This window comes from Chryseobacterium sp. II3a, assembly GCF_057815135.1.
Genome location: NZ_JBYPZJ010000005.1, coordinates 1 through 57,671, shown reverse-complemented (window position 1 = coordinate 57,671; position 57,671 = coordinate 1). Strand labels below are relative to the sequence as shown.

Genomic DNA, 57,671 nt, shown 5'->3' with positions numbered 1-57,671 from the left:
TAAAAGTTACTCCAAGTCCGCTGTTTTCGGCTTTTATACTTCCGTTGTGGGCCTGTATAATTTTTTTTGAAATGGCAAGGCCAAGTCCGCTTCCTGTAGGTTTTAAAATATTCTGATTTTTAGATTGATAAAATTTGTCAAAAATCATCTCAAGGTCTTCTTCAGGGATGTGTTTCCCGGTATTGAAAATGGTAATGACCAATTGATTTTCTCTTTCAAATAATTTAGTCTGTATTGTTCCTTGTTCATCCGTGAATTTTAAGGCATTTCCCCATATATTCTGAAGAAGCTGGATCATTCTGGCTTCATCATACTCAAATATAACCCGATTCAGAAGATTAACCTCGCTTAAATGGATATTTTTCTGCTGTATCAGATGGAGGAGAGGGTTTAATGCTTTTTTATAGGTTTCAAGAATGTTGTTTTGTTGAATGCTTAATGAGATTTCACCATGTTGAAGCTTGTCGAGATAAAGAATGTCGTTGATAATTTCACTTAATCGGTCAGACTCTGTAATAATATTATTTAAAAACTCCTGTTTGATTTCAAAGGGAATGTCATCATCATCCGCCAGGATTTCCCCAGCTGAACGAATTGCAGTGATAGGAGTTCTTAATTCATGAGCAACAGAATCAAGGAAGTCATCTTTTTGGCGGTCTTTTACAATCAGGCTTTCATTGGCGGTTCTAAGGTCATCGGAAAGCTTTTGTAGTTCTTCAGACTGTTCCGTAAGTTTTTTGTTTAAACTGATATTTTCCTTGGATTCTTCAAGGATATTCAAAACTTCTTTCAGAGATATTTTATCTTCTTTGGTAACTCCTTCAATCAGAATTTTAGCTGAAGCTGTTCCAATTCTTCCTGCCAGAAGGTTTTCTGAAAATTTGATGAACCTTGAATCGGCAGTCTCAGTTTTTGAATCAATATTGTATTTTAAATTAAAAATTCTCAAAGCCTGTTCAGTTTTGTTTTTGCCTAAAAACCTTTCCAGTATATTTTGAATATCAGAAATATAAGCGGTCCCTCTCCAGATAAAAGCATTTTCATGATTCTGAATGTATTTGTCGATATCTACATACAGTTCAGCAAAATTTCTTTCACGATAATTTCCTTTGGTGCTTACTGAAATAATAGTAAATAAGCCTGTATTCACCAAGATTGACCAGAAAAAGATTTGGGGAATTCTTGCCAGATAAGGAATAGTGAAGAAGTTGAAAGAATTATACATGTCTCTTAAAACCCCTTTGAATTCTTGGTTATAGGAGAAGTAATACTGCGGAATAATGAGCCCGAAATAACAGATCGCTAATCCGGCAGTAAGGCCAATTACGGCTCCTTTGTAACTTCCTCTTCTCCAGAATATAGCTCCAAAAAATGCTGGCGCTAACTGTGCAATAACTACAAATGAAATCAATCCTACAGAATCCAGTGAAGTTTTTAAAATAAAATATTTGTAAAAAACAAAAGCCATAATAATCAGAGCAAAAATGCTGAACTTTCTGATGTTGGTGATGCTTCTTGTATTTTGTTCTTCATTTTCAGATTTCAGTTTCCCAAGCAATCCATAAGGGATAATAAGGTTATTCGAAAGCATGATGGATAAAGTGATGGCAGAAATAATAATCATGGAAATGCATGAGCTTAATCCACCAAGGAAGACCAAAACCGTGATTAAAGTATTGTCAAAATGCTGTGGAATTAAAATAGAGTAAAACTCAGGATTTACTTTCTCACCCTCAAATATTAACCTTCCACCCCAGGCAATCGGGAAAATAAATACGGTGAAGATCAATAAATAAAGCGGAAAAAACCAGATGGCAGTTCTGATGTGCTTTTCCTGTCTGTTTTCAACGATTGCCGTGTGAAACTGTCGGGGTAATATGCAGATGGCAGTTGCTGAGATCATGCATAAAACCATCCAGTTCATCGCCCCTTCAATACCATTGAATGTGTTTTTTTCTTTAAAATCTTTGAAATGACTGGCTTTCTGGTAGATATCTGTAAATCCATCGAAGACATAATAGATTACAAAAAAGCCTAGGATAATGATGAAAAATAATTTTAAAAAACTCTCCAGAGCAATAGCTGAAATAATTCCCAGTCGCTTTTCTGAAGCATCTACATATCGGGTTCCATAATACGAAGAAAATAAAGCGATTAAAACGACAACAAATGTCGCATTATCAGTCAGTATATTCTTTGACATCGGTGTTTCTGTTACTAGGTGGAAAGTTTCAGATATAGCTTTGATCTGTAGACCGATATAGGGGACAATAGCAAAAAGGCAGACAATTGTGATAATAGCGCTCAGACTTCTGCTGTTTCCATAGCGTAATGAGATAAAATCCGCAAGACTGCTTATTTTATTGACTCTGGCAATTCTTACAATTCTGGTGTTGATATAGATCCAGGCAGGAATAATCATGGCAGGCCCAATATAGATCGGGAGATAGTTAAGGCCGCTGATAGCCGCTACTCCAATGCTTCCATAGTAAGTCCATGCAGTACAATACACGGCCAAGGACAATGCATAAATGTAAGGGTTATTGATCCAGAACTTGCTTCTTTTCTTCTCTGCCAGATGGGCAACTAAGAACAGAAGGGCCAGATAAAACATAACCACAGAAAATAATGCGAAACTATTCATTGTACTTTTTTACAATTACAAAGGAAATTATGATGGAAACCATCCAGACAGCAAAGAGGTAAATCAAGATCATAGGATAACCGAAAATAACCTTTTCACTGTTGAAAAGTAGTGAAATAGGGATGCTGAAGGCGATCATCAGTCCGATGCTCAGAATAACCAGTTTTTGTTCGTGTCTCTTTTTCATAAATGATGATGGATAAAAGATAATTGATGAACAGTAGTTATTCATCAATTATCATTCATCTCTTATTAACTATATTTTGTCGTCAGAATATTCTCCTGTTAAAGCATAATAGCCAAAAACAGCCATTCCACCTGAGATAATCGGCATCAGTACAAACATAATGATGATCCCGAAAACCAGATCTTCCTGTTTTCCTGAGGTAATCTTTGGAATTCCCATTACCGTAATTCCAAAATATCCCACGATCACTGCAATGGCGATCCAGAGTATGCCTAATATTTTTTTTAGTCCGTTCATTTTAGTAGTTTTAAAATTAATAAAAATTTGAGTGATTCAGTGTCTAATCGTGAAGATTATTGTTCTTATTTTTAAGATAAATTAATCCGATAATCAGACAGACTGCTGCGACTCCAATTGGATACCATAATCCTTCAAGATACCAAGTGGCATGGCCGGCTTCTTTTCCAGTAGTTACAAGATAAGTAGCCACTGCAGGGAGAAGTCCTCCAAATACACCATTTCCGATATGGTAAGGTAAAGACATCGATGTATAGCGGATTCTCACCGGGAACATTTCAACAAGGAATGCCGCAATAGGTCCGTAAACCATCGTCACGAATATAACCTGAATGAATACTAAGAAGACCAGATACCATTTTGTACTGTCACTTACTTTTACAGATTGCGAAACTTTAGCTTCTTCAGCTTTGCCGTCTTTCATTACCGGGCCAGTCGGTGACCAGTGAACAATACTGTCTTTTTTGATTAATGTTCCATCTGTGAAAAGGGTTTCTTTATGGAAAGAGATAAGGCTGTCTGTAGCAATATCATTGTGGATTTTAGCGGTTCTTTTTTCTGTGATTCCGCTGGAGGCTACAGTTTTATTTTCAAGACTGATGCTTTTGAACATGCTGTCATAAATAGGTCTGTAAGCTAAAATAGCAACCAGCATTCCTGTCATCATCACCGCTTTTCTTCCTATTTTATCCGATAGCCAGCCGAAAAATACAAAGAAAGGAGTTCCTAAAAATAAAGCAGTCGCCATTAAATAATCTACCTGAGTAGAATCAATATTCATTACTTTCTGCATGAAGCTCATAGTGTAGAATTGTCCCGTGTACCAGATTACTCCTTGTCCCATGGCAGCTCCAAAAAGGGCAAGTAAAACGAATTTAAAGTTGAATTTATTCCCAAAGCTTTCTTTTAAAGGATTTTTGGAAGTTTTTCCTTCACTTTTCGCCTTTGCAAAAAGCGGAGATTCTTTCATGTTTTTTCTGATGATATAAGAAACCCCCACCATTAGAATTGAAATCCAGAAAGGAATTCTCCAGCCCCAGCCATCAAATTCTTCAGGAGAAAGGGTGGTTTTGGTAATCAAAATAACAATTAAGGAAATGAAAAGTCCTGCTGTGGCTGTAGTTTGGATCCATGAAGTCCAGTAACCTCTTCGATGAGGTTGTGCGTATTCTGCTACATAAGTGGCGGCCCCTCCATATTCACCTCCAAGAGCAAGTCCTTGTAATAATCTCAGAATTAAAACCAAAACAGGAGCCATGAATCCAATAGTCTCATAACTTGGAATACATCCAATAAGAAAAGTGGAAAAACCCATGATTAATAAAGTAACAAGAAAAGTATATTTTCTTCCGATAATGTCACCTAATCTTCCGAAGAATAAAGCTCCAAAAGGTCTTACTACAAATCCCGCTGCAAAAGTGGCCAATGTAGATAAAAATGCTGCTGTCGGATTATCTGCAGGGAAAAATTTAGTCGCTAAAACAATGGCTAAACTCCCGAAAATGTAGAAGTCATACCATTCTATCAGTGTTCCGAGTGAAGAGGCAGTGATAACGCTCCAAATAGTGCGGTTTTTCTGCCTGTCGGTCATATTTTCGTAGCTTTCGTGATGATTGTCGCTCATATTGATTAGTTTTTGATGTTAATGGAAAATGGAATAGGAGAGAAGTTTTATTTTTAATAGGACTTAACTTAACTCATCTTATAATTTTTATTGCCTTAGTGTATTCAGGTTATAAGTAGATTTGGAATTGTACAATAAATTCTCCCTTTGAAGAAGGTTTTTCAGTAGGATTGGTATAAACCGGTCTTGTGGAGTATTGAGTGGTGATCTTGGCGTGATGCCCATCTATGAACCAGTTGGCTCCAACATCAAATTGATTGGATGACTTGTCAAAAGCTTCAAAGTTTTTGTGCGTGTAGGCTGCAAAGGGCTGTATTCTGATTTTTGGCTTTTCTGCCTGACTTGGCAATAGTAAACCAGCCTGTGCGTAGATAATATTACCTGTTCCAATGGTTGGTTGTAGATTTCCTGGCCCTGCAATAGCTTTATTGCCTGTGAAATTAGGATCAGATGCTGCAATATTCATGGTTCCCAGATTTCTTACATAGTTTGGACCGAAATTATAATTGTAATATCCGGCATATGCTGAAACTGCCATTTTGTTTTTTGCTTCTCCTAGAGGAATATCTGCAAAGGCGTCTACGGCAAAAAGAGTAATATCATGCTTTTCAACATTTGAATTTACAGAAGTTCTGGTTCCATCTGCCTGATGGTAAAACCCAGCTCCTACATTGAAGACTTTTTTAGTTCCCAGATAAGATCCTACTTTGAAAGGTAAGGTATTGGACTCCTCATCAAGGAATTGATATTCAACATATCCTGCTTTTGAAAAACTTGGATTTCCATTGTTGTCTACTGCTACGGCTCTTGAAGGATCAGTTACATTAGCAGGAGCAAGGTCTGTAGCAAAAGGTTTATTTAAACTGAAACGATACTCCAATTTACCATATTTACCTTTAGCAAACATTCCGATTTGTCTTCCAAACTGATCCGAATTATCAATCAAGGGCCAGGAGAATACCGGAGAATCTACGGTAAGGAAATTTAGAGTGGAAGCCATGGTCATGCGGGAAAGTCCCATATAATAATGAAGACCTGCCCCTAAAGATAAACTGAATTTTCCGGCTTCTCCAGGTAAAATAACTGCATATTCATTCCATGCATCATGAAAAAACATCTGGGTTTTCTTTCCATTTCCATAACCACCTGTCCCTGAAGTTCCTGAAGCGCCGCCATTGATGAAGGTTTGATTGTTAATTCCAAAATGAAGAAGGATCATATATCTCTTGGAGATCTGTGCGTAGGTTAAAGCGCGTAATCGCCTGTTTCCCAAGTTCCATGTGTTGTCTGTTGGTTCATTTCCAACCATGCTTCCAGGGTTCATCTGGCTGTTTCTTAGCCAAAGCTGGTCCCATAAAATAAATCTGATGAATTTGTCTCCCTCAGGATTGAGGTTGATTTTTAATCCACTGCCATAATCAGGAGAACCCTGCGAATACATAGAACCACTGATTAAGGTAACTCCAATGAATGTAAGTAATTTCTTCATAAATTATCAATTTTTGGCGTTGTTTTTTGTGAAAGCCAAATTGGAATTAATAATTTATTTACGAAAATTTAATATATATTAGTGGTAATAGTATAGGTATGACTTGTTACGAAATATGATTTTCGAGTTTTGTAATCCGGATTTTTGAATTTTATTATTTATAAAATTTTGATAATTAATAGTTTGTTGTTTTGTTTTGTACTCCTTATCTGGAGCTGCGAACCCCGAACTTCATATCTACTTTTTAAACCTTTCCCATTTAATCAACATATACTTATCAGCAAACTGTGTAATAATAATCCCGGAGTTCTTAATATTCTCTTCCTGTGCTATGTATTCAATTAATTCATTTTGCTTCAGTATTTTATAAACAGGATGAAATTCCGAATGCGGAGGTCTTGTGATATTATATTTTTTGATCCATGAACTTATGGTAACATGGGAAACGCCAATAATTCTTTCAATTTCACGGTAGCTTAACCCTTCAAGATAAAGCTGTAGTGCCTTGGTGACGTAATAATCGTCAATCTGTTTTCCTAGTTTTTTGACCGTAAAATAATAGTTGCAGTTTTTACAGTAAAATCTCTGTTTTTGGTTGATTATACCACTTTTAACTACCTTATTTCCTTTGCATTTGGGACATGTATTTTCCATAGCTATATTATTTTAGCAAATATATAATAAATTAGCAAATATATATTTTTGATTAAAGATAATTTTACCTGTGTAAATTTTTAAAACAAAAAAAATATCTTTTTAATTTGGTTTTTAAAGAAATTATATTTTAAATTTGCCAAAAAATTTAGATAAATAAATGGAAATAGAAATTTCCTCATGCGAACATCTAGTGTATGTGAGTGAAATACAGCAGGAAATGTATGATTCTGCACAGCGTAGAGGAACGGGAATCGCAAAACGTTCCATCGAATATTTGAGTAAAAAGATTTCAGAAGGCAATGCTGTGGTTGCTACTGAAAACGGTGAGTGGGTAGGTTTCTGTTATATAGAGACCTGGTCTCACGGGAAGTTTGTTGCCAATTCGGGATTGATTGTATCTCCCAAATTCAGGCATGGTGGAGTGGCTACTCAGATTAAACATAAAGTTTTCCAATTATCTAGAGAAAAATATCCTGAAGCAAAGGTATTCGGGTTAACAACTGGACTTGCAGTAATGAAAATCAACAGTGATTTAGGATACAAGCCGGTCATTTATTCTGAGCTTACTCAGGATGAAGAATTCTGGAACGGTTGTAAGAACTGTGTGAATTACGAGATTCTAATGAAAAAGGAGCGTAAAAACTGCTTATGTACAGCAATGTTGTTTGTTCCTGAAAATATAAAAAATAATGAGGTTGTAGACAATCAGCCTGATCATAATAAAGTAAACGGTGTTGTGAATGCACAACCAGAAATTAAATATAGCAATGAACAAGAAAGTCATCTTAGCGTTTAGTGGAGGTTTAGATACTTCCTACTGTGCAAAATATCTTAGTGAAACACTGGGGTATGATGTATATGCAGTTACTGTAAATACCGGAGGTTTTTCCAAAGAAGAAGAAAAAGAGCTGGAGAAAAAAGCTTTAAACCTTGGGGTGAAAGAATACAGGTGCGTAGATGCTCAGGAAGATTACTACAACTCTTGTGTGAAGTATTTGATTTTCGGGAATGTGCTGAAAAATAACACATATCCTCTTTCTGTAAGCGCAGAACGTACGATTCAGGCACAGGAAATTGCAAAATATGCGATAGAAGTTGGAGCGGATGCAATTGCTCACGGAAGTACAGGAGCTGGAAATGATCAGGTTCGTTTTGATCTGATTTTCCAGGTGATGTGTCCAAATATTGAAATCATTACGCCAATCCGTGATATGGCGTTATCCCGTGAAGAAGAAATTGAGTTTTTGAAAAGTCATGGATATGAAATGGAATTCCATAAAGCGCAGTATTCAGTGAATAAAGGACTTTGGGGAACTTCTGTAGGAGGAAAGGAGACTTTAACATCAAGAAATTATCTGCCGGAAGAAGCTTTCCCGTCTCAGGTTCAGGAAACTCAACCTTCAGAACTGGAGATTGAATTTAAAAACGGAGAAGTAGTATCCGTAAATGGAGAGAGCTTTACTCATTCTGTATATGCCATTCAGAAAATAGAAGAATTGGCTTCAGCTTATGGAATTGGTCGTGATATTCACGTAGGTGATACCATTGTAGGAATTAAAGGAAGAGTAGGATTTGAGGCAGCAGCAGCTTCTGTGATTATCAAAGCTCACCATTTATTGGAAAAACATACGCTTTCAAAATATCAGCAAATGATGAAATCCCAATTATCCGATTGGTATGGAAACTGGCTTCATGAAGCTCTTTTCTTAGATCCGGTAATGAGAAATATTGAATCTTTCTTAACCGATTCTCAGAAAACTGTAAGCGGAAAAGTTTTTGTAACGCTTCATCCGTACAGATTTATCCTAAACGGAATAGAATCCAATCACGACTTAATGTCTGATAAATTCGGAAGCTATGGAGAGGCAAACAGAGCATGGACGGGAGATGATGTAAAAGGATACACAAAAATTGTAAGTAATTCCTTAAATATATATCACCAGATTAATCAAAATATCAACTAGAGTTCCGAAGGAACGATTTACCCCAAGATAGGATGCATTCCTATCAGTTTGAAAATGAAGAAAACAGTAGGAATAATAGGAGCCAACGGTTATACAGGAAGCGAGTTGATACGCTTGTTGGCTTTCCATCCCCATGTGACATTGAGTTTTTTATATAGTCGTTCGAATTCGGGAACAAGAATTTCGGATCTGTACCCGGATTTAACGACAGTTTGTGAGGATGTGTTGACAGATCAACCTGAAGAAGTAGATATTCTATTTCTGTGTCTTCCTCATAAGGAAAGCCAGAACTGGTTAACTCAAAATCCGGTTAAAGCAGAAACATTGGTTATTGATTTAGGAAATGACTTCCGTCTGGATGGAAATTTTGAAAACAGAAATTTTATCTACGGATTACCGGAAATCAATAAAAAACAACTGTCAGGTTCAAAAAGTATTGCAAATCCAGGGTGTTTTGCTACAGCAATTCAATTGGCATTATTACCATTGGCTGGAAAAGAGGTTTTGGATGAGGTTTTTACAACAGGAATTACAGGTTCTACAGGTGCTGGCCAGTCTTTACAGTCAACCACCCATTTCACTTGGAGAAATGATAATGTATCAGCTTATAAAACATTGACTCATCAGCATGTGGATGAAATTTTACAACAGATAGTTTTGTTTAATCATAAAGAAGTCAGCCTGAATTTTGTTCCATGGAGAGGAGATTTTGCAAGAGGGATTTTTACAAGTTCTACAGTGAAAACAGATTTGGGACTTTCTGACATCTATCAATTGTATCAGGATTTTTATGCAGAGGCGCCTTTTGTAACGGTAAGTGAAAAAGCAATTGATTTAAAGCAGGTTGTCAATACCAATCGCTGCGTGATCCAGATTGAAAAGAGTGGAAATGTAGCCGTTATTCACTCAGCGATTGACAATTTGTTGAAAGGAGCTTCAGGTCAGGCGGTGCAAAATATGAACATTGCGATGGGCTGGGAAGAAAATACAGGTTTGAATTTAAAACCGATTGCATTTTAGAATTAAATAATTAATAAGTCAATTGTAAGTTTTAAAAACTATAATTAAATCTGACTTAGGAAAATGGAGCGTTAAGAAAATTATTTCTATGAACGTTAAGAAAATTCTACTGTTTGAAGCGCGAGGAAAATATTGATTCGAAAGAGTAATTTGAAATTCGCACAAGTTTTAGAATTTTTAGAGAACAGAACTAATTTTTAGCGGAAGTTTCCAGGTCTTGAACTTTTGTTTCTTTTGTTTGACGATGTCGAATCTTCGATTTCAAGACAAAAGAAAAATAAAAAAAACAAAAAATGAATTTATTCAACGTATATCCATTATTCAACATAAATCCGGTTAAAGCTCAGGGATCTTTCCTTTGGGATGATAAAGGTGAAAAATATCTTGACTTCTACGGAGGCCACGCTGTAGTCTCTATTGGCCATAATCATCCGCACTACCAAAATAAATTGAAAGAACAATTGGAAAAGATTTCTTTCTATTCTAACTCTGTTCAAAATGAATTGCAAGTTGAGCTGGCTGATAAACTGGGAAAACTTTCAGGATATGAAGATTATAATCTTTTTCTGTGTAATTCAGGTGCTGAAGCTAACGAGAATGCATTGAAGCTAGCTTCTTTTCACAATGGGAAAAGCAAAGTGCTTTATTTCTCCGGATCATTCCACGGAAGAACTTCTGCGGCAGTTTCGGTAACAGATAATCCAAAGATTGTTGCTCCGGTTAATTTTTCAGAACGATTTATCAAATCAGAGTGGAATGACATCAAGCAGCTTGAAGAAACTTTTGCAGTACATGGAAATGAAATTTCATCAGTAATTATTGAAGGAATTCAAGGAGTAGGAGGAATCATGATTCCAACACCAGAGTTTTTATCTAAAATAAAAGAATTGTGTGAAAAATATGACACTGTTTTGATTTTGGATGAAGTACAGTCAGGATATGGAAGAAGCGGATATTTCTTTGCTCATCAGGAATTTGGAGTTGAAGCAGATATTATCACTACAGCAAAAGGAATGGGGAACGGTTTTCCGGTTGGCGGAGTTTTAATCAACCCTAAATTCCAGGCAAGTAATGGTTTGCTGGGGACAACATTTGGAGGAAATCACTTAGCGTGTGCAGCTTCTATTGCTGTTCTGGACGTAATGAAAGATGAAAATCTTATTAAAAATGCTCAGCAAATGGGCGAGTATATTGAAAATGAAATTAAAGGTTTACCCCATATTAAATCTATCCGAAGGAAAGGATTGATGATTGGAATAGAACTCGACAGAGACTGTTCTGAAGTAAGGAAAAGCTTACTGTTCGATCATCATATTTTCACCGGAAACTCAAACGATAAAACAGTGTTGAGGATTCTTCCGGCACTGAATATCAAAAAAGAGGAAACAGATCTTTTTATCAACGCTCTGAAAGAGGTGTTGGAAAATATGTAAGAGGTATTAAAATCTTTAAAATCAATTCAAAATGAAAAAATTCACAGCTGTAAGTGATGTAGAAAACTTACAGGAAATCATAAAAAAAGCTTTAGAAATTAAAGCGAACCCACTTTCAGAAACAGAAAAAGGAAAGGGGAAAACTATAGGACTTGTATTTTTAAACTCAAGCTTAAGAACCCGTTTAAGCAGCCAGATTGCAGCACAGAACCTTGGTTTAAATGTATTGACCTTAAACGCAGCACAGGAAGCATGGAATCTTGAATTTGCTGATGGGGCGGTGATGAACGGAGATACTGTAGAGCATATCAAAGATGCTATTGAAGTATTAAATCAATATTGTGATATCATTGCGGTACGTTGTTTCGCAGGAATGAAGAGCAAAGAGGACGATGTGAATGAAAGCATTCTAAGCCAGTTTGAACAGCATGCGAAAGTTCCTGTTATCTCTCTGGAATCAGCAACACGTCATCCTTTGCAAAGTTTGGCAGATTGTATTACGATTACAGAAAACTGGAAAGAAGACCGTAAGCCGAAAGTGGTTTTAACCTGGGCGCCACATATTAAACCAATTGCTCATGCAGTAGGAAATTCCTTTGCAGAATGGATGCAGGAAATGGATGTTGAACTAGTAATTACGAATCCGGAAGGGTATGATTTGGATCCGGCTTTTACAAAAGATACAAAAGTGATTCACAATCAGGACGAAGCTTTGAAAGATGCAGATTTTATCTATGTGAAAAACTGGTCTTCGTTTGATAATTATGCTGCAATGCCTGAAGTAAAAGAAAATTGGATGCTTACCAATGAAAAACTGGCAAATACCAATCAGGCAAAAGTAATGCACTGTCTTCCGGTTCGTCGTAATGTAGAATTAAGCGATGAAGTAATGGACGGAGAAAGTTCCATCATCTACCAACAGGCAAAAAACCGTATTTTCTCGGCGCAAGCTGTATTCAGCGAAATTTTAGACAATATAAAATAGCCTCCAACGAGTCCCAAAGGGACAATTTAACCCAAGATAGGAATAGATTTCTATCAATCCTACCAATACAATAAATGTAAAAAAATGAAACAGAAAATATACATCATAAAAATAGGCGGAGCGCTCATTGATGATGAACGATTACTGGATCAGTTTTTAGATCAGTTTTCCGAAATTAAAGAAAAGAAGATCCTTGTGCATGGCGGTGGAAAGTTAGCGAATACGCTGGCAGATAAACTAGGCATAGAGCAGAAGATGGTCAACGGAAGGAGGATTACGGATAAAGATACATTGGATATTGTTACGATGGTGTATGCAGGTGGAATCAATAAAAATATTGTTGAAAAACTACAGCAGAAAAAATGTAATGCTATAGGGTTTTCCGGAGCAGATGGAAATCTGATTAAAGCTAAGAAAAGAGAACATCCTGAAATAGATTTCGGATTTGTGGGAGATATCAATAAGAAGAGTGTGAACAGAAAACTCATTTCAAAACTGATGAAACTGGATCTTATTCCTGTATTTTCTGCGATTACCCATGATAGAAAAGGAAATCTTTTTAACACCAATGCAGATACAATTGCTTCTGTGATTGCCCAGGCACTGTCTGAGAAGTATGAAGTGGAGTTACTGTACTGTTTTGATAAACAGGGAGTATTGGGAAATGTGGATGATCCGGAATCTCTTATCAAAAGTATTTCTGAAGAAGATTTTACAACGCTGAAAGAAGAAGGAAAGCTTCACAAAGGGATTTTACCCAAACTGGAAAATGCTCTTGGAGCTGTAAAGAATAATGTAAATAAAGTGTTTCTGATTAAAGAGACAGAACTGAAAAATCATATAGAGAATCATCATGCAGGAACTGAAATCTGTTTATAATAAAGAAGAATTATTGAATAATGCGGTTGAGCTGCTTAAAAAGCTGATTGAAATTCCTTCGTTCAGTAAAGATGAATTCAATACATCGGTGGAAATTGAAAACTTCTTCAAAAAACACCAGATTCCCACCAAACGTTTTAAAAACAATATCTGGGCGGTGAATAAAAACTTTGATGTATTTAAACCATCCGTATTATTGAATACCCATCATGATACGGTAAAGCCAAATAAAGCCTACACCCTTGATCCGTTTGTTCCGATTGAAAAAGACGGTAAACTGTTCGGATTGGGAAGCAATGATGCCGGAGCTTCTCTGGTTTCTATGGCGCAGGTTTTTTTACATTTTTTTGATAAAGAAGATTTAGAATATAATTTAGTGATTGCGTTGACAGCAGAGGAGGAGATTTCAGGTTTTGACGGAATCGAGGCTCTGTTTCCACAGTTACCCAATATAGAGCTGGCTATTGTAGGTGAACCCACGCAGATGAATCTGGCCATAGCTGAAAAAGGACTGTTGGTGATTGACGGGGAGATGAAAGGAACTCCTTCTCATGCTGCTCATCCGAATGATGATAACTCTATTATCAAATGTATGGCGGATCTGCAGGGGATTTTAAATTTTAAATTTCCAAAAGTTTCAGATTATCTGGGCGAAGTAAAAGTAACTCTTTCAGGGATTCATGCTGGCGTACAGCACAATGTAGTACCAGAATCCTGTCATTTCACACTGGATGTAAGGGTAACGGATGAATATTCCAATAAAGAAGCCTTTGAAATCATTCAGTCTCAGATGAAATCAACACTTACGGCGAGGTCTTTCAGGTTGAACTCATCCAAAATTGAAATGGATCACCCGTTCGTAAAAGCAGGATTGGAAATAGGAAGAACAACCTATGGATCGCCAACATCTTCGGATCAGGCAATCATTCCATGTACATCTGTGAAATTAGGTCCTGGAGACAGTAGGCGCTCCCATACAGCGGATGAATTTATCTATATCAGTGAAATAGAAGAAGGTATTGATATTTACATCCAGATTTTGGAAAAAGTATTATAAAAAGCGGGGAGTAGGAAGATGGAAGAAAGGAAGTTGTTATCGTTTGTTATTAACTTCCAGCCTCTAGCTTCAGGCTTCCAGCTTAACATATATTTTGACTACGCTCAGCAGGCATTAAAGTTTCGTTTTTAATAAAGATTTATGCAAAAAATACCATTAGAAAGAGACTTTAAATAATTAAGGAAATGTTTTTTTATAGTTAATAGTAATAAGGATCGCCTTGCTGGGCCTGTCAAAATCAATCAAATATTTTAAATCGGACTGTGGTGAGATCAATAGAAAATACCCAGTCTTAGAAAAATCAATCATACTTATGAAAAAAATATGGCAAAAGGACGACCTGGCCACCAATATATTAGTCAATAACTTTACCGTAGGAAAAGATCTTGACTTCGACGAACGTTTAGCGAAATATGATGTTAAAGGTTCTATGGCACATTGTAAAATGCTGGCAGAAACCGGCATTATTTCTCTTGAAGAATCTGAGCAGATGCTGGCGGTATTAAACGATATTTTACAGGAAATTGAAAACGGAAATTTTGAAATTGATAAAGAAGCTGAGGATATCCATTCTCAGGTAGAAGCGATCCTGATTACAAAATTAGGTGATACCGGAAAGAAAATCCATACAGCACGATCAAGAAATGACCAGGTTTTACTGGATATCAAACTGTATTTACTGGATGAGATCCGTGAAATTACAGCGCTTACCGATGAGTTTTTCCAGATTTTGATCCAATTGGCAGATCAGCATAAGAATGTACTGCTTCCGGGGTATACCCATTTGCAGATCGCTATGCCTTCCTCTTTTGGATTGTGGTTCGGAGCTTATGCAGAAGCACTTTTAGACGATGTTGAAATGTTGTTTTCAACCAAAAACATCATTAATAAAAATCCACTGGGCTCAGCAGCGGGCTATGGTTCTTCTTTCCCGATCAACCGTGAGAGTACTACTTATAATCTAGGATTTCAATCCATGAACTATAATTCGGTATATGCTCAGATGACCCGCGGAAAGTCTGAAAAGTTACTGGCGATGGCAATGGCTACTCTGGCCGGAACACTTGGGAAATTTGCTTATGATGTGTGTTTGTATCTGAATCAGAATTTCGATTTCATCAGCTTTCCGAAAGAATTTACAACAGGAAGCAGCATTATGCCGCATAAAAAGAACCCTGATATTTTCGAATTGGTTCGTGCACGATGCAACAGAATTCAGGCGTTACCGAATGAATTGATCCTGTTAACGAATAACCTTCCGTCAGGATACCATAGAGATGTGCAATTAACAAAGGAAATTCTTTTCCCGGCTATTGATTCATTAAAAGAATGTCTGGAAATTTTAAGCTACACTTTACCGAACATTCAGGTAAAAGATGGAATTCTTGAGGATGAAAAATATAAATACCTGTTCAGCGTAGAGAAGATCAATGAAGAAGTGAAAAATGGAAGTTCTTTCCGTGATGCTTACGTGAAAGTAGGACAGGAGATTGAAAATAATGAATTTGAATTTGAACCAGGAGCTTTAGATCATACTCACCAGGGAAGTATTGGAAATCTTTGTCTGGATAAAATAGAATACCAGTTCAATAAACTGAAGAATAAATTATTGGGTTAAAATCTAAACCATTAAGATCTATAAAGGCTTGAGTTGACATAAAAATCTAAAAATTACTTTAGAATCGCCTTATGTTTATCGTTGTGAAATCCTTAAATCTTAATTGCTTAAGCCTGTCTTAATGGTTGGATTTTGTTTTGATCTTTGAAATTGATGATTGTGATAAGAGCCATGAAAGCTCACAAAGAATTTTAAGATAGGAAGAGTTAAGTAAAGTTTGAAATTTTACACATTGCTTTTACCATTCACTTGCGAATGCTTTTAGCTACTTTTCACCACTTAAAATTCCTTAATGGTTTAAAATGGAAAACTATTCAAGGTCTATCTTGAACTTGGTGGATTTTTTTACCTCATGAAGAACGATAGAGCTGTGGTACTGTCCGATGTTAGGAATGTTTGAAATCACGTTGACAGCAAATTCATTATAAGAATTGATGTCCTTGGCAATAATCTTTAGCATATAGTCGTATTCTCCGGAAAGACTGATGATTTCCTGTACTTCATCATATTTCCCGATATGTTTCTCAAAAGTCTCCAATACTTTCTTGGATTGTTCTTTAAGACGTACGTTACAGTAGACTACAATATTCAGACCCAGTTTCTCACGGTTTAAAAGACCTACATACTTCTGAATGATCCCCTGCTTCTCCAATTGTTTGATTCTTTCATACGTTGGAGTAAAGGTAAGACCAATCTTTTCTGAAATTTCTTTCACTGATAAAGTAGAGTCTTCCTGTATAATGCTGAGAATCATTTTGTCTTTTAAATCCATAGAATAAAGTTGTGTTGTAACAAAAATATTAATTTTAAATGAGAATAAGGAAATACTAAAGGTTTTAATTTATTTTAAACTTTGTTTTTGTAGGTTCATAAAATTGTTGTATCTTTGCACCTAATGAATAAAAAAGCATTTATATCATTAGATTTACCGGGCGAAAGCGCCCTTTACGATATTTATTGTTATTAGCGAAGATTGTTGTCTTCGCTTTTTTTATGCTTAAAAATTAAGATTATGTTTACGATTACAGAACTAAGTACCGAGAAAATCAACAGTATACTGACAGAAGCACTGGCTTTCAGAAATGGAAAAACTGCTAAAATTGAAGGCGAAGTTTTTTGTTCCAACCTTTTCTTTGAAGACAGCACTAGAACAAAGACAAGCTTTGATATTGCAGAAAGAAAATTAGGATTGCAGGTTGTTCCTTTTGATGCTTCCCACAGTTCTGTAAATAAAGGGGAGAGTCTTTATGATACCGTGAAGACAATTGAGAGCCTGGGAGTAAATCTGGTAGTGATCCGAGATAAGAAAGACAGATATTTTGAAGAACTGAAGAATATTAAAATTCCTGTAATCAATGGCGGAGACGGAACAGGAAACCATCCTTCACAATGTATGCTGGATCTGATGACCATCTATCAGGAATTCGGAAAATTTGAAGGATTAAAAATAGGAATTGTAGGAGATGTAAAACACAGTCGCGTGGCGAACTCAAATGCTGAAGCTTTAAGAAGACTAGGTGCTAAAGTATACTTTTCAGGACCTGAGCAATGGTTTGATGAAGGAGCGTTAATCAACGGAACTTATCTTTCAGTAGACGAACTGATCGCTGAAGTAGATGTTCTGATGTTACTAAGAATCCAACACGAAAGACATGATGCTGCTATGAGCTTTACAGCATCCGATTACCATAAAAGATATGGTCTGACTAAAGAAAGAGAGCAGGCCATGAAAAAAGAAGCAATCATCATGCATCCGGCACCTATCAATAGAGGAGTAGAAATAGACTCAGATCTGGTAGAATGTGAACGTTCAAGAGTCTTCAGACAAATGGAAAACGGAGTTTTCGCCAGAATGGCCATCCTAAAAGATGCATTGCAAGAAAAAGGATTTACCTTTAAATAAAAGAGCCAAGGTAAAAGTAAAAAGTATGGCAAGCTTCGTAGGAGCGACCTGTTAATAGCCATGGGGTGCAACCCCTGGAAAAATAAGAAAGACATTAATTATGTGAGCCTCGTAGAGGCGACCTGATAATAACCACGGGATAGAACCCTTGGACAAAAAAATAAAGATTATATCTGCCCCTGTAAGGGCAACTTGTTAATAAAAAAGAAAATCTAAATAGAAAAAATGAAGAAAAAATTAATACTGGAGTCCGGTGAAGTGTTTCATGGAGAAGGTTTCGGAGCAGAATTGGAAACTGCAGGAGAAGTAGTTTTCAATACCGGAATGACAGGGTATCAGGAATTGATCTCTGACCCATCGTATTGTGGTCAGATAGTTTGTATGACCTATCCGCTTATCGGGAATTATGGTATTAACCGTGATGATTATGAAAGTATTGAGCCGGCAATTAAAGGGCTTATCGTAAAAGAACTTTGCGATCTTCCTTCTAACTTCCGTACTCAGATCACTTTAGATGAATTATTTAAGAAGAAAAACCTTTCAGGAATTTCAGGAATTGATACAAGAAGACTAACAAGAATTCTTCGTAACTCCGGAGTAGTGAAAGGAAAAATCGTGAATGCTGATGCAGACGAAGCAGCAACAGCTGCAGAACTAAAAACAACCACTTTCCCAATCAATCAGGTAGAAGAGGTTTCTACTAAGACACCTTATGCAAACCCTAACAGAGGTTTCAAAGTAGTGTTGGTAGACTTTGGTGCTAAATTGGGAATCATCAGAGAATTATCTCAAAGAAACTGTGATATCATCGTGGTTTCTCAAGATACAACAGCAGAAGATATCCTATTGATGAATCCAGATGGAATTATGCTTTCAAACGGTCCTGGCGACCCGGAAGATGTACCACACGCATTAGATATGATCCGTGGATTATTAGGAAAAGTTCCAATCTTCGGAATCTGTTTAGGACACCAGCTTATTGGTCTTGCTTGCGGAGCAAAAACATTCAAACTGAAGTTCGGACACAGAGGAGGAAACCACCCTGTACTGGATTTAGCGAAAAATACGGTAGCAATCACTTCTCAGAATCATGGATATGCAGTAGATCAGGAAAGCTTAAAAGGAACTGACCTTATCGAAACTCACATCGCTTTGAACGACAGAACAAACGAAGGTTTGAAACACAAAATTCACCCTTGCTTCTCTGTTCAGTATCACCCTGAAGCGAGCCCTGGTCCGGAGGATGCAAACTACTTGTTTGATGAGTTTATCCAATTAATGGAAGACTTTAAAAATAAATAAGACGGCTTTCTGTCATTCTGAACGAAGAAATGGAGATTCCTCGATTCCTCGGAATGACAAGTACAAACAACTCAACCTGTCATTCTGAACGAAGCGATAGCGTAGTGAAGAATCTCTACAAAACATGTTTAGATTCTACGGAATGACAAAATGTAATCATAAGTCTGATAAAAGTAAAATTACAAAGTTTAGAATCTTCACTATATGATTTTAGACTCTAAAAAAAGAAAAATGGCAAAACGTACAGATATAAAAACAATTTTAGTAATCGGTTCAGGACCTATCATCATCGGGCAGGCAGCTGAATTTGATTACGCAGGAACGCAGGCTTGCTTATCTTTAAAAGAAGAAGGCTACAAAGTAATTTTGATTAACTCAAACCCTGCAACGATCATGACCGATGTGGAAATCGCTGATAAAGTATATATCGAGCCGATTTCATTACAGTTTGTAAGCCACATCATCAGAAAAGAGCGTCCGGATGCATTACTACCAACCCTTGGAGGACAGACAGGTCTTAACATGGCGGTAGAGCTTGAAAAATCAGGAATTCTTGAAGAATGCAAAGTGGAAGTATTGGGAACTAAACTTTCTGCGATCAACAGAGCAGAAGACAGAGACCTTTTCCGTGAGTTGATGAGAGAATTAAATGAGCCGGTTCCGGAATCTGATATCGTAAACACGGTAGAAGGAGCCCTTGCGTTTGCAGACAATATTGGTTATCCTGTTATTGTTCGTCCTGCCTTTACGATGGGAGGAACAGGTGGAGGTATCGCTTCCACTGAAGCAGAATTGAAAGAGATTGCTGAATTGGGACTAAAACACAGCCCGGTTACACAGTGTCTTATTGAGAAATCAATCGCAGGTTTCAAAGAAATTGAGTACGAAGTAATGCGTGATGCAAACGACAACGCGATTGTGGTTTGTAACATGGAAAATATTGATCCGGTAGGAGTTCACACAGGAGACTCTATCGTAGTAGCACCTTCTCAGACCCTTTCAGACAGAGAGTACCAGTTACTGAGAAATGCTTCATTAAAAATCATCAGAGCATTAGGAATTGAAGGCGGATGTAACGTACAGTTAGCATTAGATCCACATTCATTCGATTACTATATCATCGAGGTAAACCCTAGAGTATCCCGTTCATCAGCTTTAGCAAGTAAGGCAACAGGATATCCGATTGCAAAGATCGCTGCGAAAATTGCAGTAGGATTAACATTGGATGAAATCATGAACCCGGTAACAGGAAAAACATACGCATGTTTCGAACCTGCTCTGGATTATGTGGTGACTAAATTCCCAAGATTCCCATTCGATAAATTCGAAACTGCAGACAGAAGACTTTCTACTCAGATGAAAGCAACTGGAGAAGTAATGGCGATCGGAAGAAACCTTGAAGAATCTTTACAGAAAGCGATCCGTTCATTAGAAACAGGAATCAAGCACTTAGGATTAAAAACTAAACAAGCTCAGGCACTTACTGCTGAAGAAATCGAAAGAAGAATCAGAGTGTGTGATGATGAGAGATTATTCATCATCGGAGATGCTTTAAGAAGAGGATACGATTGGGAGCAGATTGTAGAGTGGAGTAAAATCGATAAATTCTTCATCTGGAAGCTTAAAAAACTGGTTGACTTCGAAAAAGTAATTGCTGAAAACAAGTTTGATAAAGAAACATTAATTGAAGCTAAAAGATTAGGTTTTGCAGATATCAATATCGCGGTTCTTTGGGATGTAAAAGAGCGTGAAGTATTCAACTTCAGAAAAGAAAACGGAGTAATGCCAGTGTACAAAATGGTAGATACTTGTGCTGCTGAATTTGAAAGTGAAACGCCATACTTCTACGGAACTTACGAAGAAGAGAACGAAAGTGTAGTTTCTGATAAAGAAAAGATTATCGTTTTAGGTTCAGGACCTATCAGAATCGGGCAGGGAGTTGAATTCGACTACGCAACGGTACACTCAGTTTGGGCTATCAAAGAAATGGGGTACGAAGCGATCATTATCAACAATAACCCTGAGACCGTTTCTACAGACTTCTCTATCTCAGATAAATTATACTTCGAGCCTCTTACTGAAGAAGATGTAATGAACATCATCGAGCTTGAAAAACCTAAGGGAGTAGTCGTACAGTTCGGAGGACAGACGGCGATCAACCTTGCAGATAAATTAGCTTCTCACGGAGTACAGATCTTAGGAACTTCATTAGAAGACCTTGACAGAGCTGAAAACAGAGATAAATTCGAGAAAGCTTTACAGGAAATGGGAATTCCTCAGCCAAAAGGAAGAACTTCCACTTCAAAAGAAGAAGCGATCAAAATTGCTAACGAAATCGGTTACCCGGTATTGGTGCGTCCAAGCTACGTTTTGGGAGGTAGAGCAATGGAAATTGTATACGCAGAAGCAGAATTAGCTCACTATATGGAACATGCAGTAGACGCAAGTCCTGAGCACCCTGTTTTGGTTGACAAATATATGGTAGGAAAAGAAATTGAAGTAGATGCTATCTGCGACGGTGAAACAGTAGTGATTCCAGGAATTATGGAGCACATCGAAAGAGCAGGAGTTCACTCCGGAGATTCTATCGCTGTATATCCGCCACAGAATATTTCTCAAAGCGAAATTGATACTTTAGTAGACTATACCCAAAGACTGGCGAAAGGACTGAAGGTGATCGGTTTAATGAACATTCAGTACGTTCTTTTCGAAGGAAACGTATATGTGATTGAAGTAAACCCACGTTCTTCAAGAACCGTTCCTTTCTTATCTAAAATCACTGAGGTTCCAATGGCTAACCTTGCAACGAAAGCGATCTTAGGACAAAAATTGGCTGATCTTGGTTATAAAAATGGATTGGTTCCGAATAAAGAAGGAGTGTTTGTAAAAGTACCGGTATTCTCTTTCTCAAAACTGACAAAAGTTGATATCTCTTTAGGCCCTGAAATGAAGTCTACAGGAGAAGTTATGGGGAAAGATACTACTTTAGAGAAAGCCCTATACAAAGGACTGGTTGCAGCTGGAAGAAAAGTTCCTATGCACGGTTCTATCTTGTTTACAGTAGCTGATAAGCATAAGGAAGAAGCAGCTGATTTGGCAGCAAGATTCCATGAAGTAGGTTTCAGAATCTGGGCTACAGAAGGTACTGCAAAATTCTTCGAAGAAAAAGGAATTCCTTGCAAAATAGGATACAAAATTGGAGAAGAAAACGTAAACCTTATCGACCTGATTCAAAAAGGAAAAGTTCAGTATGTGGTAAATACGACTACAAAAGGAAAACAAGCAGAAAGAGACGGATTCCAGATCAGAAGAATGAGTGTGGAAAATGGAGTTCCTTGTTTAACTTCAATGGATACGGTAGAAGCGATTCTAAAAGTAATCGAAAGCATGAGCTTCAAAATGGAGACGATGTAATTTCGAAAAATAATACTCAAAATCCCGCAAGAAAACTTGCGGGATTTTTTATTGAAAAGAGTTGTCAGTCAAATTATTCTGTTTATTTTTACAAAAACCATCTAAACTGAAATGCAATGAGTATAAAGTCAATGACAATTGGATTCTTAAATATTGTTTCTGTACTAATATTTTCAGCATGTTCTTATTTAACCGATTTTTACATTCAAAACCTAACCGGAAGTAAAAAGATAATAAAGATCAATTATAGTTACCCTGTTTCAAAAGCAATTAATAATGATCCTGCCAGTTTCGGATTTAATTATGAAAACGAAATATTATCCCCTAAAGCTTTTAGAAAAATCAACAACCTGAAATCTCTTGAAAAGATAGAAGTGAAAGATTCTGCTATTGTTCTGGAAGTTCCGCCCAATTCCACAGTAAGGATTGACAAAAGCCATAACGGAAGATGGAGGTATATGATTAAAAGTGTTGAAGTTGATGGAAAAGCTTTTAGCACTATAGAGTTACAAAATAAAACGAAGTTGATTAGTAAAGACTATGTTTATAAAATTGAGTAAACAAATAATCTAAATCACCACACAGGTCGTATATTCGCAAAAAGAAAGATACAGCACCATGAAATACAAATATTTACTTTACTTTCCGTTATTAACAATTATTTCCTGTAATAAACCTGAACAAAAAGATAAGGTTTCCACTTCAGCTATTCCCAAAGAATCAGTCAAGTTAGCATCAGTAAAACCACAGACCAGTAAAGAAATATCCTGGAAGGGACTTCTGAATGGGAAAACTCCAGTATTTATACATTACCAGATTGATGGCAATATTGTCGCTGGTGAAATTACTTATTTGAATACAAAAAATAAATTACCCATAACACTTGTAGGAACCATTGACAACGATAACAATTACAGGATTTTAGAATTTGAAAAATCGGGCAATATAACGGGTGTCATTACCGGAAAACCAACGGATGGTGACTTTAAAGGAAGTTGGTTTTCACCAAAGACGAGAAAAGAACTTGCTCTCAATCTAGTAAAAAAAGATACAGCTCTTATCTCAAAGAAAATAGAAACAAAAGTAGAAGATCTGTTCGGGCGTTATCATTACCAATATAGTGAAGCAGGGTATCAGGGAGATTTGGAAATTAAGAAATTGCCAGGATCAAAAGCTGTTTTTGGAATAACATCGGTGACCGGAGAGCCGGGGAGAAATATTGCCCAAATAGATGATGATACCATCAGTCTTACAACAACAGATTTTACTTATAAATTAGCAGATACAGATGATTGTGAATTTAAAGTAAAATTCTACAAAGGTTTTGCTGTGGTTCAGTATACCCAAGGAGTATGCAGCGGACAATTCGGAATGAATGCTACTATTGAAGGAATATATCTGAAAACAAAATAATCAATAGAATTTTGACAATTTATTGCCTGGTTAATGAACAAAATGGGTAATATAATGATTGATAATAGATGGATGAAAAAGCAATAAAAATTTTATTCAAAACCATAAAAAAATCTCAGGATGAAAGCTTAAGTGATTGGTTTGAGTGGGATACTTACATGCAATATATCAGCAAAGTGGATTTTGAGTATGCAAAGAAGCAGCATGTAATGTATGAACAGGAAAACATCAATCATGATAAAATTTGCAAGAGAATTAAAATGGCTGTAGCTCAAATTGAAAAACAGGATGTTGTTAACGCCTTTCTATACAGTTTAAGCACAAGACAATTAGAATATCGTTCATTTTTATCAAGCTACTGCATTGCAAAATCATTATCAGAACATAGCTTTATAGCCAGTCCGGAACCGAATGAGGGAATTTGTGCCGTTTGTGGACTTCATACTTTCGAATTTGAAGATCCAATTGAATTTAATACCATTAATTATTTTAAATATAAAGATGGAGCTTGCTTTGATAGTTTAATTCAGGTGTTATTTGACGTAGAACAGTTTCCCAAACTTCCGTCAGTTACTCCTAATAAAAATGATTACACTATTCTCAACGAATTAAAGAAGTTAATTGAAATGTCAGAGCCCAATGACAGGATTGCTCAGCTCAAAAAGAAAATCTCCAAAACCATCAAATCCAATGATGAAGAACGGTTAGGTTTATTGGAAATTTTTGGGGTAATAGGTATTTTACATGATGATGAACACCTTGACTATGCCGATCAATATGTTACTTATCCAGAAAGAAAACATAGACCCATCCGGAATGACGATGTAGGATATCCGGCCCGCTGGTGGCAGGGAAAATTTGGAATAGATAATGGAAAATGGGAATATTGGTTTGGAAAGAATTAATAGAAAATCGAAACTATTTAATTTTTTTTGCTGATTTATCTAAGAGGTTGTAAATTAGGGGATCTAAATAAATTATTCAGGAATAATGATAGAACTGATTTAATTTTACCAAACTATAAAACAACCATGGCAGAATATTACGCAAAATCCAGCAATTCTTTATCCTTTGAACTCTTCAATGATGATAAACCGACAGGAAAAATTACCTACAAAAGTTGGTTTAATTTTAATGCTGTGATGGAGCTGGCAAATCATCAAAGTTTTCAGGTTGAACCAAAAGGATTCTGGGGAACAACCATTGAGCTGAAGGATAATGAAAAGGTTCTTTTAAAGTTCAGAATGAATTGGAATGGTGAAATCATAGTACAAACTTATTTTGATGGGGAAAAAGAAAGTTTTGTATGTAAGCACAGAGGTGTTTTCAAAGATTCATTTGTGCTTACTGATAAAGTGGGAACTGAGCTCTTAGTCATGAAACCTCAATTTAAGTGGAACCTTCTGAATTATGAATATCAGATCACTACTTCCGATGATTTTGAGAAATATTCCAATAAAGACATCTTATTATTGACTTCGATACACTGTGCAAACTATTATATGTCTATGATAGTTGTTGTATAGAGCACATAATTTAACTAAAATATTTACATAAAATAAACTGCTGAACATCTATATAGTAGTGAAATAAGGGTTTCCGGATTGTCGGAAACCCTTTATTTATGGTCTTTTTATAAAGGATGAATTTTATGACTTCCATCATGTTTTTATTTAGAATTAATAAAAATAAAGTAATTTTGCGACACTAAGCTTAATTATAAAAATGAAAAAAACTATTATTTCTGCATCATTATTAGCAGTGACCATGCTGAGTGCACAGGAAAGTGATACTCTTAAAGTAGCCGAAATCCAGTCTGTTTCCCTCCAGGGAACCCAGAATTACAGAACCAAAAAATCCGAATCAGTTGCAAGGCTTCCCTTAGAAAACCTTGAAAATCCAACAGTTTACAATCTTGTTCCAAAAGAGATTATCAGTGAAATGAATGCCACAGATTTCAATACGGCAATGGCGTCAGTTCCTGGAGTGGTCGTGAGCAATAGTGTCAACGATAGCGGGAATGATATTTTCCTGAGAGGGTTTAGCTCTAATGCCAGTTTCAGAAACGGATTGATCCAGAATCCAAGAGTACAATCAGAGATTGCTAATATTGAAAGAGTAGAAGTCATCAAAGGGCCATCAGGAACATTGTTCGGTGGTACTTTGGCTAATTATGGGGGAGTGGTGAATGTTGTGACAAAAAAACCGCAGCAAAACTTTGGAGGAATCATTAATTATACTACCGGAAGCTGGGGGATGAACAGGATCACCGCAGATGTGAATACTCCCTTGAATAAAGAAAAAACAGCATTGGCAAGATTCAATGTAGCCGCTTATTCTCAGGATTCTTTTCAGGATGCTGGATATAGCAAAGGAGTATTCTTTTCAGGAAGTGTTCTCTATAAAGTAAGTGACAAAACTACGGTAACCTTAGATACAGAATTCCATGCACCGGAAAAAACACTGAATGCCTATGTGAGACAGTCTGAAAAATTGACCTATCACTCTATGAAAGACCTTGAAGCCATTCATGGAAGGTCATTTACCAGTAATGATGTTGGATCGAAGAGAACCAATTTTGTAACAATGGCCGAAGTTACCCATAAATTCAATGACCAATGGACTTCCAGAACATCCTATCAAAGAGGTGAAGCCAATGAAAAAGAATCTATATTTCTGGTATTAAACTATATGGATAACAATAGGGTAAGCCGAAGTATCCGTCCTTTTGACAATTATAAGATCACAACAGACAATATTCAGCAGAATTTTATCGGAGATTTTAAAATCGGAAATCTTAGAAACCGATTAGTCGTTGGTTTGGACTATTTCCAACAGAGCAGTAAAAACCAATATCCTGTTTTTACTGTGGGTAAAAACACAAATTCAGCATTTGCTCCTTATCCCTTAAATGGAGTAATCGGGGAGAATTATGGGACTGAAAAAGGAAATGATATTGTTACATTAAATGACACTTCCGATTGGACTCCTATTTCACGTGATGTTGTTAAAAAGCTTCCAAGAACCGCTACAAAATATGAGATTGCTCAATACAGTACATACAGTGCTTATGTTTCCAATGTATTAAATGTTACCGATAACCTTCTTGTAATGGCAAGTTTAAGAATGGACCATTACAAAAATGAAGATATTAAAAGAAATGGAGTATCAGGAGCAGAAGGCTACAGCCAAACTCAATTCTCTCCAAAATTTGGGTTGGTATATGAGATTAAAAAAGACGAAATTTCATTCTTTGCCAACTATGTGAACGGATTCAAAAATATTGCTCCTGGACCTAATCAGGATGGTGTTCTTACCAAATGGGACCCGGAACAAGGAAACCAGTTTGAGGCTGGATTCAAATTAGATCTGTTTGGTAAAAAACTATTATCTACCATTTCTTATTATAATATGAGGGTTAAGAATAGAGTAATTGCTGATCCGGGAGGCCTGGGAAGCAGGCAGGATGGTAATATAAAAAACCAGGGATTTGAAATGGATATCGTGATCAACCCGGTAAAAGGATGGAATATCGTGGGAGGATACGGATTCAACGATAACCGCTATGATGACAGAAGTAAAGATGCCGGAAAGAGAGTGGCATGGGCGCCTAAACACGTAGCCAATTTATGGACGAGTTACAAAATCATGGATGGAACTTATGAAGGACTTGGTTTCGGGGCTGGATTCAATTTTGTAGATAAAACCTATATTAATATCACAAACCATTTCCTGGCACCATCTTATACAACAGTAGGAGCAACAGTTTTCTATGACAAGAAAAAATATAGAATAGGGGTGAAGATGAATAATGCATTGAATCAAACCTATTGGAATTTCTACGGACAGCCACAAAAACCAAGAGAGTTCCTGGCCAATTTCGCATTTAAATTCTAATAACCTTTTAAAAACAAAAACAAGTTGTCTCAAACTTAAAGTTGATTGGAAAAGCGCAATGGAGCAAAAAAACAAGGATTTCAAGTAAAAAAAAACATTGTTATATAGGTTTTTACAAATTTCAATAGAGGATATCATTTGTTTTCAAACATCTGCATAATCTGTGAAATCCACGAGAGATTATACAATTCAACTTGAAATTTTATCGAAGATAAAAATCCTTACGCCTTATCACACAAACATGCTGAAGAATCTTCGCGCCTTTGCGCTTTCCATCAAAAACAATCTAAAGACAATTCTTTCAGATATGGAGAATAAAAAAACGAACCCCAAGAAAAAACAAGGGAAATCCCTGACCAAAAGAATTACAGGATGGCTGCATCTCTGGCTCGGACTTGTTTCCGGGATTATTGTACTTACCGTTACACTTTCCGGAACGGTTTTCGTATTTTGTGACGAGATTGTAGATCTTTGTGCCGCAAGCGCAAAATATGTTCAGGCTCCGGCTCATGCCAAAAAAATGACTCCTGAAGAATTATTGACGAAGTTTCATCAGCAGGTTCCGGACAGAAAAGCTTTTTACTTTGATACTTACAGGGTGGCAGACAGAACTTTCCGTGTAGCTTCAGCTACCAAGCCTCCAAAAGATAAAAACGCTGAAAAAGCAGAAAAACCTAAAAGCAAGGGAAGAGGGCCAAGAGGCGTTTTTGCCTATCATTATCTTGATCCTTATACCGGAAAAGTAATAGGCTCTACGAAAAGCTATGAATTTTTCTATGTGGTAGCTCACATTCATGCTCAGCTACTGGCAGGTAAATTCGGGAAAACGGTAGTAGGAGTTGCCTCTATTATATTTTTCATTCAGTTAATTGGTGGTCTTATTCTCTGGTGGCCAAAAAAATGGAACAAAACGACAAGAACTACTGCATTTAAGATTAAATCCGGCACAAAATGGCGTAGAAAAAACTACGACTTTCATAATGTTTTTGGCTTCTATTCTCTGCTGCCAGCTGTATTTATTACGATTACCGGCCTTATTATGGCATATAAAATTTTAACAGACCTTACTCAGGCTGCCTTTGGCGGGGTTGCCGATGCCCATAAGATTGCAGAACAGTATGATCCGAAGTATGATCCTGATAAAAAAGCATTGTCTTTTACAGATTTTATAGACAGAAGTTTTAAAGAACTGCCACAGGCAAAACAAGTAAGAATGAATGTACCCCGTAAGGATTCTACAACGGTTTACAACGTAATGGCAGCTCGATTTATTGGGTTAAAAAGTATTGTTGATGGACAAAGTAAAGAAGTCAATAAATATACAGGAGATGAAATTAATTATCCGAAAGAAGTACTGATGCATGAAGTGATTGAACATATGAACTTTGATCTCCATGTTGGGTATTGGGGCGGAATGTTTGGAAAAATATTCACATTCGTTATTGGAATCATTTGTACCAGTCTTCCGGTGACAGGATTTCTGATCTGGTGGGGAAGAAGGAACAAGTCCGGTAAAAAAGCAAAAGAAGTTAAAAATATTCATCAACATAGAAAAGAATCACATCATGAACAATTGGTTTAAAATTTTATATATCTCTCTATTTTCAGTCTTCACAATCGGGAAAGCTCAGGAAAAAATTACGATAGGAGAGAAGCAAACTCTATTTTCAAAGGTTTTGAATGAAAACAGAGAGGTTTGGGTTCATCTCCCTAAAACATACAATGATACAGCTGTTAATCCCGCTAAATATCCGGTCATCTATCTTTTAGATGGTGAAATCAATTTTGAATATTATACAGGCCTAACGGATTTTATCGCCAGAACTCCTTACGCTGACATTCCGGAATGTATTGTTGTTGGAGTTAAAAATACAGAACGCACAAGAGATCTTACTCCTACAAAATCACAAAAGAAAAGCCCTGTAAATCCTGCGGTAACTCTTTTTGCAGATAGTGGTGGAAGTGAGAATTTTGTGAAATTCCTGCAAGAGGAACTGAAGCCTTTTATCAGTAAAAATTATAGAACTCAGGACTATTCTGTTTTGGTAGGACATTCATTCGGTGGCCTTTTTGCCATCAATACTTTTTTATTTCACCCGGAATATTTTAATGCTTATGTGGCCAACGATCCGAGTTTATGGTGGGATAATGAAGTAACGATCTCAAGAACAAATGAGTATCTGGAAAAGAATAAAAAGTTCCCGGCTCACAAATTTTTATATGTTTCTCAGGCTGACAATGAAGAACAACAGAAAAACTGGAATTCAGACATGACACAGGCTATTGAAAAATTTAAAGACCTCGTAGAGAAAAGCGGAAGCCTGAATTATAAGCATCGTTTTTTTGAAGGGGAAACACATGGAACGGTTTCTTATCCTGGAAACTATGAGGCCTTGAAATTTATATTCAAAGGCTTCAGAACAGATATTAAGCAGCTTGCAAAGAATCCGGGATTGCTGGATACAGAATATAAAAAGTTTTCTGAAAAAATGGGTGTAGAATTTATCCCTTCAGAATCTTATCTGAATGTAGTTCTTAAATTTATGAAAACCAACAATTTCAAAGAATCTGAAAACTATTTTATAAACCTGAAAAATAAACTTTATCCTAAGGTTAAATAATTGAATATGCTATAAATAGGATGATGGGGTATGTTGAGCAAATTCAATGTACCCCATTTTTATGGAAACCTTCGTTTTATTTATGCTTTAATAAACTTATCAGGCTATTGTTGAATTCCAGTTGTGCAGTTTCAAGTTTTGAAAAGAATTCCCGGTCAAAATTTTCAACAGCAATAACGGCTTTTTTTATAGTTTCTTTACCGGTTTCTGTTATTTCAATGGTTTTTGCTCTTGTATCTGTCATATGTTCTCTTCTGCTTATAAATTCTTTCTTTTGCAAGGCTCTCAACACCTGTGAAGTGGTCATCGGATCTATTTTAGTATTGTTGGAGAGAATAATCTGGGTGACTTCAGCCTTCTGAAGGGTGAGCCAGTGAGTACTTGCCAAAATAACAAATTGTGAATGGGTAAGATCAAACGGTAATAATGCTTTTTTTATTTCCCGCTGCCAGAGATTGGTGACCTGCCACAATAAAAAGCCTGAACTATCCTCAGCTTTTTGTACACTGAATGTATTATCTTTATTCATCTACAACATTTTTGAAATGATTAAATTAAAATCTTTTTCAGAAATCTCAAAATGTCCGTACCGAAAAGGATAACCCCAGAATTTTTTATTCTCAATAAAATCAAGCTGATCAATCAAAGGAATGATAGAACAATCTTTACAGTCATAGAACTCTATATTTCTTCTGAACGGAATAAATGTTTCCGTCATTTGAAAAGAATAGACTTCATCATCCATAACTTTTCCAATCGCTGTAAAACGTTGAAGCTTCTCTGAATCCTCCATTTTTATTTTAGAAGAGTAAATAATGATATGATCTCCCTTTTTCATCCTTTGTAAAGGTGCTTTTTTTCCGTGGCAAACTTGTATGAATTTGCCTTTAACACCGTGTTCTATATGTTCTTTAGACACGGAGGCTATCCAGTATTGTATCATAATTTTTTTGCATTTTTAATTTGGTTCGCAATATCTTCCGGAAGATGTTTTACAATATCCCCAGCGACCAGTTTTATCCAAAGGCAGGCCAGTAAGCCTGTAACGGTCATGGTAACCGTAATCTTTAAACCATTTTCAGTTTCTTCATAAAGGTGCTCCCCATACATTTTCGCCAAAGGAAATGTAGTTAAATCCGTAAATTTATGAAAAGGAATTACCTCAATAAGTCTGATTTTTACTTTTGGACCTCCTTTAGGTTTTAAAATAAAAAACTCGCCCTCTTTAAGCGGACCCAACAGAGTTGAATACTCCACAGTATCATCCCATTCCTTCCAACGGTTAATATCTGTTGTTAGCTTCCAGATCTGTTCCTTCGTAACTTCTTGTGTAACTACTGAATATTTTTTTTTCCACATAAGAATATTTTATATGTGCAAATATAATATGTGTACATATTAAATGCAAATAAAAAATATAACCTATATGAAAATCATTCAAAAATCATTGTGCTTTATATACAATTACATTAGGATTCCTGCCTCATAAAGAAAATACAGGCGAAATTAAAACATGCTATGGGAATCCAGAAAGGAGAGGCCAGAACAATGGCAAAAATGAACATCGGAATAACTCCTTTTAATCCGGCAGTTATGATGGTATCCGAAGGTAATCGGTTACCTATTGAAGTAATAATACAGGCAATTAATAAAGCTGAAAGGCTTAATCCTGCCGAAATTCCTGTAAGCTTCCATGTTATTAATCTCCTGTTAATAAAATGTAATTTATAAAATGCAACTCCATAAATAATGAATACAAATAGTGAAATAAGAATGTTGTAAAAAGAGGGTAAGTCAGGAAATATAATGACTAATATAATATTGCCAATCAATAAGTTGATGAAGATGCAAAGAGCAAATAGAAGTATATTTTGTTTCATAGTTGTGTTTTTTGTGTGGCATTAAATGTACATTATTTTTTGATTCCGGAAACTTTTTGAACAAAAAAAACAAACCTGTAGATGTACAGGTTTGCTTTTGAGGTATATCATTAAAAAATAGTTACCTATTAAATAGATTTTGCATAAGATTTTCTACAGGTACATCATATATATGATAAAATACTTGCAGAATTATTATTTGGAGCCTTTTTTATTAATGTCTGTTATCACAATTAATAGTAAGCTCAGTCTTTTCTTTATCCAAAAATGTGATTGCAGGACATCCGAAAGAAGGGGTGATGAAGTTAAATACCACTGGTGCTTTTCCTTTAAAAAGTCTACCTGTCCATTGAGCATAATAATGGTTTTCTGCATTTTCCATTTTTTCCAGAGGGTTGAATTCCGCTCCGTCACTTATGGTAAATGTCTTCTCAAATATTTTTTCATTCTTATCGTTGATTACTACCAGTCTGCGTTCCTGGGTTCCATATTCTTTAAGAAGATCCTGTACATAATATGTCAGATTTTCATACTTAGATTGGTAAGTACTTCCATATTTAAGATTGGAACCTGAGAAATATTTTTTCTGAATATCAGCTCCTGCTTTTTCCCATTTAATCATTTTCATCTGATTTTCTACAAATGGATTTTTGCTTCCGAAATAGGCGATTACGTTCATATACTTGTCAAAAATATCGGTACCTTTTTGAGTGTCAATCTGGAACCCCAGCATATAAGATTCTGAGTCAACTTCATCTCCTTCAACAATATAAGGAGAAAGATAGGCCGTAGCTTTCAGCTTATTAACCGGGATTTTTTGGAGATTATTGGTTTCATAATTATAAAGATAAAGTGAATCGTTTTCAGTGATATGAATAGCATCCAGCATTTTTTTCCTGTAAGAACCATCCAGTTCAATATAAGACACCTTATCAAAAGGAAGCTCCTTTTGCTTTTTAAGAAAATCTGCCGGAACAGCATTCTTATCATTATAAATATCAGAGACCGAAATAAAGGTATCCATAAGGTCTTTACGCTGCATGGTGGAAACATTGTAAATATTAAAATTCTTAAAATCTATTTCCTCTTCTGCAGCTGTCGTTTTTACAGAATCTTTTATAATAGCTGGCTGATTCTGAACTGTGGTTTTGTCCTCCTTTTTACAGCTGACAATCATAAGCTGTGAACATAAAAGCACTAAGGCTGTATTAATCTTCATTATTAAGAATGTTTTGAATTTATTTTGTAATAAGGTGCAGAATAAAATCTGCTCAAGTATTTTTTACAATATCATCATTATATTTTGTATCCTGAAAAAGGAATGATTTGTTTATTTTTTTTGAGCATTATTCGCAGTGGGTGTTTAAACCTCTAAAAATACCCATTATCTTTGGAACACCAAATACTAAAATGAAATGGTTGAAAAATTACTTCAAAGTGGCATTCATTGGGAACATAAGGAATTTATACGGAATGAGTTTTTGAAAATCTCAGGAAGTACAGACACCCAGATTTATTTTATTGAAAAAGGAAGTGTAAGGATCTTTATGACGGATGATCATGAAGAAAGGATTATCCGTTTCGGGTATACCGGAAATATTATTGTTTCTCTGGATTCTTTCCTTTCCGGGAAACCATCAGACCTTTATATTCAGGCGATCAAGAAAACGGCGGTAAAAGTGGCTTCAAAAAATGATTTCTATCAGTTTATTCAATCCGATGAAACCCATATGAAGTTTTGGATCAATGTTTTGGAAGATCTTGTATTGCAGCAGTTGGAAAGAGAAAAAGACTTATTGATTAATGCCCCGGCAGAACGTTTTGAAAGAGTCTTAAAACGCAGTCCGAAACTATTTCAGGAAGTTCCGAATAAATATATTGCCAATTATCTCAGAATGTCTCCGGAAACATTATCCAGGCTTAAAAAATCTTGAGTTCAATCAAGATTTAAGAAGAAACGGATCCGGAACTTTGTAAAAAAACAGTAATGAAAATTTCAACCACAGCATTGCTAGAGGAATTAAAAAACAGAACCGGACAACATCTGCAGTATGCTGAAAGCCTTTTATGGGTACCGGAAGATGAACTGAACTTCAGAACTACGACAGATAGCTGGAGTGCATTGGAGTGTCTGGAACATCTTAACCGATACGGAAACTTTTATATCCCTGAAATCTCTCAAAGAATTTCTTCTTCCAAAACTACTTCAAAACCAGATTTTAAACCGGGAATTCTAGGGAATTATTTTGCTAAAACGATGCTTCCCAAAGAAAAACTGAATAAAATGAAAACGCTCAAAACTATGGATCCCATCCACAGCCAGCTGAACAAAGAGGTTGTGAATGAATTTATAAAGCAGCAGAAACAATTACTTGATCTATTGGAAAAAGCAAGATCTATCAATCTGGAAAAAACAAAAACAGCCATCAGTATTTCAAAAATGATCACCTTAAAACTGGGTGATACTTTCCGTTTTGTGATTTATCATAATACAAGACATATCGCTCAGGCAGAAAGAATGGTAAAGAACAGGTAAAAGATATCGTATGAATCCATGAAAAATAGTAATTTTAAACTAATGGAATTCATACATCAAAAAACAATAGAGACTCCACTGGGAGAAATGATAGCCTGTGCAACAGATCAGGGCATCTGTCTGCTGGAATTTACAGATAGGAAAAATTTTGAAAAGCAGCTAAGGGCCTTATCAAAAGCACTGAAGACAGAAATTGTAGAAAAGGATCACATTCATTTTCAGCAATTGGAGAAAGAGCTAAAAGAATATTTTGAAGGAAACAGATCTGAGTTTGAAGTTCCTTTATTTACAACCGGTACTGAATTTCAGGAAAAGGTATGGCTGCTGCTGCGTGAAATTCCGATGGGAGAGATCAGAACTTATAAACAACAGTCAGAACTATTGGGAAATCCCAAAGCCATTCGTGCCGTAGGAACAGCCAATGGAATCAATAAAATTGCTATTTTAATTCCATGTCATCGTGTGATCGGTTCCAACGGTGAATTAGTAGGATATGCAGGCGGAATCTGGAGAAAACAAAAATTATTGGAGCTAGAGAAAGCTATTTTATTTTGATTTTTGTAATTTTAAACAAAAATTTACACGTGAAAAAGTTATTAATAGCAGTTTGTATTTCAGTTTCAGGATTTGCTTTAGCACAGGATTATTCTGTACCAGCAGCAAGTCCGCGTCAGAAGGTAGAGCAGCAGTTTTCAATGTCCAAAATCTCAGTGGATTACGGAAGACCCGGAGTGAAAGGGCGTAAGATTTTTGGAGAATTGGTTCCTTACGGCCAGGTTTGGAGAGCAGGAGCTAACTCATCTACGAAAATCACTTTCGGACAGACCATTAATTTTGGCGGAAAGACTGTTCCGGCAGGAACTTACGGATTATTCATCATTCCTACTGAAAAAGAATGGAAAGTAATTTTGAATAAAGACTTCCAGCAATGGGGGGCTTATACTTATGATCCTAAACAGGATGTAGTAGATGTTACAGTGCCAGTAAACAAATTGGCAGACAAGCAGGAATGGTTTGAAATTACCCTGAACCCAACAGATGAAAACTCTGGAAACCTTGTGATCAAATGGGATATGAATCAGGCGGAAATTCCATTGAAACCATCAAAATTAGACACGGTAATCAAGATTTCTGATAAGTTGAAAGAAATCCAAAGAATAGAATCAGACTCTAACAAAAAAGGTTAAGCATGAATTTTTCTGTTCAATCTATTTTAGAGAGTGAAGAATTTCAATTAATCCCCTTAGAACAAGGGGATTTTGAATCTTTATATGAAGTGGCATCGGATCCTAAAGTATGGGAACAACACCCTAACAAAGACCGTTATCAGAGAGAGGTTTTTGAAAATTTCTTTAGAGGAGCTATAGAAAGTAAGGGGGCTTTTAAAATTATTGAAAAAACAACCGGAGATGTTCTGGGAAGCAGCCGTTACTATAATTTTGATGAAAATGATAACCATATTTTCATCGGCTATACTTTCTATGGAACAAAATCTTGGGGGAAAGGAATCAATCCGAAAGTAAAGAAACTAATGTTGGATTATATTTTCCAATATGTAGATAAAGTTCATTTTCATATCGGAAAAGAGAATTTCCGTTCACAGAAAGCATTGGAAAGGCTTGGAGGAATTAAAATAGCGGAAGAAGAAGTGGCTTATTTTGCTGAACCTACAAGAACCAATTTTGTATATGAAATCAAAAAAGAAGCTTGGATATGAAAAAATACAAAATCCAGCAATCTCCATTTGTAGTGCCTACTACAGACGGAAAATTGATTGAAGAGCATTGGGGGAATTCTACAGGAAACGCTAATGTTTCCATTGCTCATATGATTGCTCCGCCAGACTGGAGTGAGCCCCATCAGACTCCGGAATTTGACGAATTCACTTATATTATTTCCGGTAAAAAACAATTTGAAATTGATGGGGAAATTGTAGTTCTTGAAAAAGGAAGCAGTATTCTGATTGAAAAAGGAGCGAGAATTCGCTACAGCAATCCATTTGCAGAACCTTGTGAATATCTTGCCATCTGCCTGCCTGCGTTTTCTATGGAATTGGTAAACAGGGAAGTGGAAGGCGTAGATTAATGTATTCATGGCTATCAAGTTTACACTAGTATATGGCTATACAGCTCCTATTTCAAGATCATTGAGAGCAAATCGTTACGATTGAAAAAGAAGGCTTCAATCCACAGCAAGTAAAGCTGGATAAGACATTTAATGCCGTAACGCTTCTTAATATCCTTTTCGGTGGTGCAATAGGAGTAGGAATTGATGCAGCAACAGGATCTCTTACAAAATATTCTACCAAAAAATATGATGTTGAATTAGAAACAAAACAACAGTAAAATAAAGATCTAAAAATAGCAATGTACCAATAAGTGATTTTACATCAAAACATTGGTACATTGTTACACTGATACATTGAAATTACTTCAGTACTTCTTTCAAAAACATCAACGTATGATTCCAGGCTCTTTTGGCCATTGTTTCATTATAATCCGGTGATTTAGGATCAGTAAAGGTATGTTTTGAATGGGCGTAAGTAATGATTTGCCAGTCTGCATTTCCATCATTCATTTCTTTGATGAGGTTGCTGTAATCATCAGGTGTTACACTCTTATCATCTGCCGCATTCTCCACCAGGATTTTAGCGTTTAATTTTTCATTTTTTCTGCTTTGGTCTCTTCCCAAACTTCCATGAATAGAAACAACTCCTGCAACAGGAAGGTTTCCTCTCGCGGATTCCAATGCACCTGTTCCTCCAAAACAATATCCTATAACGGCTGTTTTATCAGCAATGGCTCCGTTTTTTTTCAGCTGTTCCAAAGCCAATGAGATTCTTTTTTGATATTCCGGATAGTTTTTCTTGTAATACCCTGAACTTTTGGCTGCTTCTTCATTGTTGGCAGGAATTTTACCTTCCCCATAAATATCAGCAATAAAAGCAATATATCCTTGCTTTTCCAATTCAATGGCTGCTGTTTTGGCTTCTTCATCAATTCCTTTCCATGCGGGAAGGATCAGAACTCCGGGAAGTTTTTTCCCTGCATTGGAAGTGATTAAACCATTCAGCTTCTGTGGTCCATCCTGATAGGAAACAGTTGTAAGGTTTTGACTGAAAAGAGCCCCTGAGGCGATCATTGATGCGGTTAATAAGATTGAACGTATCATATTATTTTGTTTTTGGGTTGAATTTAATCGAATCTGTATTGACAATAATGATCTAAGTTGGTGAAAAATAAGGTGCTGTGATTTTTACTCTTTATGAGATTTCCATTGACCATTTTTATATTCATATACTGTGCTATTTTGATAATTGTCTACTTTGATCTTATAAGGAGTAATGAAGTTTACCGTGATCTGAATAGGAATTTCAAAGGTTTTATCTCGTTTCCCCGGTATTTTTATCCTTGAGGATTTCGAGTCATAATATTTCATCATATAGTTAAACGTCTTGCTGCCTATCATTTTATGGTATTTTTCAAGATCTTCAAGCGGCATTGCTGTTGAAATATACATGCTTTTACCATATTTTGTATGAGCATATTCAAGGATATCTTTATTCCAGAATCTGGTAATCAAAAAATTGTATCCCGGAGAGAGACCATCATCAGGAGTTTTATCATCAATATAAGATTTAGGGCTTATATATTGGATGTAGAAAAATGTTTTTTGTCCGGCAAAATCTTTTTTAGGAAGTTTTTGTATGGCATGATCCAATACTCTTTTATTGACCAGATTATAGATTTTCTCAATATGCTGAACATCCATATCAACTTTTTCCATCAGGATAGCAGGCTCGTTACCAAACGAACATGAAATTACAGGACATCCATTGCTATTGGCTGGACCTGGAACAGTAGGGCAGTTATCATCTTTATCCAGAATTCCGTCACCATCTGTATCTTCCCATGGGCAGCCTTTATTTTCTACAGATCCAGCAACGCTAGGGCAGGCATCATCTTTATCCAATACACCATCCTTATCAGTATCAGGCCATGGGCATCCGTTATTTTCAATTGAACCTCCTTCTTTTGGGCATTTATCCAGATAGAATAGAATACCGTCCAGGTCTTCATCCGAAAGACAGATCTTTTTGTTGAATTCTTTTCGGCATTTTTTGAATGCTTCCGGATTTTCAATACTTTGTGCATGAAAGCTTGTAACAGCAAATAAAAATAAAAGTAAAAATTTTCTCATATTCATAAAAAAATCCTCAGCCAAATTAATAAAAATAACTTAACTGAGGATTTTTTACTATTTATAATAAAATTACTGAATTTCGACACCCAGATATGCCAGTTCCTGCTTCAGATCTGTATCTGGCAGAACGTGAATAGTATTGAATCCCAGCGATTTTGCCATTTCAATATTCTTTGGATTATCATCAATAAAAACAGACTCTGCTGCCTGAATGTTATATCTTTCTAGTAAAACATGCCAGATTTTAGGATCAGGCTTAATCAGTTTTTCTGTTCCGGAAACCACTATTTTCCCATCAAAAAGCTGGAAGAAGTCATAATTTTCCAATGCATAAGGAAAGGTTTCTGCAGACCAGTTGGTTAATCCAAATAGCTGATAGTCTGTATTCTTTAACTTTCTTAAAATATCAACATTTTGAGGAATGTCGCTTTTCAGCATCACGGTCCAGTTGTCATAAAAAGCTCTGATCTCCTTTTCCCATTCCGGAAATTTTTTTACCTGAATTTCTGTGCCTTCTGAAAGGCTTCTTCCTCTGTCCTGTTCAATATTCCACTCATCCTGAGCAATATTTTCCAGGAAGTATTCCATTTTTTCATCATCATTGAAATAATCTTTAAAGAAATATCTAGGGTTCCAATCCATTAAAACCCCTCCGAAATCGAATACTATATTTTTAATTTTCATATTGATATTTGTTGTTTAATTTTTTACCTGAGATTTAATCTGGCCTATAAAATATATACTGCTCATTTTCATAATAAGCATTTATATGCTGAAGTCCATTGGTTAAAATAATTTCCTTAGCTCCGATAATAGAATTGTATCGGGCAGTCTGCTCAAATGTTTTTTCCGTGAGTTTAATTTGCGGGGCTTTACATTCGATAAGAATGATGGGTTCAGTTTTTTCGGTAACTAAAAGGTCAATCCTTTTGGTTAAACCATTGAGAACAATCTTTTTTTCAGTAATTAAAGCCGATGCAGAGTAGGATTTTACAGTAAGATAATAGTGGATCCAGTGCTGCCTTACCCATTCCTCGGGAGTGAGCAGAAGATAAGTTTTACGAACCAAATCATAAATAAAAAACTTATCTTTGTCTTTCTTGAATTTAAAATCAAAAGTTTCCTGAAAATTCAGTTTTGGAAGTTCCATTAGTAAGATGAAAGAATTAGATTTAATCCTCAAAAATATTAAAAATAAAGAAGTTTTACCTATTTATTTTTTCCACGGAGAAGAAGCCTACTTTATTGATGTTGCCGTAAAAGCCCTTGAACACAACTTTTTGGAAGAGGATGAAAAAGCCTTTAACCAAACCGTTACTTACGGAAAAGATACTTCTTATCAGGAAGTTCTTTCCCTGGCAAGACAGTTCCCTATGATGGGAGATAAGCAGGTAATTATCGTAAAAGAAGCTCAGGATCTGAAATTTAATGAAGAAGAAAACAGAATTCTGGATGCATATGTTGAAAACCCTGTTCCTTCTACTGTATTGGTTTTTGCTCATAAGCATAAAAAACTGGACAGCCGAAAAAAAGCAGCTAAAGCTTTGGATAAAGCCAATGCCCTTTTTCTCAGTGAATCTGTAAGAGAAAGCAACCTTCCAAAATGGATTTCTGATGAATGTGTAAAGCTTAAGATCAAAACAGCTCCTAATATTTCTCATCTTTTAGCAGAGTATCTTGGAAATGATCTTTCAAGAATTGCTAATGAACTGAATAAGCTGAAGATCATCCTTAAAGAAGGGGAAGTCCTGGATGGAACCATTGTTGAAAACCATATCGGAATCAGCAAAGAATACAATATTTTTGAACTTCAGAAGGCATTGGGAACAAAAAATGCCAATGCAGCCTTTAAAATAGCCCATTTTATGGGCAAAAATCCAAAGAACAATCCTTTCGTGATGATGCTGGCCAGTCTGTATAACTATTTTTCCAATGTGATTATTTATCAGACGATGGCAGGGCAGTCACCACAAACCATAGCCTCTCAAATGGGGGTAAATCCTTATTTTGTGAAAGATTATGCAGAAAGTGCGAGATTGTACCCTTTAAAACATGCGACAAGAGTCATTTCAATTCTGAGAGAGTTTGATATGAAAGGAAAAGGATTAGGAGCAGTGAATATGGGAGAAGCGGAACTCATCAAGGAACTGGTGTATAAGATTATTAATGTAGATAAGATTAAAATGAAGGTTTGATTTTATGTTTGAGAGTAGGAGAGTTTTAGAGTGAAAGGGTAAAGTGAATGCTAAATTTAAGACAAGTAGATAATAGACGGATAGATGATAGACAAAGAATATTAGGTCTTAAATATAAAGTACCAGATCTAAACCTAAATCCGCAACCTGAAACTCGTATCTCAAAACTCGCATCCTGTACCCTCATTGACAATCCGCATATCTCTTATTGACAACTATCATTAAAATAACTTTAAAAAGACAACAAAAATTACGAAATTAGCGGTCTTAATTTAATTATATCTTTTTTCGAACAAGTAAATTATGGAGCAAAACATTTTAGATTGTGTGATCGTTGGATCTGGACCTTCTGGTTTCACAGCTGCTATTTATGCAGCAAGAGCAGACTTAAAACCTGAATTGTATACAGGTTTGGAGCCGGGCGGACAATTAACTACAACTACTGAGGTTGATAACTTTCCAGGGTATCCAGCAGGGATTACAGGTCCTGAAATGATGATGGATCTGCAAAAGCAGGCAGAAAGATTTGAAACCAAAGTACATTACGAAATGATCACTAAAGCTGAGTTTTCAAAAGAAGTTGGCGGTGTTCACAAATTATATGCTGGAAATAAAGAGATTTTAGCAAAATCAGTAATCATTTCTACAGGAGCTACAGCAAAATATTTAGGTCTTGATGATGAAAAAAAATATGCAGGCGGTGGGGTTTCTGCTTGTGCTACATGTGACGGATTTTTCTACAGAGGAAAAGATGTTGTGGTAGTAGGAGCAGGAGATACAGCGGCTGAGGAAGCTACTTATCTTGCTAAACTTTGTAAAAAAGTAACATTATTAGTAAGAAAAGACGTTTTCAGAGCTTCAAAAGCAATGGTTCACAGAGTAGAAAGTACTCCGAATATTGAAGTGAAATTTCACCATGAGCTGATTGGGATTGAAGGTGAGAACAGCTTGGTAGAAAGAGCGGTAATTATCAATAACCAGACTCAGGAAACTTCTAAGGTAGATGTTGAGGGAATCTTCATCGCTATTGGTCACAAACCGAATACGGATATCTTCGTAGGTCAGGTAGATCTTGATGAAAACGGATATATCGTAACAGAAAAAGGTTCTTCAAGAACAAACCTTCCGGGAGTTTTTGCGGCAGGAGATGTTCAGGATCATATCTACAGACAGGCTATTACAGCTGCAGGAAGCGGATGTATGGCTGCAATGGATGCAGAAAAATATTTAGCTGAATTACACTAATTATTTAGCTTTCAATCATACAAAGCGTACCCAATGGGTGCGCTTTTTTTGTGATTAATAACAACATTTTTTGTTGGAAAACGCGAAGGCGCAAAGAGTTAATAATGCAGACTGTTTTTAAGGCGCAAGAGAATCAAAGATTCTCAGCAAAGGGAACACTTTATTTCTGCTATGTCTGCTTTTGTTATAAATTGAATCATATTTTAGCCGTATACAATTTTATCGGAGATAAAATCCTCGCGCCTTAAAAACATAATACTGTTACCTTCTTTTGCACCTTTGCGATTTCCAATGTTGTACACTTATTGATCCTTCAAATAAATTAGAGTATCGTAACGAAAACATTGATATATTTGTTAAGTTTCAAAATAATTTAATATAAAACTTAACAAAGCAATAGGCATGAAAAAAGTAACGGCTATAGGAGGTATTTTCTTTAAATGCAAAGATCCGGAGCAGGTAAACGATTGGTATAAGGCCCATCTTGGAGTGGAAACCAGTCCATATGGAGCGAAATTCGATTGGAGAGAAGCAGATTCTGATAAAAAAGGATATACATTATGGAGTCCGTTTAAAGCATCTACCCAATATTTTGAACCATCAGAAAAAGAGTTTATGATTAACTACCATGTGGCGGATATTGAAGCATTGGTAGAAGAATTAAAAAAAGAAGGGATCACCATTCTGGATGAAATTGCAACCTATGAATACGGGAAGTTTGTTCATATTATGGATCCTGAAGGCAATAAAATTGAATTATTTGAGCCGGCAGGAGAGTAGCCCGTTGAATGATAAAAGATAAAAACTGTTTCTGTGTGAAGCAGTTTTTTGTTTTTCCGGATTTCAAACTGTTGTGAAGTAATAAAGCATTCCGTATATTTGATGGTAAGCTATATTCTATGAAAACACAGGTGTAAAAAGATGCAGGAAATTTTTAAAACATTCAAGCCTCAAAACTCCATTGTCAGCAAGTATGTTGACTATTATTATCTGGATATTAAAAATAATAATATCATTAATGAGTTTCAATGTTTTCCGCACTTCAATAACTCCATTTCACTTTATAAATCTCATATCCGGTTAGAAACTAAAGAGGTGATTTATGATGAAAAAGCACCGCCGTGTCAAATTTTTACACCTATCCGGGAAAAAGTTCTTCATGTGAAACAATCCGGGAAAGTTTATAGAATTGTAGTGGTGTTTCCCCCTTTGGGAATCCATCAGTTTTATGAAAATCTGGATTTTACGAAATATATTACAGATTATGATTTTTTTACTCAAGATGAATTAAATGAAGTTTTCTCAGCTGCAGAAACTGAAGTTCAGGGAAGCTTGTTAGACCGTTTTCTTGAGAAAAGATTCAAGAGATTTGAACATACAATTCTTGAAAAATCAATTGATTATATTTTCAACCATTACGAAAGTTTTTCTGTTGAAGAAATTTCAAGGAAAATTGGTTTCAGCCGCCAGCATTTAAACCGGCTTTTTCAGGCACATTTGGGCGTTTCTATTAAAAAATTCAATGAAATTGTGCTTTTCAGGCAGACCATCAACCAGAAACTTTTTGAAAATCCTGACCGTAACTTTACAGAATTAGCCCATGAGTTTAATTTCAATGACCAGTCTCATTTCAATAAAACGTATAAAAACCTCACAGAAAACTCTCCAAAATCATTTTTTTCGAAAGGAACTGTATTAGGTCAGGAAGATACTTTCTGGCATTTGCTGCCTTCAGTAATAATGTTCCATTTTTACAATTTTTTCTGATGTACTGTGATTAGTTTTGCTGAATAAATTGTATTGATGAAATATGGTATAGCAATGCTGATGATTCTGTTTGGTCTTTTTGTGGAAGCTCAGGAAAATTATTCTACATTAACAGAAAAAGCCTCAGAAGTAATGGATGAAGCTAAAGATGAGGCTGGATATAGAAAGGCACTTGATTTATATGAAGAGGCATTCAGAAGCTATCCTCAAAATAGGGATAGTGACGGATTATACAATGCCTCTATTCTGGCTTCAAAGCTGAAAAGTAATGATAAAGCATTTCAATACCTGATACCACTTTCTGTAGTAAAAGGAAGCGGAAATAGCTTTCCAGGCTGGAATTATATTCTTGAAGAAGATGCTGAAAATGAATATAAAAATTTACTGTCAGATCCAAGGTGGGCTTCATTGAAGGAGCAGGCAGTAAAATACAAAACTCAATTTTATAAGGAGCTAAAGGAAAAAGAGAATGAATTTTATAGTGTTAAAGAAAATAGATTAAAGGAAATTAAAGATTCTGAAGCTTTGTACAAAGAGATCAGACACCTTACTCCTTATCTACCGAAAAAGGATCGTGATTATTCTATTGCATTTAAAATAAACGATTTTGCTAACACTTCATTTTTTATTCATTTTCCTCAAAATTATAATCCTCAAAAGAAATATACTCTGCTATTTTTTCTTCATGGGGCAGTAAGAAATAATGAACTGATAGATTATCAGCTGGCAGATTGGAATTTAGGAGGCTGGAACAGATATTATAAGAAGTATGCGGACCATAACGATGTTATTATGGTGTTTCCGAGGGCTGACAAAAAATATAACTGGATGCTGTCTGATGATGGATTCTTTATGATTCCTGAAATGCTTAAGCAGATTAAAAAGACGATTAATATTGATGATAACAAAGTTTTTATAGCAGGACACTCGAATGGAGCAACAGGTTCTTTTTCTTATCTGATGAAAGAATCCACACCATTCGCTGGTTTTTATGGATTTAATGCCTATCCTAAAGTTTTTACAGGCGGAACGTTTGTAGAAAATATTAAAAACCGTTCTTTTATAAGCTTTTCAACAGATAAGGATTATTATTATCCACCAAACGCAAATGATGATTTTTCAAAGCTGATGAATGGGATTCAGGCTGATTACAAAGAGTATCGTTACAATGGATTTCCACACTGGTTTCCTCAGTTTGATGAATCGGAGCCAGCTTATCAGATCCTTTTTAAAGATCTGAAGGACCGAAACAGAAATCCTTTCCCAAAGGAGATCTCATGGGAGTTTGATGATGAAAGATATGGAAATATAGATTGGATTTCCAATATCAAATTGGATACACTAAGTCAAAAAGCCAACTGGCACAAAGAACTGAATTTTAAAATCAATAAGTGGCTGGCCTATGATGATAACGATAGTTTGAAGGTTCAGAATGTAGATAAAAAAGCATTTGATTTTCCAAGGAAATCAGGCAAAATAAAAGCAAAGTATGAGAATAATATTTTTCGGATTGAGACCTCTGAGATTAAATCTCTTTCAATTAATATCTCACCTGAAATGGTGAATCTGAAAGAAAAAGTTAAAGTATATGTCAACGGAAAGCTTTATTTCAATGAAAAAGTAAAACATAACCATGAATACTTACTTGAGAATTTTTTTAAAACTCAAGACCGGGAGCAAGTCTGGATCAATTATATTGATATAAAAGTATAAGAAGCTGCAGATTTCCGGTAAACTCACCTGTCTCCCAAAGAGACAGGTTTTTTTTATGATTGAATCTTGTCATAGGACAACCTTTCTGAAGAATCATTTTGATAGCTTTATACAACTAAATGAAAAAAAATCAACTATGAGTATCCCATTTAAAGCAGGAATCAATATTGCCATTAAAATTCCGAAAAGTAAATATGAGAAGACTGTTGCTTTTTACAGAGATATTTTAAAATTACCTGTAGAAGAGAAGAAGATTGATAATCCAACGGTTTCCAGAACTCATGAAGTGAAATTCGGTAACAATATTATTTGGCTAGACTGTGTAGATAACTATACCCATTCTGAAACCTGGCTACAGCTGACAGTTCCTAATGTAGAAGAAGCAACAGAATATCTGCAATCAAATGGAGTAGAGACTTGTGATGAAATTGAAGAGCTTCCGGAAAATATGCACTGGATTACAGATCCTGCAGGTACGGTTTTTAACTTACAGCAGACTTCAAATCATGATCATTGATAATTATTAATAGGGGAAAAGATATTTTAAAAATTAACTTATAAATAGCAGAATATGAGCTTAAAGATATTGTCAATCGTATGGGGAGTACAGAATATGGATGCTGCTATAGCTTTTTGGTCTGAAGCATTGCATTATAAACTCAAAAGAGAGCCCGAACCTGATTTTGCAATTCTGATTCCAGAAATAGGGCAGGGAGTTCAACTTTCATTAAAGCTCACTACGTCACCAGAACCCAAAAGACATCATATTGATCTCACAACAGATAACCAGATGGCAGAAGTAGAACGGCTGCTTAGTTTAGGAGCAACAAAGATGAAAGGCTGGAATTATGAGCAAGATGCAGATTATGTAGTTTTACTTGATCCTGACGGAAATTCCTTTTGTGTTGTACAAGCTCCATCATTTTAGAAATATGTCAAGGCTTTCTTATCTCATTCCAAGGAGGTTCTAAAATAGTTGTAATGGTTTACAGTCTATTTTATTGCTGAATATTATACTTTAATATCTTTTTAAATCAGAAAAAATTCTAGCCATTGATCCAAAAAAGGATCTGAATCCAACATTATAGGGCTTTTATCGTTCACCTAAAGGAATATCAATTAATCTTTCCTGTTTAATTTTGAACTCGGCTTTGTTTATTGGTTTATATACCACTTCTGAACTTACGGGATATTTTGCAAGAAGACTTTTGGGTCTGATAGGGCGTTTTTCCAGCCCACCGCCACAGTTTGGGCAAACATTTTTAAAAATATGGTCAACACAATCTTTACAAAATGTACACTCAAATGTACAGATCATGGCTTCAGGAGAGTCATATGGCAAAGGTTTCTGACAATTTTCGCAGCTGGTTCTGATCTCTAGCATAGATTTTCTATTATGATTATTGGTGGCACGAAGTTAATTTAAATTTACAATAAACAGTGGTGTTTTGTGATTATTCAATTTGTTTTTAAGAATCTGTGTATTGAAAAGCATTAAGAGATAAGGATATTACTTTAAAACTTTTTCATAAATCTCATTCAGCAGATTCTGTCTCATTTTTGAATTTCTTTGATTTAAAAGGATGATGATTCCCCAATTTTTGGCTCTATTATAACAAATGATAGAAGATTGTCCCATAGAATCACCGGATTTCAGATAGATGGTATTCTGATCATCAATGCTGATGTTAAATCCTAGTCCCATTTCTCTTTTTTCATCTTTGTAATATCTTTTTTCGGTCATCAAGGCGGCTTCGGATATTGGATTTCCGCTGGTTAAAACTGCTTTCAGGTAAGTAATCATATCAGAAGCACTTGATTTCACCAAACCGGCTGAGGCCGTCACATTCCATTTGAAGAATTCCTGAGTACCGCTATTAGGATTATATCCTGTAGTGATGTTCTTTACATTGAAATCAGTTGTAAGGGTATTGGTCATATGTAAAGGCTTGATCATTTTTTCATGAATGATTGCATCATAAGTTTTACCATACACCTTTTCCAATATTTGCCCCAATAAAGTATATCCGATGGTGGAATAGCGGTATTTTCCATAGTCAATAAGTTCACTGCAATTGTTTATGATAGAGATCAATGATTCTTCAGTAACATTACTTACCGGCTGCTGTGGATTGAGTTCTATCAACTTAGCAAAATCTATATCAGGTAAACCTGACTGATGAGAAGCCAGATCTGAAATTTTGATTTTGTTTTTAAGATTTTTCTGTAGTATATATTTTGGGGGTAAATAAGAATCAATGTAGTCGTCTACTTTTAGCTTTTTTTCAAGACTAGCCTGTGCAATTAGATTAGAAGTCAGAATTTTAGTAATGGAAGCAATTTCAAATATAGAATTCTTGTTGACATCCACCGGGCTTTCTTTACTTAGTTTTCCATACGCTGTATAATATTTTTTATTATTATGTATGAAGCCTACACTTATAGATATGTTTGGATTTTTTTGATAATTATCTTTGATGATGGAGTCTATCTTTTGAGAAATATCTTGTCCAAAGGAAAAGCTGTTGATAAATAATAATACTGCGAAGAAGGTGAATGAAGTTTTCATTGTATCGTTGTTTTAAGGTTAAAAATTTATTTCGATACAAAGATGTGGAAGAGCTTAAATCTGGGCGACCGAATGCAGGTATTCGGTCTGATTTATTTATAAAAATAGGTTCGATTGATATGGAAATAAGTACGAGTAATTACAACGCTTTGTTTTACATAGAGTTACGAAACTCTGTTGGAGTCTTTCCCGTATGTTTTTTAAACGCAGTATTGAATGAAGATTTTGAATTAAACCCCACTTCATACAGAATTTCAAGAATAGTCAGCTTGTTTTTTGATGGATCTTTTAGAATATCTTTGGCATATTCGATACGATGAATATTAATGAAATCATAAAAATGCTGTCCCAATTGATGATTGATAAGGACTGATAATTCACGAACTGGCACATCTATTTCTTTAGCAATATTCTGTATAGTTAAAGAAGGGTCAAGAAATGGTCTTTCTTCCGCCATGAATTTCTTCAATTTCAGTAAGTGTTCATTGGTCTCATTTGGAATTTCAGATAAATTATTTTTTTCCTCATCAATAAGAGTTGAAACAAGCTTTAATTTTGAATCTATATTTCTAAAAAGATCAGGGTGATTCAATGCCTTGTACATATACCAACAAATGATAAAAAGCTGGAATACTAATATTCCCATCTTAATCCCTTCGGAAATATTGGGATATTCAGAAAATTTAAAAATATTCTTTACAATAGCAATTGAATACAAAATACTGAGAACAACAGTAAACTGAAATAACCAATGGTAGGAACTGATATTAGACCCAGCATTATTTTCGAGATATAATTTCTTTGATTTTCTCAATAACAGAAATACACTGGTAAAATACGCGATGATTTGAATATGAAAAATAATATGATTGATTTGCAATTCTATCATATGCTTCCGATTGGTGATGAAATCAATTTTAGATACAGCATCTACACTATAAAAGCGCGGTAATAAAATCAGGTTGACAAGTAAGAAGGGAAGAAGATGAATGAGATGCTTCGTTTTAAATTTAAAATCGGAATAAGAAACAGATAATACATACAAATAAAAAGCTGGAATTTGTAAAAATGCAATGGTATATCTTAACATGCCCAGATTTGAGGGAACATCAGCTATAGAACTTAATAAAGGATCACTGATATCAATTGCAGTAATGATGAGGAAAGTAGCAAAAAGCTGATTACTAATTCTGTTTTGTGTTTTAACAGTAAGTGAAAAAAAGGCTAAAAAAAGTGAAATAAACAACGAAATTAGCGTTATGATATTTAGTAAATTCATTTTATCCATTCACTATTCTTTTGGTTTAATATTGGAATTCAGGTTATATTTTTCGTAAATATAATTCTTTTTGGATGTGATATGTTTAAGGTGCCGGAAAAATTGTAAAGATGTTTTTGTAAGAAATTTTATAAGAAACTCAATGTCGTTTTAGACAGAAATATCCTGGAATAACTATTTTTTACTCTGAGCTTTATATGGATCTTATATATTTTGCTTAAGCCATTTTCTCCGGATGAAATATACTTTTGAAAATCATTTATCTTTTGAAATTTTTGAGGAAGCAGGCTTTTTCTTCTGGTAAAGCGATGTCTTCTATGGTAATTGATTTGCCTTAAATAATAATCAAGATGGGCAATATAGTGAATCAGAAATGACCATTGGAGTTTCACCAAATATAAGTAATAACATAACCTTATTTAGGTTTTATAAAGTAGTTGTTGATTATAGATACTTATTACAGATGATTACGAAACAAAGTGAAATTAATTATTTTGATTCTGAAAGTGAATGTTCAATCAGATAAATTCATTGAACAGCATTTTCTTTAGATTAAAATATTTCAAGCCTAATATCTTCATGAAACTTGCAGCGTTATTTTTCAATAATTACATTTACTCCCTGAACATAAATAATTTAAAAAAACATGATTGTAAGAAAAACGATTGGATTGAGAGGAATTATGCAATTTGCCGGGCATCATATCTGGTGGCTGACAGCCTATATGATTTTGGTGTCTCTGCTCTATAAAGTGGCAGGCTGGCACTGGATTTCTATTCCGTGGCTTCCGGTTTCTTTAGTAGGAACTGCATTAGCTTTTTATATTGGTTTCAAAAATAACCAATCTTATGACAGGGTTTGGGAAGCCAGAAAAATATGGGGAGCCATAGTCAACAGCAGTCGCTGCTGGGCAGTAATGGTTAATTCCTTTGTAAAAAACAGCGACAATACACAATATAGCCCTGAGGAACTTGAGCACATTAAGGAACGTCTAATTTATCGTCATATAGCCTGGCTCTATACTTTCAGAGAACAATTGCTGGTTCCTACACAATGGGAGCATGTAAGCTTAAAAAAGCATTTTGGAAGAATCGCCCAAAAAAGGCAGGAATCGGAAGGAGTAGGCTTGTTTAAGGATTTTCTGAGTGAAAAACAGAAAACCGATTACTTTTTTAATGAACCTCTTCTGGTACACGCTTCTAATAAAGCAACACAGATCATCAATTTACAGTCTCTGGATCTTGCAGAGCTTGAAGATAAGGAAATCATCCATATGCGAAGACAGCTGGATATGCAGAAAGTACTTTCCGATTTTTATGATCACCAGGGAAGAGCTGAACGGATTAAAAAATTTCCTATCCCCCGTCAATATGCTAATCTGAGTTTTATATTCAACTGCATCTTTATTTTCCTTTTACCATTGGGAATTGTAGCAGAATTTGCAAAATTAGGGGAAGCCGGAGTATGGTTGATGATCCCATTTGGGGCAATCGTTGGCTGGATCTATGTTTTGATGGAACTGATAGGGGATTACTCCGAAAATCCTTTTGAAGGATTAGGTACTGATATTCCTATGTTATCCATATGCCGTACCATAGAGATTGATCTCTTACAGATATTAGGGAAAACAGAGCTTCCCAAACCTATTCAACCTGTAAATGATATATTAATGTAATATAAAAGCCAGCGAAATATGAGTTTTACGCGGTTTTTAGAAAGTGTATTATAAAATATCACACAAGTTAACAGATAGCAAATAATATTTTTTAAGAATAATTTATTTGAATTGATGAAAATTAATTAATTTAGATTTCCATTAAATCTAAATATTATGAAAAATTTACAAAAAATCCAAAGACAGGAAATGAAATCAATTAAAGGAGGTATCAACTGCCCTGGTGGTCAAATATGTTTAATCGGTGGCAAGTGGCAATGCATGCCATACGATGGATGTGGCGGTGGAAATCAACCTTAAATTGTAAACGTAACTTAACTTGACTATGAAAAATTGTAAAAAAATTTCAAGAGATCAGCTGAAGAGCATCAATGGAGGTGCAGTAAGCTGTTCAGAAGCATGCTGCCCGCCTCCGGGAATAAAAAGATGTCCTTGGGTCTATTGTGTAGCGCCCTGTGAGATACTGAGCTAGTAGTTTAGCTAGCAAATCAAAGTAAGTAAAGCCTTAAATTCATTGATTTAAGGCTTTTGTAATGAAAGAGAATTCATTGCTTATTTTTTTTGTACCATACTCGCTCTATTTTATTTCCTTTATTTGTAATTTATTTCAGACCAATTACCGCTCAAAATGTCATAGTGTATGGAAGACAATCTGAACTGTATTTATAAAGTCATCAATTTCATTGAAAGAAATTATGATCAGCAGATTTCTGTAAAAGATTTAGAAGACGTTTCAAATTATTCTTACAGGAATATTCAGCGTATCTTTAAATACAGCTGCGGGGAAACAATAGGCGCTTTTCAGCAAAGACTGAAAGTGGAAAATGCTTATAAACGAATACTTTATACTCAGGAAAGTCTTACATCTATTGGGGTGGAAGTAGGTTTTTCCTCTATAGCTTCTTTTTCAAAAGCTTTCAAACAGCATTTTGGGATATCTCCTAAAGAAGCGAAACTAAGTAAACAGCAGTTACTTTGTGAGCCGGATCTGATCCCGGTAACCTCTGACGTCTTGTTAGAACCCGAAATTGTATACCTTAAACCAATACAGGTATATTATCAGAGTATTCAAACCTATTACAATAATGAAGAAATTGAATGGCTTTGGGATAGCTTTATGCATAATGAATTTTCCGATTCTGGCGCAGAATATTTTGGAGTCATAGCAGATGAACCTTTAATTAAGACTGAAATCAACTGCCGGTATGATGCCTGTTCAACCATCCAGGCCCAGAATAAAAAATTGCCCTCAAAACCTATATTGGGAGGTAAATATGCACGTTTTACCCATTTCGGAACCTATGAAACAATAGAGGATACTTATATTAAAATTTATTCCCGATGGATTTTTAATTCCCGACTTGAGTTTTCACATAGCCCTATCATCGAAAAATATGAAAGGTACGCAGAGGATATGAAGGATCAGGAGAAACAATTGACTTATATTTTACTGCCTTTGAAATAGATTGTCAATTTTGGACAACTTTAGCACTCTTTATCGATCTAATTTTGCCCTATCAAAAAAAGATCACTTATGCAAAAAAAGAAAATCATGCTCTTATTATTACCTGCTATTATGTTTTCCTGTTCTCTTGATGAGATAACAGCTTCTCCCAGTTCAGGTATACCTGACCCAGCATCTGTTGTTTATAAAATGCCAGAGGAATCAGCGCTGCACGAAGGAACCTGGCTTCAATGGCCTCACAAATATCAATATGGTATTACTTACCAGAATCGGCTGGATCCTACCTGGGTAGCAATGACTAAAGCGCTTGTAGAAAGTGAAAAAGTGCATATTGTTGTGTATGATGCTACGGAAAAAAACCGGATTATGGGATTGTTAACCAATGCCGGAGTGTCGCTTGCTAATATCGACTTTAAACTATATCCAACCAATGATGTTTGGGTAAGAGATAATGGTCCTATCTTTGTGAAAGATAAAAATGGCAAGCTGTTTATTCAGGACTGGGGATTTAACGGTTGGGGGAATAAGGCCGAATCTGATAACTGTAATACAATCCCTGCTAAAATAGCAGCCGATAGTGGAATCCCAAAAATAGATCTCAATTCTGTAATGATCAATGAAGGGGGAAGTGTTGAAATTGATGGAAATGGAGTATTAATGGCCTGCAAAAGTTCTATTCTTAATGAGAACAGAAATCCTGGAATGACCCAGCAGCAGGCAGAAGCTATTTTTACGAAGAACCTGGGAATCACAAAATTTATCTGGCTGGATGGAAAAGCCAATCTGGATATCACAGATATGCATATTGACGGATTTGCCAGATTTGCAAACTCTACTACTATTATCACTATGAACACTGATGATCTGGACTATTGGCAAGTGCCAAGCAGTGATATGAATAAACTTTACAATGCTACCCAAAAAAATGGTACAGCCTATCAGTTTGTGAAAGTTCCTTTAACAAAGTATGATGTGATAACCACCTATGGGAAAAATGTAGGTAAAGCATCTTATATCAATTATTATATTGCGAATAACCGTGTCCTGGTGCCTAATTATAATGATCCTAATGATACTGTTGCTAACCGTATAATACAACAATTATATCCTGATAAAAAGGTGATTGGAATTGACTGCCGTAACCTGTTTGCCAATGGTGGAATGGTACATTGTGTAACACAGCAGCAACCCCAATAGATTATTTTACAAAAAGATAAAAACCTGCTGGTATTCAGTAGGTTTTTTTTGTGTTTCCGTTTACATTCAATAGAAACTAATTAAAAATTGGATAGATCAAGCAGAATAGGGTGTGACAACACTAATGATTTTTATTCGGATTTGTATTAAGAATAAATTTTAAGTTGGCAAAATCTGTATTAGCTTCAACCACGGTGCAAATTCCGCTGCTGTAGGTATAAGTAGTAGTGTTTCCATTGGGTAGATTGATTCTGTATCTTTTGGAATCAATCTTCTGAATAGGAACCATTTTCTGGAATTTTTCTGAAAAAACAGATTTTAGATTCCCAGGCTCATTAAAATAGAGGCTTGCAGTAGAGCAGAAAATAGATTGTTGCAGAAAGCCATTGGCACCATCCTTATCCGAAAGATTATAAAAACTTCCGTTCCAGGTAGCTGTATTGTTTACTTTTAGTTTTCCGTTCATTGTTCGGTAAAGTTTTGCCTGCTGTAGAATATTTTGTTTAAAAGTAACACCCATCTTGTCATAAATCTCAATGTTGTAGAGAATCTTTACTTTAGCTCGTGATTCAAAAAGATATTCAGTGATATCGTCTTTTAAAGAACGTTCTACACGGATATTACCAATGGTTTTATCATCTTTTATAATAGAATAATTCAGATATTCTTTGTTAATTAACTTTGCCGTATGGGGTTGAACATAACCGGGCAGCAATATTGAAAAAATCAGGAGTGCTTTCATTGTATTTATTCTTTAAATTAATTATTGACGTATGTTGAAGGTTGAAAATGGATTTTTGGCAGGTATTCCTTTTTCTGAATTTGTAATAGAATAGAAATATCTATAATGCAAAATTAGGCATGAGAAAAGCCTGAAATGTTCTGTACGATAAGTGCGAACTTATTAAATTAGTATTGTTTAATGTTTTGAAAATGAATCAATTAAAATAATATTGTGTTCCAATTTATAATCCTGAACGTCTTTTATAGGTTGAAGATGTTAAAAGGTAATTGTTGAAGAAAAAATAATGATGAATGTGGAGTAAAGTCTAATAAAAAAACCTACTGAATACCAGTAGGTTTTTTATTCTGTGGGGAGTGAGGGTTTCGAAATTTTGTATTTAAATCGTTAAAAATCAGATTATTTTAAATTTGATTTGCAAAACTACCACTAATTTGCCATCCCTTTTTATACCAGATAGATATAAATGGACCTTAGTTGCGATTTACGAATTTAATACTTTCGTTAATTATCGAGTTAAAATGATCTTTCTGGTATATATCTTTTGCTCTTTTGTCTGTAATGTCAGGATGTATATCCCTCCCGGAAGATGAGCAGGGAGGTCAAATGTTTTAGATTTGAGCGTTGTGCGATAGACTTCTGTTCCTGAAGTATTTCTGATCGTAACATCCGAGTCAATCACAGGAATATTGCCATCAAGGCTGAGTGTTCCAGTAGTAGGGTTGGGAGATACGATGAAATTATCTGTAGATACTATTGTAGTTGCAGGTGCAGTATTTCCTGAAGTACAATTAGGAAGTTTACCATAAGAGCACGCTAATGCTTGTACTTCATCACTTGTTAAAGCTCTGTCATAAATCAGGAGTTCATCTATTTTGGCAAGCTTTGCATAAATCAGTAATTTTTCAGGACGTGATGCTTGGCCTTTATTAGCTTGGCAGGAATGGAAAGTATCAGTTATCTTGCCGTTTTTATAAATGCACAACATTTTTTGTTGTTCATTGTAGACTATAGCAAAGTGCACTAATTCATTAAACTTTATTGAGTCAGTAACTGGTGAACCTAAAGATAAATTCAACTTTGCAGAGATAAGGTTAGGTTTCGAAGAGTCATTCAAGGTCTCGATGGTAATCATATTTGTGTAAATGACAAGACGTGGAGTTGTAAGGGGCTCGCCACTTGTATCGTCTTCTTTTATCCAGAATGCAATGGTTTTCATTCTAGCATTTAACTCTTGCCAATCGGGAGTGTCATAGGAAAGCCCACCTGATTTTTGTACGCCATAGCAGGATTTTCCACATGCCATATCGTCTTGGATGAAATCATAGGTGCCATCAGAAATAAGATTCAGATCAGAGATAATATCATTAGTATTTCCGTCAAATGAATAATACGCTAATGGATCAAGAGGAGGGTTGCCACAGTCTGTAAACTTATCAGGAGTGTGGTAGGCATAGTAGATTCTATGTTCATTAAATAATCCGATCCCGGAATTAAAATAAAGTTTAACTCTGTCGAATCGTTTTTTCGGAACAAATTGAATGGTTCCTATTGGTGAATTGGGGGTAATTTTCATCATACTGTCATTTACTTTCTTGTAATCATTATTGGAGACGTTTCCGAGAAATGTTTCTACATAGACTCCATCAAACAAATTAAGATGTAATGCGTTCTTATCGGTTCCAATACCTATCACAATTTTTTTGAAATGTTTTGCCGTTGCTGCTGGAAAGATTAACGTTTGTTCAATTCTGCCTCCCAGTGAGACGGGCATTTTTATAGCAGCATAATCAGTTTCGTTACTTCCAACTGCGTTTTGTGGGTCGGCTACATGACACAATACGCATGCACCGTAGATCTGATTGGATTGACTGCTGGCATAAGTTTTGTCTTGTGCATAGAACATAGCGCCGGCGATAAACAGTAAGGCGAATACAACTTTTTGTATCATACCTTGGGGTAATAAATTTTTCATAGGATTAAGATTTAGGTGAATATTTTGAGTAAGGAAACTGGAAAGAAAATTTTTACAGCTTGATGCTGATGTTTCAATTTCTAATTATATTATCAATTGTTATTGTGTTGAAAACTAATGGTGATAGGTTGAATATAATAGTTTGACTGACATAATTGCCTCTATTAGGGAAGGGTTATTAATAAATTGATTTCATGTTTCGGGATTTGGTGTTTAAGCTTATTAAAATTACAATATTTGCTTTGATAATAATTTATTATTATTGAATTAATTACAAAGTAATGATAATTTTATAATTTAATTATAAATTAAAAGGGATCAGTCTCAAAAGTTGGGGGGGGAATGTTAAGTTGATGTATCTTTGAATTATGTTAAGCGATCACGAACTTCTCAAATTATTACTTCCAGAATTTTTAGTTGAATACTTTGAYATCCTCAAAGCAGAAGACCACAATGGTGAACTTCATATCTATTTTGAAGAAAAAAACAGTATTCCACAAGAATTTAAAGAACGGCAGTTGGAATCAAAGGGGTTTCTGTCTGAGATTGTTGTGGATGATTATCCATTAAGAGGTAAAATTGTAAAACTCCATGTGAAAAGAAGAAGATGGACAGATAAGTCATCAGGAGAAATTCTTCAAAGAGATTGGCAACTTGTATCTAAAGGAACACGTATGACTAAAGACTTTGCGGGTTTCTTAAAAAAAATTAGCCGATACTAAAGCTCTTCTCCTCAAGGTCATCGCAGAGTTCTTTGGAGTTAAGGGAAAGACTTTTCAAAGACAATATAAAAATACACTCAGCCAATACAAGGACTGGAAATACA

57 protein-coding genes and 1 pseudogene (1 of these 58 running past the window's edge) are annotated in these 57,671 nt (G+C 35.4%); 37 read left to right on the top strand and 21 right to left on the bottom strand.

Going from position 1 to position 57,671, the window contains the following annotated elements; genetic code table 11:
- The 6 genes from AC3HD6_RS13415 to AC3HD6_RS13390 form a co-directional block, all read right to left on the bottom strand.
- Positions 1-2,644 carry the 5' portion of an ATP-binding protein gene (locus tag AC3HD6_RS13415; RefSeq protein WP_488896790.1) on the bottom strand. The gene continues 59 nt to the left of window position 1, outside the view, so 2,644 of the gene's 2,703 nt are visible here — the first part of the coding sequence; it begins with the start codon at positions 2,642-2,644; its stop codon lies off the left edge, out of view.
- A complete protein-coding gene (locus tag AC3HD6_RS13410; protein WP_488896789.1) occupies positions 2,637-2,831 on the bottom strand; it encodes a hypothetical protein in 195 nt (64 codons plus the stop codon). The genes AC3HD6_RS13415 and AC3HD6_RS13410 overlap by 8 nt, the downstream gene beginning before the upstream one ends.
- 69 nt (positions 2,832-2,900) lie before the next feature.
- Positions 2,901-3,128: a DUF6814 family protein gene (locus tag AC3HD6_RS13405; protein WP_068942746.1), complete on the bottom strand. Its 228-nt coding sequence runs from the start codon at positions 3,126-3,128 to the stop codon at positions 2,901-2,903.
- 43 nt (positions 3,129-3,171) lie between these two features.
- Positions 3,172-4,752, bottom strand: a complete 1,581-nt coding sequence (locus tag AC3HD6_RS13400) for an MFS transporter (protein ID WP_488896788.1) — start codon at positions 4,750-4,752, stop codon at positions 3,172-3,174.
- A 109-nt stretch (positions 4,753-4,861) separates the two neighbouring features.
- On the bottom strand, positions 4,862-6,241 hold the full coding sequence (locus AC3HD6_RS13395) for a porin (protein ID WP_488896787.1): 1,380 nt from the start codon (positions 6,239-6,241) through the stop codon (positions 4,862-4,864).
- Positions 6,242-6,478: 237 nt separating this feature from the next.
- Positions 6,479-6,895, bottom strand: a complete 417-nt coding sequence (locus tag AC3HD6_RS13390) for a transposase (RefSeq protein WP_488896786.1) — start codon at positions 6,893-6,895, stop codon at positions 6,479-6,481.
- Between the two features lie 160 nt (positions 6,896-7,055).
- On the opposite strand from AC3HD6_RS13390, the gene AC3HD6_RS13385 reads away from it, so the two are divergent.
- The 8 genes from AC3HD6_RS13385 (at position 7,056) to argH (ending at position 15,854) form a co-directional block, all read left to right on the top strand.
- Entirely contained in the window at positions 7,056-7,694 is a 639-nt protein-coding gene (locus AC3HD6_RS13385; RefSeq protein WP_488896785.1) for a GNAT family N-acetyltransferase, read from the top strand.
- Positions 7,666-8,862 carry an argininosuccinate synthase gene (gene argG, locus AC3HD6_RS13380; RefSeq protein ID WP_488896784.1) on the top strand — a complete coding sequence of 399 codons (1,197 nt, stop codon included), beginning with the start codon at positions 7,666-7,668 and terminating at the stop codon, positions 8,860-8,862. The genes AC3HD6_RS13385 and argG overlap by 29 nt, the downstream gene beginning before the upstream one ends.
- 54 nt (positions 8,863-8,916) lie before the next feature.
- Entirely contained in the window at positions 8,917-9,882 is a 966-nt protein-coding gene (gene argC, locus AC3HD6_RS13375) for an N-acetyl-gamma-glutamyl-phosphate reductase (RefSeq protein WP_488896783.1), read from the top strand.
- Between the two features lie 293 nt (positions 9,883-10,175).
- A complete protein-coding gene (locus tag AC3HD6_RS13370) occupies positions 10,176-11,315 on the top strand; it encodes an aspartate aminotransferase family protein (protein ID WP_488896782.1) in 1,140 nt (379 codons plus the stop codon).
- A 31-nt stretch (positions 11,316-11,346) separates the two neighbouring features.
- Positions 11,347-12,300, top strand: coding sequence for an N-acetylornithine carbamoyltransferase (locus AC3HD6_RS13365; RefSeq protein ID WP_488896781.1), 954 nt, complete (start codon positions 11,347-11,349; stop codon positions 12,298-12,300).
- Between the two features lie 84 nt (positions 12,301-12,384).
- The gene (gene argB / locus AC3HD6_RS13360) at positions 12,385-13,179 is read left to right on the top strand and encodes an acetylglutamate kinase (RefSeq protein ID WP_488896780.1); all 795 of its coding nucleotides are present in this window, start codon (positions 12,385-12,387) and stop codon (positions 13,177-13,179) included.
- Positions 13,154-14,236: a M20 family metallo-hydrolase gene (locus tag AC3HD6_RS13355; protein ID WP_488896779.1), complete on the top strand. Its 1,083-nt coding sequence runs from the start codon at positions 13,154-13,156 to the stop codon at positions 14,234-14,236. The genes argB and AC3HD6_RS13355 overlap by 26 nt, the downstream gene beginning before the upstream one ends.
- A 313-nt stretch (positions 14,237-14,549) precedes the next feature.
- Positions 14,550-15,854, top strand: a complete 1,305-nt coding sequence (gene argH, locus AC3HD6_RS13350) for an argininosuccinate lyase (protein WP_488896778.1) — start codon at positions 14,550-14,552, stop codon at positions 15,852-15,854.
- Between the two features lie 310 nt (positions 15,855-16,164).
- Here the strand turns inward: argH and AC3HD6_RS13345 are convergent, their stop codons facing one another.
- The gene (locus AC3HD6_RS13345) at positions 16,165-16,626 is read right to left on the bottom strand and encodes an Lrp/AsnC family transcriptional regulator (RefSeq protein ID WP_045495405.1); all 462 of its coding nucleotides are present in this window, start codon (positions 16,624-16,626) and stop codon (positions 16,165-16,167) included.
- Positions 16,627-16,866: 240 nt separating this feature from the next.
- Between AC3HD6_RS13345 and AC3HD6_RS13340 the strand changes: the two genes are divergently transcribed.
- From AC3HD6_RS13340 to AC3HD6_RS13295, 10 genes are all read left to right on the top strand, one after another.
- On the top strand, positions 16,867-17,757 hold the full coding sequence (locus AC3HD6_RS13340) for an aspartate carbamoyltransferase catalytic subunit (protein WP_488896777.1): 891 nt from the start codon (positions 16,867-16,869) through the stop codon (positions 17,755-17,757).
- 225 nt (positions 17,758-17,982) lie between these two features.
- Positions 17,983-19,059, top strand: a complete 1,077-nt coding sequence (locus AC3HD6_RS13335; protein ID WP_123860227.1) for a carbamoyl phosphate synthase small subunit — start codon at positions 17,983-17,985, stop codon at positions 19,057-19,059.
- 231 nt (positions 19,060-19,290) lie between these two features.
- Positions 19,291-22,473, top strand: a complete 3,183-nt coding sequence (carB, locus tag AC3HD6_RS13330) for a carbamoyl-phosphate synthase large subunit (RefSeq protein ID WP_488896776.1) — start codon at positions 19,291-19,293, stop codon at positions 22,471-22,473.
- A gap of 116 nt (positions 22,474-22,589) precedes the next feature.
- Positions 22,590-23,033, top strand: a complete 444-nt coding sequence (locus tag AC3HD6_RS13325) for a hypothetical protein (protein WP_488896775.1) — start codon at positions 22,590-22,592, stop codon at positions 23,031-23,033.
- Positions 23,034-23,091: 58 nt separating this feature from the next.
- Positions 23,092-23,886: a hypothetical protein gene (locus AC3HD6_RS13320; protein ID WP_488896774.1), complete on the top strand. Its 795-nt coding sequence runs from the start codon at positions 23,092-23,094 to the stop codon at positions 23,884-23,886.
- A 68-nt stretch (positions 23,887-23,954) separates the two neighbouring features.
- On the top strand, positions 23,955-24,791 hold the full coding sequence (locus AC3HD6_RS13315; RefSeq protein WP_488896773.1) for a hypothetical protein: 837 nt from the start codon (positions 23,955-23,957) through the stop codon (positions 24,789-24,791).
- A 126-nt stretch (positions 24,792-24,917) separates the two neighbouring features.
- Complete coding sequence (locus AC3HD6_RS13310; RefSeq protein ID WP_488896772.1) at positions 24,918-25,412, top strand: hypothetical protein; 495 nt, start codon at positions 24,918-24,920, stop codon at positions 25,410-25,412.
- Positions 25,413-25,611: 199 nt separating this feature from the next.
- Positions 25,612-27,783 carry a TonB-dependent siderophore receptor gene (locus AC3HD6_RS13305; protein WP_488896771.1) on the top strand — a complete coding sequence of 724 codons (2,172 nt, stop codon included), beginning with the start codon at positions 25,612-25,614 and terminating at the stop codon, positions 27,781-27,783.
- Between the two features lie 241 nt (positions 27,784-28,024).
- The gene (locus AC3HD6_RS13300) at positions 28,025-29,365 is read left to right on the top strand and encodes a PepSY-associated TM helix domain-containing protein (RefSeq protein ID WP_488896770.1); all 1,341 of its coding nucleotides are present in this window, start codon (positions 28,025-28,027) and stop codon (positions 29,363-29,365) included.
- Complete coding sequence (locus AC3HD6_RS13295; protein WP_488896769.1) at positions 29,349-30,404, top strand: alpha/beta hydrolase; 1,056 nt, start codon at positions 29,349-29,351, stop codon at positions 30,402-30,404. The genes AC3HD6_RS13300 and AC3HD6_RS13295 overlap by 17 nt, the downstream gene beginning before the upstream one ends.
- A 76-nt stretch (positions 30,405-30,480) precedes the next feature.
- On the opposite strand, the gene AC3HD6_RS13290 is transcribed toward AC3HD6_RS13295, so the two are convergent.
- From AC3HD6_RS13290 to AC3HD6_RS13270, 5 genes are all read right to left on the bottom strand, one after another.
- Entirely contained in the window at positions 30,481-30,933 is a 453-nt protein-coding gene (locus AC3HD6_RS13290) for a MarR family winged helix-turn-helix transcriptional regulator (RefSeq protein ID WP_488896768.1), read from the bottom strand.
- Positions 30,934-31,347 (bottom strand): EVE domain-containing protein, encoded by a 414-nt coding sequence (locus tag AC3HD6_RS13285; RefSeq protein ID WP_488896767.1) that lies wholly within the window; start codon positions 31,345-31,347, stop codon positions 30,934-30,936.
- A complete protein-coding gene (locus tag AC3HD6_RS13280) occupies positions 31,344-31,763 on the bottom strand; it encodes an SRPBCC family protein (protein WP_488896766.1) in 420 nt (139 codons plus the stop codon). The genes AC3HD6_RS13285 and AC3HD6_RS13280 overlap by 4 nt, the downstream gene beginning before the upstream one ends.
- Positions 31,764-31,873: 110 nt before the next feature.
- Entirely contained in the window at positions 31,874-32,284 is a 411-nt protein-coding gene (locus AC3HD6_RS13275; RefSeq protein ID WP_488896765.1) for a hypothetical protein, read from the bottom strand.
- 214 nt (positions 32,285-32,498) lie between these two features.
- Positions 32,499-33,503 (bottom strand): hypothetical protein, encoded by a 1,005-nt coding sequence (locus AC3HD6_RS13270; protein ID WP_488896764.1) that lies wholly within the window; start codon positions 33,501-33,503, stop codon positions 32,499-32,501.
- Positions 33,504-33,699: 196 nt separating this feature from the next.
- Between AC3HD6_RS13270 and AC3HD6_RS13265 the strand changes: the two genes are divergently transcribed.
- The 6 genes from AC3HD6_RS13265 to AC3HD6_RS13240 are packed head-to-tail and all read left to right on the top strand — an operon-like array spanning position 33,700 to position 36,905.
- Complete coding sequence (locus tag AC3HD6_RS13265; protein WP_488896763.1) at positions 33,700-34,218, top strand: Crp/Fnr family transcriptional regulator; 519 nt, start codon at positions 33,700-33,702, stop codon at positions 34,216-34,218.
- A gap of 53 nt (positions 34,219-34,271) precedes the next feature.
- Positions 34,272-34,820, top strand: coding sequence for a DinB family protein (locus AC3HD6_RS13260; RefSeq protein WP_488896762.1), 549 nt, complete (start codon positions 34,272-34,274; stop codon positions 34,818-34,820).
- Positions 34,821-34,862: 42 nt separating this feature from the next.
- Positions 34,863-35,375 carry a methylated-DNA--[protein]-cysteine S-methyltransferase gene (locus AC3HD6_RS13255; RefSeq protein ID WP_488896761.1) on the top strand — a complete coding sequence of 171 codons (513 nt, stop codon included), beginning with the start codon at positions 34,863-34,865 and terminating at the stop codon, positions 35,373-35,375.
- Between the two features lie 29 nt (positions 35,376-35,404).
- Entirely contained in the window at positions 35,405-36,007 is a 603-nt protein-coding gene (locus AC3HD6_RS13250; RefSeq protein ID WP_068945036.1) for a DUF2911 domain-containing protein, read from the top strand.
- A gap of 2 nt (positions 36,008-36,009) precedes the next feature.
- The gene (locus AC3HD6_RS13245) at positions 36,010-36,537 is read left to right on the top strand and encodes a GNAT family N-acetyltransferase (protein ID WP_488896760.1); all 528 of its coding nucleotides are present in this window, start codon (positions 36,010-36,012) and stop codon (positions 36,535-36,537) included.
- On the top strand, positions 36,534-36,905 hold the full coding sequence (locus AC3HD6_RS13240; RefSeq protein WP_488896759.1) for a cupin domain-containing protein: 372 nt from the start codon (positions 36,534-36,536) through the stop codon (positions 36,903-36,905). Before AC3HD6_RS13245 ends, AC3HD6_RS13240 begins: the two co-directional genes overlap by 4 nt.
- 342 nt (positions 36,906-37,247) lie before the next feature.
- Here AC3HD6_RS13240 and AC3HD6_RS13235 read toward each other — a convergent pair whose 3' ends face one another.
- The 4 genes and pseudogenes from AC3HD6_RS13235 to AC3HD6_RS13220 form a co-directional block, all read right to left on the bottom strand.
- A complete protein-coding gene (locus tag AC3HD6_RS13235) occupies positions 37,248-37,991 on the bottom strand; it encodes a dienelactone hydrolase family protein (protein ID WP_488896758.1) in 744 nt (247 codons plus the stop codon).
- 654 nt (positions 37,992-38,645) lie between these two features.
- Positions 38,646-38,900 (bottom strand): annotated as a pseudogene (locus tag AC3HD6_RS13230) (thrombospondin type 3 repeat-containing protein); the annotation flags it as partial.
- Between the two features lie 192 nt (positions 38,901-39,092).
- On the bottom strand, positions 39,093-39,707 hold the full coding sequence (locus AC3HD6_RS13225; protein ID WP_488896757.1) for an HAD family hydrolase: 615 nt from the start codon (positions 39,705-39,707) through the stop codon (positions 39,093-39,095).
- A gap of 34 nt (positions 39,708-39,741) precedes the next feature.
- A complete protein-coding gene (locus tag AC3HD6_RS13220; protein ID WP_488896756.1) occupies positions 39,742-40,173 on the bottom strand; it encodes a type I restriction enzyme HsdR N-terminal domain-containing protein in 432 nt (143 codons plus the stop codon).
- Between the two features lie 7 nt (positions 40,174-40,180).
- Between AC3HD6_RS13220 and holA the strand changes: the two genes are divergently transcribed.
- From holA to AC3HD6_RS13185, 7 genes are all read left to right on the top strand, one after another.
- Entirely contained in the window at positions 40,181-41,218 is a 1,038-nt protein-coding gene (holA, locus tag AC3HD6_RS13215) for a DNA polymerase III subunit delta (protein WP_488896755.1), read from the top strand.
- A gap of 303 nt (positions 41,219-41,521) precedes the next feature.
- Positions 41,522-42,463: a thioredoxin-disulfide reductase gene (gene trxB, locus AC3HD6_RS13210; protein ID WP_488896754.1), complete on the top strand. Its 942-nt coding sequence runs from the start codon at positions 41,522-41,524 to the stop codon at positions 42,461-42,463.
- Between the two features lie 402 nt (positions 42,464-42,865).
- Positions 42,866-43,243 carry a VOC family protein gene (locus AC3HD6_RS13205; protein ID WP_488896753.1) on the top strand — a complete coding sequence of 126 codons (378 nt, stop codon included), beginning with the start codon at positions 42,866-42,868 and terminating at the stop codon, positions 43,241-43,243.
- Positions 43,244-43,384: 141 nt separating this feature from the next.
- Entirely contained in the window at positions 43,385-44,230 is an 846-nt protein-coding gene (locus tag AC3HD6_RS13200; protein ID WP_488896752.1) for a helix-turn-helix domain-containing protein, read from the top strand.
- A 36-nt stretch (positions 44,231-44,266) separates the two neighbouring features.
- Complete coding sequence (locus tag AC3HD6_RS13195; protein WP_488896751.1) at positions 44,267-45,943, top strand: alpha/beta hydrolase-fold protein; 1,677 nt, start codon at positions 44,267-44,269, stop codon at positions 45,941-45,943.
- 136 nt (positions 45,944-46,079) lie between these two features.
- The gene (locus tag AC3HD6_RS13190) at positions 46,080-46,460 is read left to right on the top strand and encodes a VOC family protein (protein WP_488896750.1); all 381 of its coding nucleotides are present in this window, start codon (positions 46,080-46,082) and stop codon (positions 46,458-46,460) included.
- 54 nt (positions 46,461-46,514) lie between these two features.
- Positions 46,515-46,871: a VOC family protein gene (locus tag AC3HD6_RS13185; protein ID WP_488896749.1), complete on the top strand. Its 357-nt coding sequence runs from the start codon at positions 46,515-46,517 to the stop codon at positions 46,869-46,871.
- A gap of 165 nt (positions 46,872-47,036) precedes the next feature.
- Here the strand turns inward: AC3HD6_RS13185 and AC3HD6_RS13180 are convergent, their stop codons facing one another.
- The 3 genes from AC3HD6_RS13180 to AC3HD6_RS13170 form a co-directional block, all read right to left on the bottom strand.
- Entirely contained in the window at positions 47,037-47,327 is a 291-nt protein-coding gene (locus AC3HD6_RS13180; RefSeq protein ID WP_488896748.1) for a DUF1272 domain-containing protein, read from the bottom strand.
- Between the two features lie 126 nt (positions 47,328-47,453).
- Complete coding sequence (locus tag AC3HD6_RS13175) at positions 47,454-48,512, bottom strand: serine hydrolase domain-containing protein (RefSeq protein ID WP_488896747.1); 1,059 nt, start codon at positions 48,510-48,512, stop codon at positions 47,454-47,456.
- A 154-nt stretch (positions 48,513-48,666) separates the two neighbouring features.
- Positions 48,667-49,791 carry a helix-turn-helix domain-containing protein gene (locus AC3HD6_RS13170; RefSeq protein WP_488896746.1) on the bottom strand — a complete coding sequence of 375 codons (1,125 nt, stop codon included), beginning with the start codon at positions 49,789-49,791 and terminating at the stop codon, positions 48,667-48,669.
- Positions 49,792-50,437: 646 nt separating this feature from the next.
- Here AC3HD6_RS13170 and AC3HD6_RS13165 point away from each other — a divergent pair.
- The 5 genes from AC3HD6_RS13165 to AC3HD6_RS13145 all read left to right on the top strand — a co-directional run bounded on the left by AC3HD6_RS13165 (position 50,438) and on the right by AC3HD6_RS13145 (position 54,128).
- A complete protein-coding gene (locus tag AC3HD6_RS13165; protein ID WP_488896745.1) occupies positions 50,438-51,466 on the top strand; it encodes a bestrophin family protein in 1,029 nt (342 codons plus the stop codon).
- A gap of 156 nt (positions 51,467-51,622) precedes the next feature.
- On the top strand, positions 51,623-51,766 hold the full coding sequence (locus tag AC3HD6_RS13160; RefSeq protein WP_160138729.1) for a bacteriocin-like protein: 144 nt from the start codon (positions 51,623-51,625) through the stop codon (positions 51,764-51,766).
- 25 nt (positions 51,767-51,791) lie between these two features.
- Entirely contained in the window at positions 51,792-51,938 is a 147-nt protein-coding gene (locus tag AC3HD6_RS13155) for a bacteriocin-like protein (protein ID WP_488896744.1), read from the top strand.
- Between the two features lie 168 nt (positions 51,939-52,106).
- The gene (locus AC3HD6_RS13150) at positions 52,107-52,931 is read left to right on the top strand and encodes an AraC family transcriptional regulator (protein WP_488896743.1); all 825 of its coding nucleotides are present in this window, start codon (positions 52,107-52,109) and stop codon (positions 52,929-52,931) included.
- Between the two features lie 69 nt (positions 52,932-53,000).
- Entirely contained in the window at positions 53,001-54,128 is a 1,128-nt protein-coding gene (locus tag AC3HD6_RS13145; RefSeq protein ID WP_488896742.1) for an agmatine deiminase family protein, read from the top strand.
- A 121-nt stretch (positions 54,129-54,249) separates the two neighbouring features.
- Here AC3HD6_RS13145 and AC3HD6_RS13140 read toward each other — a convergent pair whose 3' ends face one another.
- The gene (locus AC3HD6_RS13140; protein ID WP_488896741.1) at positions 54,250-54,870 is read right to left on the bottom strand and encodes a DUF6134 family protein; all 621 of its coding nucleotides are present in this window, start codon (positions 54,868-54,870) and stop codon (positions 54,250-54,252) included.
- 508 nt (positions 54,871-55,378) lie between these two features.
- On the bottom strand, positions 55,379-56,821 hold the full coding sequence (locus tag AC3HD6_RS13135; protein WP_488896740.1) for a T9SS type A sorting domain-containing protein: 1,443 nt from the start codon (positions 56,819-56,821) through the stop codon (positions 55,379-55,381).
- A gap of 392 nt (positions 56,822-57,213) precedes the next feature.
- On the opposite strand from AC3HD6_RS13135, the gene AC3HD6_RS13130 reads away from it, so the two are divergent.
- Positions 57,214-57,567: an ISAon1 family transposase N-terminal region protein gene (locus AC3HD6_RS13130; RefSeq protein ID WP_488896739.1), complete on the top strand. Its 354-nt coding sequence runs from the start codon at positions 57,214-57,216 to the stop codon at positions 57,565-57,567.
- Positions 57,568-57,671 lie beyond the last annotated feature (104 nt).

What these genes read in the sequence shown, in the direction of transcription:
- trxB (WP_488896754.1), top strand. Translation starts at nt 41,522, where the DNA reads ATGGAGCAAAACATTTTAGATTGTGTGATCGTTGGATCTGGACCTTCT.
- AC3HD6_RS13205 (WP_488896753.1), top strand. Translation starts at nt 42,866, where the DNA reads ATGAAAAAAGTAACGGCTATAGGAGGTATTTTCTTTAAATGCAAAGAT.
- AC3HD6_RS13265 (WP_488896763.1), top strand. Translation starts at nt 33,700, where the DNA reads ATGGTTGAAAAATTACTTCAAAGTGGCATTCATTGGGAACATAAGGAA.
- AC3HD6_RS13285 (WP_488896767.1), bottom strand. Translation starts at nt 31,347, where the DNA reads ATGATACAATACTGGATAGCCTCCGTGTCTAAAGAACATATAGAACAC.
- AC3HD6_RS13235 (WP_488896758.1), bottom strand. Translation starts at nt 37,991, where the DNA reads ATGATACGTTCAATCTTATTAACCGCATCAATGATCGCCTCAGGGGCT.
- AC3HD6_RS13140 (WP_488896741.1), bottom strand. Translation starts at nt 54,870, where the DNA reads ATGAAAGCACTCCTGATTTTTTCAATATTGCTGCCCGGTTATGTTCAA.
- AC3HD6_RS13160 (WP_160138729.1), top strand. Translation starts at nt 51,623, where the DNA reads ATGAAAAATTTACAAAAAATCCAAAGACAGGAAATGAAATCAATTAAA.
- AC3HD6_RS13315 (WP_488896773.1), top strand. Translation starts at nt 23,955, where the DNA reads ATGGATGAAAAAGCAATAAAAATTTTATTCAAAACCATAAAAAAATCT.
- AC3HD6_RS13190 (WP_488896750.1), top strand. Translation starts at nt 46,080, where the DNA reads ATGAGTATCCCATTTAAAGCAGGAATCAATATTGCCATTAAAATTCCG.
- AC3HD6_RS13220 (WP_488896756.1), bottom strand. Translation starts at nt 40,173, where the DNA reads ATGGAACTTCCAAAACTGAATTTTCAGGAAACTTTTGATTTTAAATTC.
- carB (WP_488896776.1), top strand. Translation starts at nt 19,291, where the DNA reads ATGGCAAAACGTACAGATATAAAAACAATTTTAGTAATCGGTTCAGGA.
- AC3HD6_RS13385 (WP_488896785.1), top strand. Translation starts at nt 7,056, where the DNA reads ATGGAAATAGAAATTTCCTCATGCGAACATCTAGTGTATGTGAGTGAA.
- AC3HD6_RS13195 (WP_488896751.1), top strand. Translation starts at nt 44,267, where the DNA reads ATGAAATATGGTATAGCAATGCTGATGATTCTGTTTGGTCTTTTTGTG.
- AC3HD6_RS13320 (WP_488896774.1), top strand. Translation starts at nt 23,092, where the DNA reads ATGAAATACAAATATTTACTTTACTTTCCGTTATTAACAATTATTTCC.
- argH (WP_488896778.1), top strand. Translation starts at nt 14,550, where the DNA reads ATGAAAAAAATATGGCAAAAGGACGACCTGGCCACCAATATATTAGTC.
- AC3HD6_RS13280 (WP_488896766.1), bottom strand. Translation starts at nt 31,763, where the DNA reads ATGTGGAAAAAAAAATATTCAGTAGTTACACAAGAAGTTACGAAGGAA.
- AC3HD6_RS13310 (WP_488896772.1), top strand. Translation starts at nt 24,918, where the DNA reads ATGGCAGAATATTACGCAAAATCCAGCAATTCTTTATCCTTTGAACTC.
- AC3HD6_RS13325 (WP_488896775.1), top strand. Translation starts at nt 22,590, where the DNA reads ATGAGTATAAAGTCAATGACAATTGGATTCTTAAATATTGTTTCTGTA.
- AC3HD6_RS13185 (WP_488896749.1), top strand. Translation starts at nt 46,515, where the DNA reads ATGAGCTTAAAGATATTGTCAATCGTATGGGGAGTACAGAATATGGAT.
- AC3HD6_RS13270 (WP_488896764.1), bottom strand. Translation starts at nt 33,503, where the DNA reads ATGAAGATTAATACAGCCTTAGTGCTTTTATGTTCACAGCTTATGATT.
- argC (WP_488896783.1), top strand. Translation starts at nt 8,917, where the DNA reads ATGAAGAAAACAGTAGGAATAATAGGAGCCAACGGTTATACAGGAAGC.
- AC3HD6_RS13135 (WP_488896740.1), bottom strand. Translation starts at nt 56,821, where the DNA reads ATGATACAAAAAGTTGTATTCGCCTTACTGTTTATCGCCGGCGCTATG.
- AC3HD6_RS13400 (WP_488896788.1), bottom strand. Translation starts at nt 4,752, where the DNA reads ATGAGCGACAATCATCACGAAAGCTACGAAAATATGACCGACAGGCAG.
- AC3HD6_RS13175 (WP_488896747.1), bottom strand. Translation starts at nt 48,512, where the DNA reads ATGAAAACTTCATTCACCTTCTTCGCAGTATTATTATTTATCAACAGC.
- AC3HD6_RS13180 (WP_488896748.1), bottom strand. Translation starts at nt 47,327, where the DNA reads ATGCTAGAGATCAGAACCAGCTGCGAAAATTGTCAGAAACCTTTGCCA.
- AC3HD6_RS13145 (WP_488896742.1), top strand. Translation starts at nt 53,001, where the DNA reads ATGCAAAAAAAGAAAATCATGCTCTTATTATTACCTGCTATTATGTTT.
- AC3HD6_RS13295 (WP_488896769.1), top strand. Translation starts at nt 29,349, where the DNA reads ATGAACAATTGGTTTAAAATTTTATATATCTCTCTATTTTCAGTCTTC.
- AC3HD6_RS13305 (WP_488896771.1), top strand. Translation starts at nt 25,612, where the DNA reads ATGAAAAAAACTATTATTTCTGCATCATTATTAGCAGTGACCATGCTG.
- AC3HD6_RS13355 (WP_488896779.1), top strand. Translation starts at nt 13,154, where the DNA reads ATGCAGGAACTGAAATCTGTTTATAATAAAGAAGAATTATTGAATAAT.
- AC3HD6_RS13260 (WP_488896762.1), top strand. Translation starts at nt 34,272, where the DNA reads ATGAAAATTTCAACCACAGCATTGCTAGAGGAATTAAAAAACAGAACC.
- AC3HD6_RS13225 (WP_488896757.1), bottom strand. Translation starts at nt 39,707, where the DNA reads ATGAAAATTAAAAATATAGTATTCGATTTCGGAGGGGTTTTAATGGAT.
- AC3HD6_RS13335 (WP_123860227.1), top strand. Translation starts at nt 17,983, where the DNA reads ATGAAGAAAAAATTAATACTGGAGTCCGGTGAAGTGTTTCATGGAGAA.
- AC3HD6_RS13165 (WP_488896745.1), top strand. Translation starts at nt 50,438, where the DNA reads ATGATTGTAAGAAAAACGATTGGATTGAGAGGAATTATGCAATTTGCC.
- AC3HD6_RS13300 (WP_488896770.1), top strand. Translation starts at nt 28,025, where the DNA reads ATGCTGAAGAATCTTCGCGCCTTTGCGCTTTCCATCAAAAACAATCTA.
- AC3HD6_RS13365 (WP_488896781.1), top strand. Translation starts at nt 11,347, where the DNA reads ATGAAAAAATTCACAGCTGTAAGTGATGTAGAAAACTTACAGGAAATC.
- argG (WP_488896784.1), top strand. Translation starts at nt 7,666, where the DNA reads ATGAACAAGAAAGTCATCTTAGCGTTTAGTGGAGGTTTAGATACTTCC.
- AC3HD6_RS13155 (WP_488896744.1), top strand. Translation starts at nt 51,792, where the DNA reads ATGAAAAATTGTAAAAAAATTTCAAGAGATCAGCTGAAGAGCATCAAT.
- AC3HD6_RS13275 (WP_488896765.1), bottom strand. Translation starts at nt 32,284, where the DNA reads ATGAAACAAAATATACTTCTATTTGCTCTTTGCATCTTCATCAACTTA.
- AC3HD6_RS13390 (WP_488896786.1), bottom strand. Translation starts at nt 6,895, where the DNA reads ATGGAAAATACATGTCCCAAATGCAAAGGAAATAAGGTAGTTAAAAGT.
- AC3HD6_RS13340 (WP_488896777.1), top strand. Translation starts at nt 16,867, where the DNA reads ATGTTTACGATTACAGAACTAAGTACCGAGAAAATCAACAGTATACTG.
- AC3HD6_RS13395 (WP_488896787.1), bottom strand. Translation starts at nt 6,241, where the DNA reads ATGAAGAAATTACTTACATTCATTGGAGTTACCTTAATCAGTGGTTCT.
- AC3HD6_RS13150 (WP_488896743.1), top strand. Translation starts at nt 52,107, where the DNA reads ATGGAAGACAATCTGAACTGTATTTATAAAGTCATCAATTTCATTGAA.
- AC3HD6_RS13200 (WP_488896752.1), top strand. Translation starts at nt 43,385, where the DNA reads ATGCAGGAAATTTTTAAAACATTCAAGCCTCAAAACTCCATTGTCAGC.
- argB (WP_488896780.1), top strand. Translation starts at nt 12,385, where the DNA reads ATGAAACAGAAAATATACATCATAAAAATAGGCGGAGCGCTCATTGAT.
- AC3HD6_RS13290 (WP_488896768.1), bottom strand. Translation starts at nt 30,933, where the DNA reads ATGAATAAAGATAATACATTCAGTGTACAAAAAGCTGAGGATAGTTCA.
- AC3HD6_RS13405 (WP_068942746.1), bottom strand. Translation starts at nt 3,128, where the DNA reads ATGAACGGACTAAAAAAAATATTAGGCATACTCTGGATCGCCATTGCA.
- AC3HD6_RS13245 (WP_488896760.1), top strand. Translation starts at nt 36,010, where the DNA reads ATGAATTTTTCTGTTCAATCTATTTTAGAGAGTGAAGAATTTCAATTA.
- AC3HD6_RS13345 (WP_045495405.1), bottom strand. Translation starts at nt 16,626, where the DNA reads ATGGATTTAAAAGACAAAATGATTCTCAGCATTATACAGGAAGACTCT.
- AC3HD6_RS13410 (WP_488896789.1), bottom strand. Translation starts at nt 2,831, where the DNA reads ATGAAAAAGAGACACGAACAAAAACTGGTTATTCTGAGCATCGGACTG.
- holA (WP_488896755.1), top strand. Translation starts at nt 40,181, where the DNA reads ATGAAAGAATTAGATTTAATCCTCAAAAATATTAAAAATAAAGAAGTT.
- AC3HD6_RS13170 (WP_488896746.1), bottom strand. Translation starts at nt 49,791, where the DNA reads ATGAATTTACTAAATATCATAACGCTAATTTCGTTGTTTATTTCACTT.
- AC3HD6_RS13370 (WP_488896782.1), top strand. Translation starts at nt 10,176, where the DNA reads ATGAATTTATTCAACGTATATCCATTATTCAACATAAATCCGGTTAAA.
- AC3HD6_RS13255 (WP_488896761.1), top strand. Translation starts at nt 34,863, where the DNA reads ATGGAATTCATACATCAAAAAACAATAGAGACTCCACTGGGAGAAATG.
- AC3HD6_RS13240 (WP_488896759.1), top strand. Translation starts at nt 36,534, where the DNA reads ATGAAAAAATACAAAATCCAGCAATCTCCATTTGTAGTGCCTACTACA.